Raw genomic sequence first — 57671 nt, forward strand, 5'->3', positions numbered from 1 at the left:
TGAATGGGCATAAAAAATCCGATACCAGAGGACTGGTATCGGATTTTCTAGAAAGCCCGGCTTGGACTCAAATGCTTAAGTGAACAGCATTACGGATTTATCCAGGGGTTTGTCTTGTGGGACCCGAGCTTGCTCGCGATGGCGTCGGATTAGTCAGCATTACCGTCGGCTGACACTCCGTCATCGCGAGCAGGCTCCCACAGGGGTCATGCATCATTCGCAAATGCCGCGATCACTCAGATCCATTGTGGGAGCGAGCCTGCTCGCGATAGCGGTCTCAAGCCTGCCTCAACGGCTGGAAGTTTCCCCCGCCGGCAGCGGCTCCTTGCTGCGCCAGTGCGGCAGAGAATTCCAGTAGCGCTGGCCCTTGGCGTCATCGTACATGCCTTCCCAGCGAGCGATTACCAGTACGGCCAGGGCGTTGCCGATCACGTTCAATGCGGTACGTGCCATGTCCATGACACGGTCGACACCGGCGATGAAGGCCAGGCCTTCCAGTGGGATACCGACACTGCCCAGGGTCGCCAGCAATACCACGAAGGACACGCCCGGCACGCCGGCGATGCCTTTGGAAGTAACCATCAACGTCAGCACCAGTAGCAATTGCTGACTGATGGACAGGTCGATGCCATACAACTGGGCGATGAAAATCGCCGCGATGCTCTGGTACAGCGTCGAACCGTCGAGGTTGAACGAGTAACCGGTCGGCACCACGAAGCTGCAGATGGCTTTCGGCGCACCGTAGGCTTCCATCTTCTCGATCACGCGTGGCAACACGGTTTCGGAGCTGGCGGTGGAATAGGCCAGCACCAGTTCGTCCTTGAAGATGCGCATCAGCTTGATCACCGAGAAGCCGAACAGACGAGCGATCAGGCCCAGGACCACGAAAGCGAAGAAAGCGATGGCGACATAAACCAGGATCACCAGTTTCGCCAGCGGCAGCAGGGAAGCGAAGCCGAAGTTGGCCACGGTCACCGCAATCAACGCGAAAACGCCAATCGGGGCGTACTGCATGATCATATGGGTGACTTTGAACATGCTTTCGGACACGCCCTGGAACATCTTCACCAGCGGCTCGCGCAGGTCCGATTGCAGGCTGGAGAGACCCAGGCCGAACAGTACGGAGAAGAAAATGATCGGCAGCATCTCGCCGCGGGTCAACGCCGCGAAGATATTCGACGGAATCAGGTTGAGAATGGTCTGGACAAAGGCATGCTCGTGCTGCACTTCGGCGGCCGTGGCCTGGTACTTGGAGATATCCACCGTGCCCAGGGTGCTCATGTCGATGCCGCTGCCTGGATGGAAGAAATTCGCCAACAGCAGACCGACGACAATGGCGATGGTGGTGACGATTTCAAAGTAGAGGATCGTCTTGAGGCCGATACGCCCGAGCTTCTTCGCGTCACCGACCCCGGCAATGCCGACGATCAGCGAGGAAATCACGATCGGGATCACGATCATCTTGATCAGACGAATAAAGATATCGCCTGCCGGTTGCAGCACGTTGCTGATCCACCAGGCTTTCTCGGCACTGAAATGGTTAAGCAGCGCGCCCAGTGCAATACCGAGCACGAGACCGATGAGGATCTGCCAGGCGAGGCTTAATCTTGCCTTCTTCATATCGTTACCCTTACTTCGATTGGACTCGGACAGAAGCGCAAATCCGACCGCTCATGGCGATGCGAATCGTGCTCCCGCCCCGTATAAGGTCACCCGAACGCGCGCTGGCGGCTTACTGGCGGGCGAAAAAAGGCGCAACTATTGCGATGCGAGGGGGGACCGTCTAATGCCGTAAACGCCTACCCTATGCCGAATCGGCATGAAATTTTCAAAACAAAACCCGCGTTCCAAATCGTTCAGATGCGGGATTTAAGCAGGCATAAATGCCGTAAACCGGCGGTTTCAGCGTAGCCTGGCTTAATGTCTTCTGCCGGGGAAACCGATGAAACGGGTAGCCGAAGGCAACGGCGATGGCTGGAAAGCTCTCCGATATACGGTCAGACGTCAGGGAAAAAATCGAAGTGACAGGACAAGACAGGACAAAATGCCGCATTGGGACTGCGATCATCAAACCTGAATAACCAGCCGCTCTGGAATGGGCTTCTTGCTTAACAAGCTCTACGCAGGTTCGCCAAGCCCTTGCGGTTTCGCGAACCTGCGTCGCAGCTTTTTCCTGACCCGGCCCTTTCGCAGGCACCCCTTGTGCCCGTAGGTCACTCCGACCCTGAATGGTCAGAACGTCCCGGCCCCCTGGTCATGCATCGGCCCTCCTCGGGCTGTGCAAAGGGAAAAACAGGGTTGTCTTTCCCGTTATCCAGATTCAGTACCAGTTGGGATCTTTCTTGAGTTGTTCCATTAACAGTTCTTGCATACCTTCATCGGGATTGCCGAGGAAGCGGTAATTGGCATGACGGGTCGGCGACTTGTCGGCGGGCAACCCGGCGGGCACCTCGACCAGCAACGCGTAGGCCTCGTCCTTGTCAAAACTGAAAGCGACGAACAGGCGCTCGTTGCGGCACGTCGCATGGGTTTCGCACAGCGGGCCTACCAGATATTTGTCGCCATCTTCCTCGACGGCGTTCATCTGTTCCGAATCACCCGTCAGATTCATGACCCATTCCGGCAGACGCTCTTCTTTCTTGACGACGTGCTGCCAGGTTTCACGGTATTGCGCGTCAGCCTGAAGCAATTGATTAACGCGCATCTGACCGTCATTGGCAGCCATTGCCGTGGTGCAGCCGCCCAGTAGCAGGGCGGCGGCCAGTCCTTTTAGTGCAGCGTTCATGGTCAGCCTCGGCCGCGACGGCCAAAGAAGAAGGAGGCAATGAACATCACCAGGAACACGACAAAGAGAATCTTGGCGATGCCCGTGGCGGTGCCGGCGATACCACCGAAGCCCAGGACTGCAGCGATGATGGCAATGATCAGGAAGGTAATTGCCCAGCTCAACATGGTGATTCTCCTTACGCTTTTCTATTTAGTTAGGGACTGGTTGGAATGGTTCCGAGCGCGTCGGACGCACGGTCAGTGCTTTAAAACACCCAGCGCTCCTGGCGGGGCACGTCGGTCAGCGGCTGAGCCTGATCGACATCCATCATCCGCATGGAGGCGGACGCTTCCGCTACGCTGCTTACGGCACTGAAGTGGGTTTGGGTAGCGCGATGAATCGACACCGGCGCTGGCTCGGGCTGCTGGCTGTAATGCCAAAGGAGCAGTTGCTGACCCACCACGAGGGTCACCAGCAATGCCAGGACAGCCCACAAACCCTGCTGAATGTGCAGGGAAGTGATAGGTAATCGGGCGGCACGTTGCAAATTCATCCTGGAATTCCTCCCCACCCCGGGTGGTGATCTGGTTAGGCGCTCTAAACGCCACGATGACCAGACTATTGCAGACGGCATGCCAGAAATTTCAGGATAAAAAACCGTTAATAATCAGTCAGTTAAATACACCCAATCAAACAGCGAAATCGCATCCTGCACGATGGCCCTGAACGCGGTCGTGCGTATTGCACGAATGAGGGGGAGAAAGGCGAGCAGATTCTTTTTGAATTGCTGTTGGAAAACGGCGGTCGGAATGAGCAGGCTGACCGCTCATCGCGAATGAACTGAAAAAAATTTACGTAAATCAGCTCTTTAGGTCTCTACAACTCACCGCGGCGCTTTCTATAGGTAATATTCGCTCAGAATCGACCATGCAACTTGCCCGATTTTTCTGACACTAACCAACATCATTCATTAAAGGAGCGTAGGAAAAATGGAATCAGCCACGGAGCATCAAGGCCGCATTCTGCTGGTAGACGATGAGTCCGCCATTCTGCGTACGTTCCGCTATTGCCTGGAAGACGAAGGCTATACCGTTGCCACTGCCAACAGCGCCGCCCAGGCCGATGCCTTGTTGCAGCGCCAGGTATTCGACCTGTGCTTTCTCGACCTTCGCCTGGGGGAGGATAACGGCCTTGATGTGCTGGCACAGATGCGCATCCAGGCGCCGTGGATGCGCGTGGTGATCGTCACCGCCCATTCGGCTGTCGACACTGCGGTGGACGCAATCCAGGCCGGTGCCGCCGACTATCTGGTCAAGCCATGCAGCCCTGATCAGTTGCGCCTGGCGACCGCCAAGCAATTGGAAGTCCGCCAGTTATCGGCAAGGCTGGAGGCGCTGGAAGGCGAGATGCGCAAACCCAAGGACGGCCTCGACTCCCACAGTCCGGCGATGAAGGTGGTACTGGAAACAGCCCGTCAAGTGGCCAGCACCGACGCCAATATCCTGATTCTTGGCGAGTCCGGCACCGGTAAAGGAGAACTCGCGCGGGCGATCCATGGCTGGAGCAAACGTGCGAAAAAATCCTGTGTCACCATCAATTGTCCATCCCTCACTACCGAGCTGATGGAAAGCGAGCTGTTTGGTCACAGTCGTGGCGCGTTCACCGGTGCCAGCGAAAGCACGCTGGGACGGGTCAACCAGGCGGACGGCGGAACGCTTTTTCTCGACGAGATCGGCGACTTTCCGCTGACATTACAGCCGAAGTTGTTGCGCTTCATCCAGGACAAGGAATACGAACGGGTCGGCGATCCGGTCACCCGCCGGGCCGATGTGCGAATCCTCGCAGCGACCAACCTGAATCTTGAAGACATGGTCCGCGACGGACGTTTTCGGGAGGACCTGCTGTACCGCTTGAATGTCATTACCCTGCACTTGCCACCGCTGCGCGAGCGCGCCGAAGACATCCTGACCCTGGCGGACCGTTTCCTGGCCCGCTTCGTCAAGGAGTATGCACGTCCGGCCCGGGGATTCAGTGATGAAGCCCGTGAAGCGCTGCTAGGCTATCGCTGGCCGGGCAACATCCGGGAGCTGCGTAACGTGGTGGAGCGTGCCAGCATCATTTGTCCCCAGGAAAAAGTCGAGATCAGTCATTTGGGCATGGCCGAGCAACCGGTCAACAACGCACCGCGCATCGGCGCCGCGCTGAGCCTCGACGAACTGGAGAAGGCCCATATCGGCGCCGTACTGGCTACGGCCGATACACTGGACCAGGCGGCCAAGACCCTGGGCATCGATGCCTCCACGCTGTATCGCAAACGCAAGCAATACAACCTGTGAGCGGCACCTTATGAAACTGGCGATGAAGCTGCGCACTCGACTGTTTCTCAGTATTTCGGCCCTGATCACAGTGGCTTTGCTGGGATTGCTGCTTGGCTTGGTCAGCGTGATGCAAATGGCCAATACCCAGGAACAATCGGTGCGCGACAACTTCATCTTGCTGGACCTGGGCCTCAAACTGCGCCAGACCCTGGGCGACCAGTTGATGATCATGCTCGATGACAAGCCCGACCTGGCTGCGCTGGAAGATTCCAAGCGGCAATATTTCGGTCTGCTGGAGGAGGGCATTGCCCACGAACAGGGCCTGGAAGAGCCTGCGACTAACTTCACCCAGGCCAAGGCCGACTACCTTGGATTCCTCGAGGCCTTTGCAGCTTCTCGCCAGCAGCCGTCCCAACTCACGGGCATCCAGGACCTCACCGAGAAATTCAATGTATTGCGTAACGGGCTGATCGAAGGGTATCGGCACGCCTTGAATAACATCAGCGACACCCAGACCCGCTCCCGTGACCGGGCGTTGCTGATCTCCGGCCTGCTGGGCCTGGTGGGAGTGGCCGTGCTGGTCATCGGTTTCGTCACGGCCCATGGTATCGCGCGGCGCTTCGGGACACCCATAGAGGCACTGGTTTCAGCCGCGGACGACATCGGCCAGGGTAATTTCGAAGTGACGTTGCCGGTTTCCACTTCTCCTGAACTGAACTTGCTGACGCGTCGTTTCGGAATCATGGCCCAGGCCCTGCGTGAGCATCAGGCCACCAATGTCGACGAGTTGCTGGCCGGCCAGCAGCGCTTGCAAGCGGTACTCGACAGCATCGACGATGGCTTGCTGATGATCGACCGCCAGGGCCGGCTGGAGCACCTGAATCCAGTCGCCCAACGGCAACTGGGCTGGGACGAGGAACGCTTGGGCCAGGGATTGGGAGAGGCGCTTGGACGCCCCGATCTGGATGAGGAATTGCACCTGGTGCTGCGCGGCGGAACGTTGGAGCGGGCACCGGACGATCTGAGCATCGAGGTGGATGGCGAATCCCGGTTGCTGACCTACAGCCTTACGCCTGTCAGCCATACCCAGGGGCATATCCTCGGGGCAGTGATGGTGCTGCACGACGTCACCGAACAGCGCGCCTTCGAACGGGTACGCAGTGAGTTCGTGCTGCGGGCTTCCCATGAGTTGCGCACACCGGTGACCGGCATGCACATGGCGTTCGGCCTGCTGCGCGAACGCGTCCATTTTCCTGAAGAATCCCGCGAAGCGGACCTGCTCGACACCGTCAATGAAGAAATGCAGCGGTTGATGCAGCTCATCAATGACCTGCTGAACTTCTCGCGCTACCAGAACGGTTTGCAGAAGCTGATCCTGGCCCCTTGCTCCATCGAAGACTTGCTGGAAGCGGCCCGCCTGCGATTCGCCGCCCAGGCCCAAGCCAAGGGCATCGAGTTGCTCGTGGCGATCCAGGGCCCGCTGCCACGCCTGCACGCCGATGCGGCGCAGCTGGAGCGGGTGCTGGATAACCTGATCGACAATGCCATGCGCCACACCGGCGACAACGGTCAGATCCGCCTGCAAGGCCGGCGCCACGGCGAACGGGTGATCATCAGCGTCGAAGACAACGGCGAAGGTATCGCCTATGGCCAACAGGGGCGGATCTTCGAACCTTTCGTCCAGGTCGGACGCAAGAAAGGTGGCGCAGGCCTGGGGTTGGCGCTGTGCAAGGAAATCGTTCAACTCCACGGAGGGCGCATGGGTGTCTACTCAAGGCCAGGGCAGGGCACCCAGTTCTACATGGCGCTGACGGTTTGAGGCGGTATTGTCTAAGCCTCGTCGTCCAGGCGCCGCCCAAGCCGTCGTCGCCCGCGGGTAATCAGCTCGATGAACTGCACGGCACTGAGGGCATGGGCAAACAGCCAGCCCTGGCCGAACGTTACGCCTTCGCTACGCAGGTATGATGCCTGGGCCTCGTGCTCGATACCTTCGGCAATCACCTTGAGCTCCAACGCATGGGCCATGCGAATGATGTGCGGTGCCACGCCACTGCTGGCGGCGTCGTGGCCGAGGGCATCGATAAAGGCCTTGTCGATTTTAAGGCAGTCCACCGGCAGGGTCTGCAGGTAAGCCAGGCTGCAATAACCGGTGCCAAAGTCGTCAATCAGCACCTGATGACCCACATCGCGTAATGATTGCAGGTTATCCCTGGCGACCAATACATCGATCAGCCCGCGCTCCGTCACCTCAAAAGCAATCTGCCGCGCCGAAACCCGGTGCCGCGCCAGCAAGCGGGCGATGACTTCGCCGATGCGCGGTACCATCACGTCGCATGCCGCCAGGTTCACCGAAATATAAAGCTGCGGATTGGCCCGCAACAGCTGGCCCAGCTGGTCAAACAACCGCTGTAAGACGAAGTCGGTGATCTGGCGGATCTGTCCGGTATCTTCTGCCATCGGAATGAACAGCTCCGGGCTGGTCAAGCTGCCGTCCGGTCGCCGCCAGCGCAACAAGGCTTCAGCACCGACACAATTGCGGCTGCGCAGGTCGAAAATGGGTTGATACAGCACTTGGAACTCGCCGCGCCGGATGGCCCCATGCAGCTCGACATCCATGGATTGACGCTGGCGCGCCAGGAGAAACACCAGAAAACCGATTCCCAGGCCCAATATCAAGCTGGTGGGCAACATCCACCAGGCATTGGCCGGAATATGAAAGCCTTTGCGCTGGGCAATCAGCACCAGCTGATATTCCGGACTGTCGGTCTGCATGCGATAGATCAGCCGGTTCGCTGTTACTTGCAGGGCATTGCGGTTGTTCGGCGGCCAAGGTTCGGTGGGCGGCCAATATTGATCGGTACCCAGCACGGGAACGGCTCGCTCGCCATGGTCCAGGATCACCAGCAGGCTGCTGCCGGGTGGCAGGTCCACCACATCGGTCAGATGCCCCCTGGAGGTGGCGACCCGAAAGTTGCCACGCCCCAACATCAATGCAGCGCGGTTTTCGTCGGGCTCGGTGGTGGTGTTCAGCCAATAACTGTAGGTTGGCCCCCGTAAGTCGGGCGCACGGGCAAGGGACAATCCGCTCTGGCGTGGACGGCTGGAGCAGGTACCGCGACTGTCGATATACACCGCTTCGTAGACGAAGCGGTAGTTTAAACTGACCTGTTGCAAGGTCGCGATCATCTCTTCGTCGCATCCACGCAGCGGTTGGTTCTGCAGATCATCGAGGCTTTCGCGCAACTGCCCGAAAAGCTGTTCCAGCCTCTGCAGGAACCGTTCACCCTGGGCGTTCATCTGCTCGCTTTCGCGCTGCTGGGTCTGTTGCACGACAACGAACAAGCTCCCCGCCAGCAGAAGTAACGTACTCAGGGCAGCCGCGACCATCGCCAGGAATAGAGGGCGGTGGAGCCAGCTATGCAGGGTTTCTCGGGCAGCCTTCATCAATTGATAATCCGAAAGTTACCAATGAGTTATAGCCGCAAATTTGGATTTAGCCTTTATCGTCGGACAGGCGTCATTATTTTGTCTGGTTGAGTACTTGCAGGATGGCCGCACTTTGCGCGTCCGGCGTACCGTCGAACCGGGCCGGTCGATACCGCATCTGGAAGGCAGCCAGCACATGGCGAGTAGCCACGTCCCATTCGCCGGTGCGGGGCGTCGGGTAGCCGAGGCGGGCCAACTCAGTCTGGAACCAGGTGGCACTCGGCAGCTGCGCCAGGAATAAGGCCTGCTGGCGCGCCACTGCCTGTTCGTCCGGCCAGACGCCCAGGCCTGCCTCCGCCAGGCGCTTCCAGGGGAACAACGGCCCTGGATCAAGCTTGCGCAGGGGGGCAATGTCGCTGTGTCCGATGATGTTGATCGGGTTGATCGCGTTACGTCGGGTGATGTCCTTGAGCAACGCGATCAAGGATTGGACCTGGGCTTCGCTATAGGGGTACCAGAGACGCCCGGTAGGGCCGTCGACGTAGCCCGGATTGACGATCTCGATGCCAATGGAGCTGGAGTTGAGCCAGGTCCGACCCAGCCATTCGCTTTCTCCGGCGTGCCAAGCGCGCCGACTTTCGTCTACCAGCTTGTAGATAGTAGCGTCCTTGTCGTCGCCGATCAGGTAATGGGCGCTGACTTCGCCATGGGTCAGCAGCGCCAGGGAGCGCTCCAGGGACGCCGAGGTGTAATGCACCACGACAAACTGGATGCGGCTGTCCTGATTGACCGAGGGGTGGCTGGTATCGAGCCTGGGACCGCTGGCGCAACCGGCCAAGGCGAGTAAAAAGACAATGGTGGAGATAATTTTCATGGCGCAAACGCGTTAAAGGTGACCAATAATGCAACAGTGTAACGTATCACTGTGCATGGATCTGGTTTGCCTTCCGATACTAAACAAAATGGAACAATTGACTCAGCCCAGTTCCACCCGGTTGCGCCCGGCAGATTTGGCTCGATATAGCGCCTGATCGGCTCTTTTAAGCACCAGATCGCTATATTCCCCCGGCTTGAATGCGGTCATGCCCACCGATACGGTAATCGTCACCGGCTCGCCCTTGAAGTGAAACGGACAGGCTTCGATGGCCGCCCGCAGACCCTCTGCCAATTTGGCGCCCGAGGCCAGGGGCGTATCGGGTACCAGCAGGACAAACTCCTCGCCGCCAAAGCGAGCGATGAAGTCGCTGCCGCGCAGACGCTTGCGCAATACGGTGGCGATAATCTTCAGCACCCGATCACCGGCCAGGTGGCCATAGTTATCATTGATTCGCTTGAAGTGATCGAGGTCGAGCATCGCCATCAACAAACTGTTGCCATGTCGCTGCCACTGAGCGACCTCGTGTTCAAGCCGCTCGGTCCAGGCAGCCCGGTTGGGCAACCCGGTGAGCGGGTCAATCAATGCCTTTTGTCGTTGCTCTTCGAGGTTTTCACGCACGACCTGGGCTTCCCGCTCCATCACCGCGACGCGCTCGGCCAGGCTCTTGAGGCGGCTCGAAACCTCCTGCTCGCGCTGGTCACGCTGCTTCTGGTGCTGGTCCATCGTACCGAGCAGGCCTTCCAGATGGTTCTCCAGCACCTGCTTGAGACCTTCCAGATCATCGGCTTCCTGCACGCTGCTTTGCAGGCCATCGACCTGCTCGCGAATCTGGGTGTCCATTTCCCTGGAGGCCGAAAGATGGTCCGCGTGGCCTTCACTGGCAGCACGCAAGCTGCTCTGGAACGACTCCAACCGATCATTGAGGCGTTGCAGATACGCTTCGAATTCAAGCTGGCCACTGTCGGTGATAGCCAACATAAGCGTCGCGAAGTCATCGAGAATCGGCAGTAACTCGTACCAGTTCAAACCGTTTCGCAGACGCTCCCCCATGGCCTCGGCTTGGGGGCGATGCCGCTCAGGCAATGTCAGGTCACCCAACAGGCCCAGCAAAGTGTCTTCGATGTGCTTCGCCACCGAACTGTAGGACGGTTCCGGGGAGTCGGGCAGGGCGTAATGGGCCTCATCCGGATCGGCGGGCAGTGGCTGGACGGTTGTCGAAGGCTTATCAGGTTCTATATCGAGAGACGGTGCTTGCTCCAGCACGGGTGACGGCGCTTCGGGCACCAGCTCGTCGGGATTCTCCAGCGCGACGGCGGCCGCAGGTTCCGGAACAGTCGGGGCGGGCCCATCGGCTTCCTCGGGCTTGAGGAGCGGCGCCGGGCTGTCGGTCAGTGACTTCGGCGCGGATTCAACCATGGGCGGAATGAAGGCAATCGGTTCGAGCGTTTCATCGACAGGCCGGGCCTGCTCCGTGACCGGCAAGACGGGGTCGGAAATGGCTGTCGCCTGCATCGGTACCGGCGGTGGCGCTTCGGTCGATGGCGTCGGGAGCTCAGGCGCAACATTGCTCGGAGCGGGGTCGTGGGGCTGAGGAGCGGTCTCGTCGTGACCATGGCCACCAAACAGCCGTTGCAGCAGGCCGGGGCGACTCGCTTCGGCAGGCGTCTCCAGTGCGCTCAGCGCCTTGCCCTGCAAATCGCTCAACTCGCTGAGTAGCAGAGGAATTTCCCGGGCCTGGTCGACCCGCGTCTCCAGATGCTTGGCAAACCTTTTCAGCGGCCGACGGACTTCTTTCGGCAGCGGCAAGGTCTGTAGCTGGGCGACCAACGCGGTCAATGCGGTGCTCATCTGTTCGACCCGGGTCTCGCGGCGCTGCTCGGAATCCAGCACGGCTTTTTCCAAGCGAGGCAACAGCGCAGCGAGGGCGGCGTCCATATCATCGGTGCGCACCACTTCGCGCATCTCTTTCATGCATTGATCGACAGCCCGGTCCGTGCCTTCGGCGGCCAGGGTGCTACGCACCAGGCCACGGCGCAGCAAGTCGAGCCGCGCATCCCAGCGGCGCTCGAGCTTTTCCTGCTGTTCAATGCTCTTGAGGTACTTCTCTCTCCAGCGTTCGGCGTCGTCGCTCATTCATCGGGTCCGCAAGGGGCAGAACTCAGCGCAGGAAATGCATCCGCCGTGAGCGAACCCGGAAGACGAATTTCGACTGCAACCGGCAGGTGGTCGGAAATGGGCTGGGCCAGGACCTCGACACGCTCAAGGGTCAGGGTCGGGCTCAGCAGAATATGGTCCAGGCAGCGCTGGGGGCGCCAGCTGGGGAATGTCGCTTCGAGTTGCGGCGCAAGCAGGCCGAGGTCGCGCAGGGGCGAGGTCTGCAGCAGGTCGTTGGCGTGGGTGTTCATGTCGCCCATCAGCACCTGGTGTTTATAGCCGCCGATCAATTCACGGATATAGGCCAGTTGCATCGTCCGGGTACGCGCCCCGAGAGCCAGGTGCATCATGACCACAACCAGTGCCTCGGGGCCTTCGCCGAAGCGCGCCAGGATCGCCCCGCGCCCCTTGGGACCTGGCAGCGGATGGTCTTCTATCGCCCAGGGCCGCAGGCGACTCAACACACCATTGCTGTGCTGGCCGAGACGGCCGAGGTTGCGATTGAGTTGCTGATACCAGTAAGGGAATGCACCCAGCTGGGCCAAATGCTCCACCTGGTTGACGTAGCCTGACCTCAGGCTGCCGCCATCGGCCTCCTGCAAGGCCACCAGATCGAAATCCTTCAGCAGTTCACCGATTTTCTTCAGGTTGCCGGCACGCCCGGTGTGGGGCAGCAGATGTTGCCAACCCCGGGTCAGGTAATGCCGGTAGCGTTCGGTGCTGATGCCCACCTGGATGTTGAAACTGAGCAATCGCAAGCGACTGTCGGCGGGCAGGCCCGTGGACGCGACATGATGCTCGTTGACCCGCGGCTCATGCAGGCCAACGATGCGTTCGGTGCTCCAGCGGGCCATGGCGTGGGCGGCGCTTAGTTGACAGCAGCCTTGGTGGTCGCTCGCTCTTTGGCGATCAGCTTGTCGGCCAGTTGCAGCGCCTCGTTCGCGCCGCCGGCAGAGCCGATATCAAAGCGGTATTTGCCGTTGACGATCATGGTCGGTACGCCAGTGATATCGTACTTTTTCGCCAGATCGCGGGCCTTTTTTATCTGGCCTTGAATGGCGAAGGAGTCGAAGGTGGCCAGGAACTTGTCTTTATCAACGCCCTGGGTGGCGAGGAAGTCGGCCATGTCTTCTTTCTTGGTCAACTTCTTGCCTTCCTTCTGGATCGCGTTGAATACCGCCGCGTGCACCTTGTGCTCGACGCCCATGGCCTCGAGGGTCAGGAACATCTGGCCGTGGGCATCCCAAGGGCCACCGAACATGGCAGGGATGCGGACGAAGTTCACGTCCGAAGGCAGCTTGTCGACCCATGGATTGATCACCGGCTCGAACGCGTAGCAATGCGGGCAGCCATACCAGAACAACTCCACCACTTCGATCTTGCCGGGCACGGCCACCGGAACCGGGTTGCTCAATTCGACGTAAGGGGCCTTCGATTCCTCGGCGTTGGCTTGAGCGCCGATGCCGAACAGGCTGGCGGCGACGAGCGCGGCGCTGATGATCAGATTACGCATGCTTTACTCCTGGACAAATAGGTGGCCTCGCGGGTGTGTCTTCAGACAGACCATGGCGGGTTCAAGTTCTTAGTGTAACGGCAGCGGCCACAAAAAAGGGCGGCCAAAGCCACCCTTTTGATGCTTGCATCGACAGATTAATCGAGCGTTAACGTTACAAGCGGTGTACACCTCTCGCAACGCCGCTCAAGACCTTAGTGCAGGCCTTGGATGTAGCTGGAGACGGCGGCGATGTCTTCGTCGCTCAACTTGCGAGCGATGGTGCGCATGGTCATCGCGTCGCCGTCATTGGCACGACCGCCTTCTTCTTTGCGGAAATCGGTCAGTTGCTTGGCCACGTACTGGGCATGCTGGCCGCCCAAGTGCGGGAAGCCGGCAGCGGCGTTGCCGGCACCGTTCGGCGAATGGCAACCGGTGCAGGCCGGCAGGCCCTTGTCCAGGTCTCCACCACGGAACAGCTTCTCGCCGCGAGCCACGAGTTTCTTGTCGGCGGCGCCGACGCTGCCCTTCTGGCTGGCGAAATAGGCGGCGATGTCCGACAGGTCCTGATCGCTCAGGTTGGTCAGCAGGCCGGTCATTTCCAGAACGGTACGCTTGCCCGACTTGATGTCGTGCAATTGCTTGGTCAGGTAGCGTTCGCCCTGGCCCGCCAGTTTCGGAAAGTTTGGCGCTGCGCTGTTGCCATCCGGGCCGTGGCAGGCCCCGCATACGGCGGCTTTCGCCTGGCCGGCGGCGGCATCGCCAGCGGCGTGGGCTACGCCGGATATCCCCAAGGTCAACAGCAGACTCACGATCAGTTTGTTCATCAGCTAATCCAACTACGGCTAAGGGTTAAAGAGTTATGGACCGGGTTCACTCGCTCATCCACTGGATGATGGCTTGGTAATCCTCGGCACTGCAGTCCATGCACAAACCACGCGGCGGCATCGCCTTGAAACCCTGGGTCACGTGTTGCACCAGCGTCCCCATACCTTTCGCCAACCTCGGCGTCCAAGCTTCCTGTTCGCCCTTGCGGGGCGCCGTTGGGAGTTGGCCGGAATGACAGGCACCACAAACACGGTTGTACACAGCTTCCGGATCCTGTGTAGCCTGAGCGCTGTAAAGCGGCATCAGGACGCCGGCAGCTAGCAGCCATTTCGTCATAAAACGACCTTTTCAGGGTTGAGAGCAAGCTGCGTTCTGATGCGCAATTTAGGTCGATCGCTCTCGTGAGCCTCATCCTTCGCTGGGACAAAGCGCACACAAAATCTGCGGCATTATATACTGGCGTCACTGAAACGGAAACGACACAGCTTGCCGCGTCCATTCCCGACGCCGCCCACATCGGAAATCCCATGCAACTGAAGAACCCCATCCTTGGCCTGTGCCAACAGTCCACCTTCATGCTCAGCGCCGCCAAAGTCGATCAATGCCCCGACGACGAAGGCTACGAAGTGGCGTTTGCCGGGCGTTCCAACGCCGGTAAATCCAGCGCATTGAACACCTTGACCCACGCAAGCCTGGCACGCACCTCGAAAACCCCGGGCCGCACGCAGCTGTTGAACTTCTTCAAGCTAGACGATGAACGCCGTTTGGTCGACCTGCCCGGCTACGGTTACGCCAAGGTGCCGATCCCGCTCAAGCAACACTGGCAGCGCCACCTGGAAGCCTATCTGGGTAGCCGCGAGAGTTTGAAAGGGCTGATCCTGATGATGGACATCCGCCATCCGATGACCGACTTCGACACGCTGATGCTCGACTGGGCGGTTGCCAGCGGCATGCCCATGCACATTCTGCTGACCAAGGCGGACAAGCTCACCTATGGTGCGGCCAAGAACACGCTGCTCAAAGTGCAATCGGAAATCCGCAAGGGCTGGGGCGAGGCGATCACCATCCAGTTGTTCTCGGCCCCCAAGCGCATGGGCCTGGAAGAAGCCTACACGATCCTGGCCGACTGGATGGAACTGGCGGACAAGGGCAGCGAAGAGGCCGAATAAACCAAATCGCAGGCAAAAAAAACCCCGGACTTCGTATGGGGAGGGGGAAGTTCGGGGTCCAAGTTCCGGACCGCTAGGGCGGGGTCCAGATATCTGCCAACACTTAACACAACATAGGAGCATTGAAGGGCTTCACCAGCCATTCAGAATCTCTGAGTGGCATTTCATGGGTTTAGTTCAGATTATTTTTTGAAATGCCCTTAGGAAACTTCTGACTCGCCCCTCGCGGCCAATGAGATTCCACTGTGGCGAGGGGATTTATCCCCGCTGGGCTGCAAAGCAGCCCCCCGGAAAGTCGTCACGCCTCAGTGCGCCTCATCCCAGTTGTTGCCCACGCCCACTTCCACCAGCAGCGGCACGTCCAGCGTGGCGGCGGCGCTCATGTGCTGGCGAATGTCCTTGCTGACCTGTTCGACCAGATCCTCCCGAACTTCCAGCACCAGTTCGTCGTGCACCTGGAGGATGACCCGGGCATCCAGCCCAGAGGTCGACAACCAGCGATCCACGGCCACCATCGCTTTCTTGATGATGTCGGCAGCGGTGCCTTGCATCGGTGCGTTGATCGCCGTGCGCTCAGCCCCCTTGCGCAGTGCCGGATTCTTCGCATTGATGTCCGGCAGGTACAGCCGGCGGCCGAAAATGGTTTCGACGAACCCCTGTTCGGCGGCCTGGGCGCGGGTGCGCTCCATGTACTCCAGCACACCCGGGTAGCGGGCGAAGTAACGGTCGATGTAGGCCTGGGACTGCTTGCGGTCGACGCCGATCTGTTTGGCGAGACCAAAGGCACTCATGCCGTAGATCAGGCCGAAGTTGATCGCCTTGGCGCTACGGCGCTGATCATGGCTGACGGCCTCCAGGTCGACGCCGAAAACCTCGGCGGCGGTGGCCCGGTGCACGTCCAGGTCGTTGCGGAATGCGTGGAGCAGACCTTCATCCTTGGCCAGGTGCGCCATGATCCTCAACTCGATCTGCGAATAGTCCGCCGCCAGCAGCTTGTAGCCTTTCGGCGCCACGAACGCCTGTCGGATCCGTCGACCTTCGGCGGTACGGATCGGAATGTTCTGCAGGTTCGGGTCGATGGACGACAGTCGTCCGGTCGCGGCAACGGCTTGCTGGTAATTGGTGTGAACGCGGCCGGTGCGGCTGTTGATCTGCTCCGGCAGGCGATCGGTGTAGGTACTCTTGAGCTTGCTCAGCGAGCGGTACTGCATCAGCACCTTGGGCAGCGGGTAATCCTGCTCCGCCAGTTCGGCGAGCACCGCTTCGGCTGTGGATGCCTGGCCCTTGGCGGTTTTGCTGAGCACTGGCAAACCGAGTTTTTCGTACAGGATCACGCCCAATTGCTTCGGCGAGCCGAGGTTGAATTCCTCTCCGGCGATGGCAAACGCCTCACGCTCCAAGGCCACCAGCTTCTCGCCCAGCTCGACGCTCTGCACGCCCAACAGGTTGGCATCGACCAATGCACCCTGGCGCTCGATACGCGCCAGCACTGGCATCAGCGGCATCTCGATCTCATTGAGCACCTTGTTCAAGCTCGGGACCGTCGCCAGTTTTTCCTGCAAGGCCTGGTGCAGACGGAAAGTTACGTCGGCATCTTCAGCGGCGTACGGGCCGGCCAGTTCCAGGGAGATCTGATCGAAGGTCAGTTGCTTGACCCCTTTACCCGCGATGTCCTGGAAATCGGTCTTGCTTTGCCCCAGGTATTTGAGCGCCAGGCTGTCCATGTCGTGACGGGTCGCGGTGGAATCCAGCACGTAGGATTCGAGCATGGTGTCGAAGGCGATGCCCTGGACCAGGATGCCGTTCTCCTGATCACCACCAATGGCGCAGTTGGCCAGGATGTTGGTCTCGAACTTGGCATGCTGGCCAACCTTGAGTTTGTCGGGATTTTCCAACAGGGGCTTGAGGGCCTTGAGCACCGTGTCGCGATCCAGCTGCTCCGGCACCCCCATGTAGGAATGGGTTAGCGGGATGTAGGCCGCTTCATGGGCCGCCACGGCAAACGACAGTCCGACCAGTTGTGCATGCTGGGGATCGTCACCGCTGGTTTCCGTGACGAACGCAAACAGCGGCGCTTGCTCGAGCTTGGCCAACCAGGTGTCGAAGCGCGCCTGATCGAGGATGACTTCGTACTTCGCCTCGGCGCCACCGGGTTGTTCGTCGGCCACTTCGACGATCTCTTGGCCGGCACGCTTGGCGTCCCGCTGGTTTTCTTCGAACCAGCTCTTGAACTCCAGCAGGGTGTACAGCTCGGCCAGTTTCTCGTGGTCCGGTGGGCCCATTTGCAGGTCGTCGAGGCCAATATCCAGCGGCACGTCAGTCTTGATGGTGGCCAGTTCGTAGGAAAGAAACGCCATTTCCTTGTGTTCTTCGAGCTTGGCCGGCAGGGTCTTGGCGCCGCGAATCGGCAACGTGGGGACGATGTCCAGTTGCGCGTACAACTCGGTCAGTCCGCCGTTGACCCCCACCAACAAGCCGGAGGCGGTCTTTGGCCCGATCCCCGGAACGCCCGGGATGTTGTCGGAAGAATCGCCCATCAGTGCGAGATAATCGATGATCTGCTCCGGAGCGACACCAAATTTCTCCTTTACGCCAGCCACGTCCAGCGAGCTACCGGTCATGGTATTGACCAAGGTAATGTGCCCGTCGACCAATTGAGCCATGTCCTTGTCACCGGTGGAGATCACCACCGGACGGTCGGCTGCGGCGCTGCTGCGGGCCAGGGTGCCGATCACGTCGTCGGCTTCGACGTTGTCCACGCACAGCAGCGGGAAGCCCAGGGCCTTGACGCTGGCGTGCAGCGGCTCGATCTGCACGCGCATGTCATCGGGCATGCTCGGGCGGTTGGCCTTGTACTCGGCGTACAGTGCATCGCGAAACGTCCCACCCTTGGCGTCGAACACCACGGCAAACGGGCTGTCCGGATACTGCTTGCGCAGGCTCTTGAGCATGTTCAGCACGCCCTTGACCGCGCCGGTCGGCAGGCCTTTGGACGTGGTCAGCGGTGGCAGCGCGTGAAAGGCACGGTACAGATAAGAAGAACCGTCCACCAGGACGAGGGGGGCTTGGCTCATGAGCAGGATCAACCTTTTCGGCGGGTCCGGGGCTAGAATAGCGGGACCGTTGACGACAAAGGGACAAGGTTATCATGCGTACACTAAATCGCCTGTTACTGGCTGGCTTGTTTACGATCACCCCGCTGACCGTCATGGCGGCGGACGACGCACCTTCAGCTGACCCTGACGTCACCATTCGCACGGAAGGCGATAAAACCATCCAGGAATACCGGCAAAACGGCTTCCTGTATGCGATCAAGGTCACGCCCAAGGGCGGCAAGCCTTATTTCCTGGTGCGTGCCGATGGCACTGATGCAAACTTCATCCGTTCGGACCAACCGGATATGCTGATCCCGTCATGGAAGATCTTTGAGTGGAAATAGTTTCCTAATTTCAACCGGCGCCCACTCGAGGGCGCCCGCAATGGCAGTTCTAACCATGTCTGTGTTCACCCCCTTGGCTCGGCCCGAGCTGGAAACCTTTCTTGCCCCTTACGGGCTCGGCCGCCTGCTTGATTTCCAGGGGATCGCCGCTGGCAGCGAAAACACCAATTTCTTTATCAGCCTGGAGCAGGGCGAGTTCGTCCTGACCCTGGTGGAGCGCGGCCCGGTGCAGGAAATGCCGTTCTTCATCGAACTGCTGGACGTGCTGCACGAGGCCGATCTGCCGGTGCCTTATGCCTTGCGCACCACCGACGGCATTGCGCTCAGGGAGCTGGCCGGCAAACCCGCGTTGCTGCAACCGCGCCTGGCCGGCAAACATATCAAGCAGGCCAATGCCCAGCACTGCGCCCAGGTCGGCGAGTTGCTGGCGCACCTGCACCTGGCCACCCGGGACAACATGATCAAGCGCAAGACCGATCGCGGCCTGGACTGGATGCAAGAGGAGGGCGCAAAGCTGCTGTCACACCTCGAAGCCGAACCTCGTCGGCTGCTGCAGGCGGCGCTGGATGAAATCTCGCTGCAGAAGACCGGCATCCTCGCGCTGCCCCGCGCCAACATCCACGCGGACCTGTTTCGTGATAACGCCATGTTCGAAGGCACGCATCTGACCGGGTTGATCGACTTCTACAACGCCTGTTCCGGGCCAATGCTGTATGACGTCGCCATTGCCCTGAACGACTGGTGTTCGGATGACAATGGTGTGCTCGACGGCCCGAGGGCGCGGGCGCTGCTGGGCGCTTATGCGGCCCTGCGACCCTTCACCGCCGCCGAGGCCGAGCTATGGCCGACCATGCTGCGCGTGGCGTGCGTGCGGTTCTGGCTGTCGCGCTTGATCGCCGCCGAATCCTTTGCCGGACAGGATGTGCTGATTCACGATCCGATGGAGTTCCAGCAGCGGTTGGCGCAGCGGCAGGACGTTCATACGCCGCTGCCTTTTGCCCTGTAACTTGCTTGCCGAACACAAAATCCTGTGGCGAGGGGATTTATCCCCGCTGGGACGCGAAGCGTCCCCAAAAAATATCTGCTGCAACAGAACAGGTGGGTCAGCTGGAAAGCAGGGGGCTGCTTCGCAGCCCAGCGGGGATAAATCCCCTCGCCACAGATGAAATCGGGTTTCACGCGGGTGTTATAGGGACTCCAGGCACCCCGCCAGATCATTGCCCAGCTTTTCCAGCAACTGCTCATACCCTTGTGCCGTCGCCGGGGTGTAGCCACCTAGCGCATCCAGCTCCGCGAGTTTCACCGGCAACCCGGCCACCAGGGTTTCGGCCAGGCGTGGGCGCAGGGGCGGTTCACTGAACACGCAGGTCTTGCCCACCGCCTGCAAGCGCGTGCGCATCGCCGCCACATGCTGGGCGCCGGGCTGGACTTCGGCAGCCACGGCGAAGACCCCGGCGTGCTTGAGGCCGTAGGTGTCTTCGAAATAATCGAATGCTTCGTGGAAGACGAAATAGGGTTTGCCCGCGACCCCGGCCAAACGCGATTTCAGGCGCGCGTCCAACGCATCGAGACGCTGGTTGAAGCCCTTGAGATTGCTTTGATAGCGCTCGGCATTGGCCGGGTCGGCAGCGCTCAGGTCAGCGGCCATTTTGGCGGCAATCACCCGCGCATTGATCGGTGAAAGCCACAAATGGGCATCGATCGTGCCAGGACGATGGTCATGATCATGCTCGTCGCCATCCTCGTCGGTATGGGATTGGCTGTCCTCGGTAAAATGCCGCAACTTGAGTCCCGGCAGATCCTGTACCGCGACGGAAGGCAGCGTACGACCGCTCAGTACCCTCGGCAGGAAACCTTCCATGTCCGGACCGATCCAGTACAGCAGGTCCACCGACTGCACCTTGCGTACATCCGATGGGCGCAAAGCGTAGTGGTGAGGCGAAGCACCGGGAGGCAGCAGCACCTCGGGAACGGCCACGCCGTCCTGCACCGCAGCGGCAATCAACTGCAACGGCTTGATGCTGGTAAGGACCTTGACATCGGCCTGGGTTGGACCGATCAGTAGAAAAGTTGCGACAAAAGCGACAAAGAGCGAAAAAAATCGGGACACGATAACCACTCGAAGAGGCGAGACCGGGTAACATAATAACGTCTCTCACTGAACTCGTCGCTGCCCATGCCTATTACGCCCCTCGCCAGTCGCCCCCACGATCACTCCCACTGTGTGCACAGCGCGCTGTCCGAGGCCGATGCCATCTGCGCCCGGCAGGGGCTGCGCCTGACCGCCTTGCGGCGGCGCGTGCTGGAACTGGTCTGGCAAAGCCACAAGCCGTTGGGTGCCTACGACATCCTGGCGGTGCTCAGCGAACAGGATGGCCGCCGCGCTGCGCCGCCGACGGTCTATCGGGCGCTGGATTTCCTGCTGGAAAACGGCCTGGTGCATCGTATTTCCTCCCTGAACGCCTTCGTCGGCTGCAACCATCCCGAACACGCCCACCAGGGCCAGTTCCTGATCTGCCGCGACTGCCACGCGGCCATCGAGCTGGAACAGAAGTCCATCAGCGATGCCATCGTCGCCAGCGCCAGGGAGGTCGGTTTCATGGTCGACAGCCAGACCGTCGAAGTGGTCGGTCTCTGCTCCGGTTGCCAGGGGGCCTGATGAGCAATGCCTTGATCCGCCTCGAGCAGGTGGCCGTGACGTTCGCCGGACAGAACGTGCTGGATAACATCCACCTGAGCGTCGAGCCTGGGCAGATCGTCACCCTGATCGGCCCCAACGGCGCTGGCAAGACCACTCTGGTGCGCGCCGTGCTGGGTTTGCTCAAACCGGACAGAGGCAGCGTCTGGCGCAAACCGAAGCTGCGGGTCGGCTACATGCCACAGAAACTCCATGTAGACCCGACGCTGCCCCTGTCGGTCCTGCGTTTCCTGCGCCTGGTACCTGGCGTAGATCGCGGACGGGCCCTGGCGGCACTCAACGAAGTCGGCGCCGAGCATGTGATCGACAGCCCGGTACAAAGCATCTCCGGCGGTGAAATGCAGCGTGTGTTGCTGGCCCGTGCCTTGCTGCGCGAGCCTGAACTGCTGGTGCTCGACGAGCCGGTACAAGGGGTCGACGTGGCGGGACAGGCCGAGCTGTACAGCCTGATCACCCGCCTGCGCGACCGTCATGGCTGCGGCGTGCTGATGGTCTCCCATGATCTTCACCTGGTCATGAGTACCACCGACCAGGTGGTCTGCCTCAATCGGCATGTCTGCTGTTCCGGGCATCCCGAGCAGGTCAGTGGCGACCCGGCGTTCGTCGAGCTGTTCGGCAAGAACGCACCCAGCCTGGCGATCTATCACCACCACCATGACCACGCCCATGACCTGCACGGTTCAGTGGTCATCGGTGCCCCTGTTACCCCCCATGTTCATGGAGATGGCTGCAAGCATGGCTGATTTTCTGGTATATGCCCTGCTCGCAGGCTTGGCTCTCGCGCTGGTGGCCGGTCCCTTGGGCTCGTTCGTGGTCTGGCGGCGCATGGCCTATTTTGGCGATACCTTGTCCCACGCGGCCTTGCTGGGTGTAGCGCTGGGGTTCCTGCTGGACGTCAGCCCGACGGTGGCGGTGACGGTCGGTTGCCTGTTGCTGGCGGTGGTGCTGGTGACCTTGCAACAGCGCCAGCCGCTGGCGTCCGACACACTGCTGGGTATCCTCGCGCCCAGTACCCTGTCCCTTGGGCTGGTGGTGCTGAGCTTCATGCGTGAAGTGCGGATCGACTTGATGGCCTACCTGTTCGGAGACTTGCTGGCCATCAGCCCGACGGACCTGGCGTGGATCCTGGGTGGCAGCGCCGCCGTGCTGCTGTTACTGGTGGCGCTCTGGCGACCCTTGCTGGCCGTCACCGTCCACGAAGAACTGGCCCGGGTCGAAGGCCTGCCCGTGACGGGTCTGCGGCTGGCGCTGATGCTGCTGATTGCCGTGGTCATTGCCGTGGCGATGAAAATCGTCGGAGTATTGCTGATTACCTCATTGCTGATCATCCCGGCCGCCGCGGCACAACGTCACGCCCGTTCGCCGGAGCAGATGGCTCTGGGCGCGAGCCTGCTGGGCATGCTTGCGGTGTGTGGCGGGCTGGCCTTGTCGTGGTTCAAGGACACCCCGGCCGGTCCGTCGATCGTGGTCAGCGCCGCGGCCTTGTTTCTGCTGAGTTTTGTCCTGCCCCGCCGAGGGGTGTAGACTTGCTCGCTTTTTGCGCAAATAGAGAGTCGCAGGAATGAAGCCGTTCGCCTCCCGTTATCTGCTCCTTGTCGCATTTTCCTTGCTACTGGGGGCTTGCACGAGTTCGCCGCCAGTAACCGAAGCACCCGACACCCGGGGGCCGGCCATTGCGCAGCTGGAACAAAGCCTGGCCAGCAATGAACTGGCCACCGCTGAAGATCAATTGGCCACGCTGCAGGCCCAGACGCCCAACGATCCGGCGTTGGAGCCCTATCAGCGGCAACTGGCCGAGGCGTATCTGCGCCGCAGCCAGATCGATCTGCAAAAAGGCGATGTAAACGCCGCCGCTACGGCCCTGAGCCGTGCCCGCGCCCTGATGCCCAAGGCGCCAGCACTGACCGGTGAATTCAATGGCGCCATAGCCCAGGCCCGTAAGATCGAGCTGGATAAAGCCGAGGCCGCTCTCCAGGCTGCCGAAACCAAACCGGCCGCCAAGTTGATCGATCCGAGCGCCGAGAGCACCACGCTCCAGCTCAATATCAACGATATCCAGCAAATGCGTCGGCAACTGGATGCTATTGCCACTGATGTGGTGAATTTTCAGTGTGATGTCACAGTTCAGGTGCCGCGCATCGACGATTATCCGTGGCTGGCGAACCTGCTGGCCAAGCGGGTCAAGAAACTGGATCCGGGGTTTGATCTGAAGCTTCGCAAGCAGATCCTGCGCAACGTGCCGGCGCAGGTGGTGCTGACTCCGCGTAAATCTTAAAGGCATCGCGAGCAGGCTCGCTCCCACAGGGTTTTGTGGCAGATACAACATGTGTATTCACAACACATCCACTGTGGGAACGGGCTTGCTCGCGAAAGCGGTGGGTCAGCCAAGAAAATGTTGCATGTACCGCCGCCTTCGCGGGTAAACCCGCTCCCACAGGGTTCCTTGGCGGACATAGAATCTGAATGCACACCAGTTCCACTGTGGGAGCGAGCCTGCTCGCGATAGCGTCCTAACGGTCGCCTCTCATCAAGCCGGAACCGCCTTGGCCTTGGGCTCACGCGCCCAAACCCGATGCTGGGCAATCGCCGCAAAAAACCGCGAAAAGCCGCTCGCCTCCGCATCCTCTATCAGCCCCGCATCCACCTCCAGCTTCAACTCAACCAGCAACTGCCGAGCTTCGCCATGAAGCCCAATGGCCTTCAGATGTTTGTAGGCCTCCAGCACGTAATGCAACGCCACGCCGTCCCGACTCAAGGCCTTGATCGACTCTGGGCCGCCCGGAACAAACACCGCATCGAAGGCAATCGATGGCAAGCCTTCCATGGACGCATCCACCGGCAACGTCTGCCCATCGACCGTGGTCACCGGCGCGGAAGTCGGACCGAGCACCTTGGCGTGAGCGCCCTCGGCCTTCAAGGCCTGTTTGAGCACATCGATAATCGCCCCGTCCACCCCGTTCGCCACCAGCACCGCAACCTTGCGTGTCTTGATATCTCCAGATAACAAGTTCGCCTGGCTCAAGGCTGGGGATTGCTCCAGCGAAGGCGTCGGTACGTCCACGGTGCATGCGGTGGGCGCCGGCAATCCAAGGTTTTTCGCCACCCGCGCCGCCAGCTCCAAATCGATGTTGGCGAGAATTTCGTTAACCTGCCGCGCCCTGATGTATTCCCGCTCGACCTTACCCAATTCGAAACTGTAGGCCGCGATGATGTGCTCCTGCTCATGGGCGCTCATGCTCTTGTAGAACAGCCGCGCCTGGGAAAAATGGTCGCTGAACGAGTCACTGCGCTGGCGGATCTTGTAGGCGTCGATACGCTCCGGATAGCTTTCAAAACCACCGTCTTGCGGACCGGGCGGGGTTTCCTTCGGCCAACCACCGTCGATGGAGTTGGGCTCGTAGGAGGTCCGCCCCTTGTCGATGGTGGTGCGGTGCATGGCATCGCGCTGGCCGTTGTGCACCGGGGTGATCGCCCGGTTGATCGGCAGCTCATGAAAATTCGGCCCACCGAGTCGGCTGATTTGCGTATCTGTGTAGGAAAAGAGCCGGCCTTGCAGCAACGGGTCGTTGGAAAAGTCGATGCCCGGCACGATATGCCCGGGGCAGAACGCGACTTGCTCGACTTCGGCGAAGAAGTTGTCCGGGTTACGGTTCAGCACCATCTTGCCCAGCGGCGTGATGGGCACGAGTTCTTCAGGAATGATCTTGGTCGGGTCGAGCAGGTCGAAATCGAATGTGTGCTCGTCTTCCTCGGCGACGATCTGCACACCGAATTCCCATTCCGGGTAATCCCCCATCTCGATCGCCTCCCACAGATCGCGACGGTGGTAGTCCGTATCTTTACCGGCCAGCTTCTGGGCTTCGTCCCACACCAATGAACACGTGCCGACCTTGGGTCGCCAATGGAATTTGACGAAACTGCTGCGGCCTTCGGCGTTGATCATGCGGAAGGTATGCACGCCGAAGCCTTGCATGCTGCGCAGGCTTTTTGGAATGGCCCGATCGGACATCGCCCAGATCACCATATGCGCCGACTCCGGCACCAGCGAGACAAAATCCCAGAAGGTGTCGTGGGCTGAGCCGCCGGTAGGAATCTCGTTGTGGGGTTCGGGTTTTACCGCGTGGACGAAGTCTGGAAACTTCACCGCATCCTGTATGAAAAAAACCGGCATGTTGTTGCCCACCAAGTCGAAGTTGCCTTCGTCGGTGAAGAACTTCACTGCAAAACCGCGCACGTCACGCACTGTGTCACCGGAACCTCGTGGCCCCTGCACGGTGGAAAAACGCACGAACACCGGGGTCTTTTTGCTCGGGTCCTGTAGAAAACCAGCCTTGGTCAGTGCCGAATGCGCTTCATAGCTCTGAAAGTAACCATGGGCCCCGGTACCGCGGGCGTGCACGATGCGCTCAGGAATGCGCTCATGGTCAAAATGCGTGATCTTTTCACGCATGATGAAATCTTCCAGCAGCGAGGGCCCACGGGCACCGGCGCGGAGGGTGTTCTGGTTGTCGGCGATCTTCACACCCTGATTGGTGCGCAAGGCCTGCTCGGTGGCATCGGAGCGAAACGGCTCCAGGCTCTCAAGCTTGGCGTTGGTGTTGCCGCGATCCAGGGTGTCGGTCCCGGCCAGTTGGCTCTTGCCGGTTGCAGGCTGCTTGGTATTCATCAGACATAAACTCCTCGTTTCGATCCCTTTTCACCCAGGGCTTGCGGACAAGCGCCGGGCAGTGGCGCCCAGGCATTTGGGAGTGGCTTATGTAGTGACTGATGACGGTTCGAGCCGTTCCCTCGGAACGCGCCTGGATTTTCCCGGCCAGCGCCAACCCAGCGATGATGGGTGTCACCGTTGGGCTGGCGAAGCTTCAGCAGTCAGATGCCATCGCGCAGGATCTCGATTCTCCACCGCTGGCGCGTATGCACGCCTTGATAGCGGTCGACCCATTCCGGGCTGATCTGAGGCGATGGGCCCAAGTGGTTGGGCATCACATCATGGATGGACGGTGCCCGTGGATAGCTGGCCCAAGGAATGTTCAGCGGGTTGAACACGTTCTTGGGCGTGTCCTGGAAGTGCATGGAGTCATCCGGAATGACCTTCAACCGGCTGTCATCGGCATAAAGGCGCCAGTCGCGGTTGTACAGCGAATGAATCCGATCCGCTTGCCACTCCCACTGCTGCCGGTTATCCAGGGCGCAGCTATCGGTGACCAGCGCGCCATCCGTTTCGCGCACACTCAGGCATCGATTCGAGGCCCGGTTGACGTACCGATTCTCCGAATCCAGGCCCCACAGTTGATGGGTGTTCGAGGCCGCGCAGGATTCAAGGGAAACACTTGAGTTGGCATTTTCGGCCATGCACTTGCCGACGCCGTCGGCGGAACGAATCAGCACGGTCATTTCGCGAGTCAGGAAGGGACTGTTCAAGTCCAGCATGTATTGTTCCGCGGCATCGTAGGTATCAGTGACGTGAAGGGATTTGACCTGGCTCCGATCCCACCACCATTCACGCCGATTCAAGTCATAGCCGCCGCCAATGCTCACCGTTGCCGTACCGGTGTAGTTGCCGGGCAACTCCCACAAGGTATAAGACTCAAGCGATGCCGAGCGCATCATGGGCGTCATACGCGCTTCGGTTAGAACCGGCAGCCCGGCAGTGAGCCTTTCAACCAATACCGCCTTCAGCTTGGGATCTATGGGTGCGTTCCACGTCAACTTCGAACCGTTCCGCGATGCGATCAACGAGTAGTCCTGGAACGCGTAACTCATGGTCTTGGAATGTGAATAATTCAAACCGAAACTCACATTGAACGGTGATTTAGCGGCATAGGTAATATTTTCGGCTTTTGTCCCACCAAATTCGCTACCTAATGTTCCGCCAATGGAAATTCCATTGGTTTTCGTTTCGCTGTAATTGAAATTTGTCCTCGTGTCACTAGCAGGCGCCGAATTGACCAATATCGGAACAATCTGTTCAGTGGTCAGTTGATGAGTGAACCGGTAGGCATGTGGCAAGTACGCGCCCCAGAGATTTTCTCCACTGCCACCCGGTCCGAACCCACCGATGGTGATGCCGTTTTTCGTGGAGCGCGCGGTTGTTGGCGACGTTTTTATGGAAACGAACTTCTTGTCCTGGCTCCGCTCTGCACTCCTGACGACATCGATATTCACCACCGAAGTCATTTCCTGGTTCGGGCTCTGAAGATTGATGTTGTAGGTCAGTTTCGGCAGGCCAATGAACTCGCCTTCCTCCCGGGGGTACCCGGCCCGTGCCTGCAGTTCCTTGATCAACAACCCCACCGCTTCCAGAACAGCTTCATCCTGGTAACCTTCCAGGCGATAGACATTGATCTCCGAATTGCTCACCCGGTGAAACAAGGCATAGTCAAACGCGCTGGAAATTCCGAATATGCTACTTACTGTTTTCGCCAGTTCCGTCGTCTGGTAGCCCATCTTCAACAGCACCGGTTTCCCCGAGCGGAAAATCGCCGTTACCTTCTCGATGGCTGCTTCATCATCCTTGACTGCGGCGATATCCAGATAGGCCAGGGAAGAAAACTTTTCATCGGCGAGTCGCGCCTTGAATTCTTCCTCGGGCATGGCAGCAACCGACAGAGCCTGATATTGAGGCAGCGACATCTGCACCTCAGGAAGTTCTCCGAATACCATTAAAGTGTCCGAGGTCATCGAACTTGCAGCCACTGCATTTGCCATTACGCTTAATGCAAACAGTCCTGCAAAAATAGCCTTATGCTTTTTCACATTCCATTCCTTTTAAATGTTTCCCCGCCGTTACGAGACGGGTTTAATTCGCTGTAGCGAGCGACGATCGGTAACCTACCAGATACTTGTTCATGGACAATCGAAAGTACTATTCGAAATGAAACCGAGTATGTGGATATATTTAACAGCTAACTTTAAATGCTCTTGAGCAGGACGGATGAACGATCCTTTGCCTGTCAGGCCTGGCGACGGCTGCATGGCGTCCGCTGCCCCGAAAGGGGCGCGGATGGGTACCCAGCAATGGACAATCAGGCATACCGGCCTTTGATCGCGTTATTACCAAATAGCGGCCAAATTGCGAAATAAATGCTAATGACCTCTATACAGACAGGCTAAAATGCGCCCCCGGCTAACCGCTGCCCCTTTTCCAACGCGCCCCACAAGGTTCGCTACGTGATCGAGTTTCAAAACGTCCATAAAACCTACCGCGTCGCCGGTAAGGATATCCCCGCGCTGCACCCGACCAGTCTGAGGATCGAGAACGGTCAGGTCTTCGGTCTGATCGGCCATTCCGGTGCAGGAAAAAGTACCCTGCTGCGTCTGATCAATCGCCTGGAAGACACCAGCGGCGGCAAGATCATCGTCGACGGCGAAGAAGTCACCGCCCTGGACGCCACGGGCCTGCGACGCTTCCGTCAACAGGTCGGGATGATTTTCCAGCACTTCAATCTGCTGGCCTCCAAGACCGTGGCCGACAACGTCGCCTTGCCGCTGACGTTGGCGGGCGAATTGTCCCGCAACGAAATCGACCAACGAGTGGCCGAGTTGCTGGCACGGGTAGGCTTGTCCGACCACGCCAGGAAGTACCCGGCGCAGTTGTCCGGCGGCCAGAAGCAGCGCGTCGGTATCGCCCGCGCCCTGGCGACCAAGCCCAAGATTCTGCTGTGCGACGAGGCCACCAGCGCCCTCGACCCGCAGACCACCGCATCGGTGCTGCAACTGCTCGCAGAGATCAACCGCGAGCTGAAGCTGACCATCGTGCTGATCACCCATGAAATGGACGTGATCCGCCGGGTCTGCGATGAAGTCGGTGTGATGGATGCCGGTGTGATCGTCGAACAAGGCCCGGTGGCCCAGGTGTTCCTGCACCCCAAGCATCCGACCACCAAGCGTTTCGTCCAGGAAGACGAGCAGATCGACGAAAGCGAACAGCGCGACGATTTTGCCCACGTACCGGGGCGCATCGTGCGTCTGACATTCCAGGGCGATGCGACCTACGCGCCGCTGCTCGGCACCGTCGCCCGGGAAACCGGTGTGGACTACAGCATCCTGGCCGGTCGTATCGACCGCATCAAAGACACCCCCTACGGGCAACTGACCCTCGCCATCACCGGCGGTGACATGGAGGCGGCGTTTGCCCGCTTCATCGCGGCCGATGTCCACATGGAGGTGCTGCGCTGATGGAATTTTTTGCAAACATCGACTGGCTGGAGATCTGGCTGGCCACCGGCGACACCTTCCTGATGCTGTTCGGTTCGCTGTTGTTCACGGTGCTGCTCGGCCTGCCACTGGGGGTGCTGTTGTTCCTGTGCAGCCCGCGCCAGTTGCTCGAAGCCCGGGGCGTCTATGCGCTGCTGTCGCTGATCGTCAACATCCTGCGTTCGCTGCCTTTCATTATCCTGTTGATCGTGATGATCCCGTTCACGGTGTTGATCACCGGCACCTCGCTGGGCGTAGCCGGGGCGATTCCACCCCTGGTGGTCGGCGCCACACCGTTCTTCGCCCGTCTGGTGGAAACCGCCTTGCGCGAAGTCGACCGTGGCATCATCGAAGCGACCCAGGCCATGGGCGCGACCACCCGGCAGATCATCGTCAACGCCTTGCTGCCGGAAGCCCGCCCAGGCATCTTTGCCGCAATTACGGTGACCGCGATTACGCTGGTGTCCTACACGGCCATGGCCGGTGTGGTCGGCGCCGGTGGCTTGGGCGACCTGGCGATCCGTTTCGGTTACCAGCGTTTCCAGACCGACGTGATGGTGGTCACCGTGGTATTGCTGCTGGTGCTGGTCCAGGTCCTGCAAACCGTGGGCGACAAACTGGTTGTGCATTTTTCTAGAAAATAAGGCCTTGCGCCCATAAACCATGAGCCAGCCATTCGCTGGCAGGCGCCGAGAGCGGGCGCCCCACAAGGAGTTAGCTGAATGAAGAAATTACTGGTTGCCTTCGCTGCCGTCGCAGCCTTTTCCGCCCATGCCGACACCTTGACCATCGCGGCAACGCCGGTGCCCCACGCGGAAATCCTCGAATTCGTCAAGCCGGCACTGGCCAAGGAAGGTGTGGACCTGAAGGTCAAGGTCTTCACCGACTACATCCAGCCGAACGTACAGGTCGCCGAAAAGCGCCTGGACGCCAACTTCTTCCAGCACCAGCCGTACCTGGATGAGTTCAACAAGGCCAAGGGTACCCACCTGGTAGCCGTAACTGGCGTGCACCTGGAACCCCTGGGCGCTTATTCGAGCAAGTACAAGAAGCTCGAAGAACTCCCTGGCGGCGCCAACGTAGTGATCCCGAACGACGCCACCAACGGCGGCCGTGCGCTGTTGCTACTGGCAAAGGCCGGGGTGATCAAGCTGAAGGATCCGAAGAATATCCTGTCGACCACCAAAGACATCACCGAGAACACGAAGGACCTGAAATTCCGTGAACTGGAAGCCGCGACCATTCCACGCGTGCTGACCCAGGTCGACCTGGCGCTGATCAATACCAACTACGCGCTGGAAGCCAAGCTGGATCCGTCCAAGGATGCGCTGGAGATCGAGGGCAGCGACTCGCCTTACGTGAACATCCTGGTGGCCCGTGAGGACGACAAGGACAGCGAGGCAATGAAGAAGCTGGCGGCTGCGTTGCATAGCCCGGAAGTGAAGGCGTTTATTCTGGAGAAGTACAAAGGCGCAGTATTGCCGGCGTTTTGATCTGATCGGGTGATGAAAAAAACGGGACTGCGTGGGAATGCAGACCCGTTTTTTTTGCACTCATGATAAATTCCCGCAGCGACCTCTAATGAATAGAGGGCATTCAGGGAGAGAAGTAAGTGATCAAGTCTTTGTTGGTTGGGGCATTGCTGGCAATGGCATCCGCATCGGCATCTGCGATGAGTTGCGATAATCCTAGAAACGCCTATGACAGAACCTATTGCGCGTCGCTGAAAATGGTTCAGTCGGATCAGGAAATCAATGATCAATACAAGAAGACCATGAGTGCGCTGAACCCGGAACAAAAGAAAAAAGTGAAAGCGGCTCAGATCCAGTGGATCAAAATTCGCGACAACGCCTGTTCCAACGACGGCCTGCTCTACCTGGACTGTGCCAACGAGAAGACCGAGTCGCGTATCGTCATACTCAAAGCCATCGAGCGCGAATGCCGTGCTGCCGGTTGCGACGATGCCAAGCTGTCGCAAGTCGAGTGATCCGGCCAAGGGCAGCTGATATCTATCGCTGAGAAGAAGCGATGGGACAAGCGAAAAGCCGTACCGAAAAACCCGACATCATGCGTCGGGTTTTTCTTTGGCAGGCTGCCTATAGGGGTGGTTAGGGCCGCTTCGCAACCCAGCGGGAGCAAACTTCCTCCCCACGGGGTTTTGGTTCAATCAAGGCCGTGGGTGTAATTCAGTTGTTCGCGTTGCTGGCAGGATGCCACAATCGCTTTTTTAGTTGCATCACGATCAGGTGGATCACATGCATGGCTCAGGATCACGAAGTGACCAGGATTTCTTCATAGCCGAGCAGGTGCGAACTGACCGACTGCAGCAACTGTTCCGCCAATCCGTTTCAGCGGTATTGGGGAGTTACCTCGCCGCTATCATGCTGTGTGGATTGTGTTGGGATCGTTTCGACCACGACCTCGTTCTTTGGTGGCTGGCGATACTGACCGGATCGACGCTGATACGCATCTCGATGTTCGTGGCCTATTTCTGCAGTGATGAAAGCCAGCGCACGCCCCAACGGTGGGAGCGCAAGTACTGGATCACCCTGGTGCTATCCGCCAGTATCTGGGGCGTTGGCGCATTCGTGGTCATGCCGGCAGACGATCTTCTGTCGCAAGCGCTGGTCATGCTCTTTACCGTCGGCATGTCCGTCAGTGCGGTGTCCTGCTACTCCGCCTACCGCGACATGACATTGCTCTCCATCGGCCTGGTCCTGTTGCCGTCCACCGCCTGGCTACTGTTTCAACCGACCAGAATTCAACTCGGTATCGCCCTCTCGATCATCGTATTTGCCGTATTCGCTGCCCGCGCCACACACAAAATGTCCCAGGCACTGGAAACCGCTTTCCGACTCACCCGTGAAATGGAGCAGGCCAATAGCGTTTCCACCCGCGCAGCCCAGACCGATGAACTGACAGGACTGATGAGCCGACGCGCCTTCTTCGAGCATGCCCAACAGCTTTATGACGAATGTGAAGCCAACCGGCTGGGATTGTGCGTGTTCATGCTGGACATGGATCACTTCAAGCACATCAACGACACCTACGGTCATCAGGTTGGAGATCAGGTCCTGCGGCAGATGGGCCTGGTCATCAGCTCATCCTTCCGGGCCACCGATGTCCACGGCCGGTTGGGGGGAGAGGAGTTCGCGATTCTGCTTCCGGACACCTCCCTCGACGCCGCCATCGAGATTGCAGAAGAGCTTATTCAAACGATTGGCGAATTGATGATCGAGCCTGTCCATCGCATTACCGCCAGCCTTGGAGTAGCGTTCACGGAGGCTGGGCACAAGGATCTTCATAGCTTGATGAATAATGCGGATAAGGCGTTGTATCGGGCGAAGGCGTTGGGGCGCAATCAGGTTGCGGTTGCCCAGTAAGACTTCGTTTAGGCGTCATATAGGGGTGACTAGTTAATGCAAAAGGCCAATCCATGTCGCTGAACCATTGGTGCTACACGGTGGGGCGTGCCTGTTACCCCAACTGTGTATGGCCAGCATGTTGCACAAAGACCCTCAGGGTGAAAGCTTCTATCAACAGGCCGTCCCATATCTGCTGCAAGCGAACAGCAAGTTCGAGGCCGTGACAGCCGACAAACCTACCGCAAGCGCGCTCGAGGTTAACGACTTCCAAGGCCGAAAAACGCTTGAAGATCCTACTGAGTCCAAACTGAGACATGGAGCAGTGGAATTGGCCGCAGCGTTGCGAACTAGTGTTGATCATACCCAGTGTTAAGCCCAGGCACCTTGGAAAACGCTTCGGCAATAAAATCCATAAACACAATCGCCCGCTTGGGCAACAACCGATTGGCGACGTAGAGAAACTGGACCGGCACCGGCGGCGCTTCGTAGTCGCAAAGTACCTGACACAACCGGCCGCTCTCCAACCCTTGCTCGTACAACCACCTTGGCCCGCTGGCGATCCCGAGGCCGGCGGTGACGGCTTCTTGTATGGCCTGGGGCGAGTTGACCCGCAATCGCCCCGAGACGTTGATGACGGTATCGCGGAAATGCCAGGTATTACCGGTGCTCAACAACGAGTACAGAATGCAGTCATGGTTGTGCAGGTCTTCCGGTGTCTGCGGGATGCCACGGCGTTCCAGGTAGTCTGTCGACGCGACATAGACCCGTGTGTAATGGCCAATCCGGCGGGCGCGCAGTGCGCTGTCGGTCGGATGGCCGATGCGGATGGCCAGCTCGGCGCCTTCCTCCACCAGATCCACGAGACGATCACTGAGCTGCAAATCCAGTGACAAGCCGGGGTAGCGCGCCAGAAAAGCGGGAACGTGCGGCATCAGGAAGGCATGAGCCAATGCGGTCGGGCAGGCCACGCGCAGCAGTCCGGTCGGCTCGGACTCATCGCTCAAGGACGACTCCGACTCCGCAACGGCATCGAGGATCCGGCTGACGTCCGCGTAGTAGCGTTCGCCTTCCGGCGTCAGCACCAGCCGTCGTGTGGTGCGCTGGAGCAATCGGGTACCCAGATGGTCCTCCAGCGCGGCCACGTATCGGCTGACGTTGGGTTGGCCCATGCCCAAGTCCCGCGCCGCCGCTGAGAAACTGCCCGTCTCGACGGTGCGTTTGAAACAGGTCATGAGTAGAAAGCGATCCACTTGAAGCCCCAAATTCATGCACATTCAGCATTAAAGATATGCAAGTCCGTGATCTTATCAACTAAACGGCATAGACGGATCATGAGCGCCGCATCCCGCTCTCATGATCTGGAGTTCACTCATGTCTCGCTTACTCAATAAACGCACCCTCATCACTGGCGGCACCAGTGGCATTGGACTGGAAACCGCCAAACAGTTCCTCGCCGAAGGTGCCCGCGTTATCGTTACCGGTGTCAATCCTGACTCTATCGCAGCGGCCAAAGCCGAGTTCGGCAGCGACGTGCTGGTGCTGCGCGCCGACTCGGCCAGCGTTAGCGCACAAAAGGAACTGGCCCAGGCCGTAGAGAGGCATTACGGAAAGGTCGACGCTGTCTTCCTCAATGCCGGTGTTTCCGTTTGGCAACCGATTGAGGATTGGTCGGAAGAAATGTTCGACCGTTCCTTCGACGTCAACGTCAAAGGGCCTTACTTCCTGATCCAGGCGCTTCTTCCCGTGTTCGCCAATCCCGCCTCGGTGGTGTTGAACACCTCGATCAGCGCCCACGTAGGCTCGACACGCTCCTCGGTTTACGCCGCCACCAAGGCTGCCTTCCTCAGCCTGTCGAAAACATTGTCGAGCGAACTGATGCAGCGCGGAATCCGCGTCAACGCCGTTAGCCCAGGGCCGGTGAATACGCCACTGTATGACAAGATGGGTATTGCGGATGCCTATCGCCAGCAGCTCAACGCCGACATCATCAAGAGCATCCCTGCGGGACGGTTTGGCACGCCGGAAGAGGTCGCCAAGGCAGTGTTGTACCTGGCTTCGGATGAATCGCGGTGGACGATGGGAAGCGAGATTGTCGTGGATGGGGGGCGGTTGTTGAACGATTGATACCGCTTTTGCCGATCAGTTAAAGACCAAACGGCGCAAAACCCGTAGGAGCATAGCTTGCTAGCGGTAGCGGTAGATCAGCAACACCGTTGTCGACTGGCCTGCCTCAATCGCGTGCAAGCTATGCTCCCGCAGATTTACGGCTTGGCTGATCGGGCACTGTTCCGTTCGGCTATGTTTTATGTCGACAACGCTCAGGCTTTAGAGCCAGCCATTCGGCCAATAGGCTCAAGCTCCTTGCCTTTAGCGAGGCTAACCGACAAGAAGTGGCGTTCCATACGGGTCGCGCAACCCGCCAGACGGCGGGCGTCGGCTTCGTACTGAGCGGCAAGTAAGGGCTTTGGAGTGCGCTTGGAAGGCTTCATGGAAAACCTCGGAGGAATTGGGGGTCATGTTAGGCGTCGTACGCCACGATGTGGTGCCGTTGGATTGTGGGCCAGCGCTACCCCCAAAATTTCAATCTCGTGCGCTTTTGCAAGACGCCCCGACAAAACTCAATCGCCATTGATTCTAGGGGGTTTCGGGCAAGTGGAACGTAAACCGTCAATATGCTCCATTAAACCATCCGGAATACTCTGCCACATTGGGTCAAGGATAAAATCTATACCCTCCCGGCGAGCCATTTTTGCAGCGGGTACAAAGTCCGCATCACCTGCAAAAAGAACGATCTGATCCACCTGCTTTTTGAATGATAGCGACGCTACATCAACTCCGATCCGCATGTCGACGCCTTTTTGCCTCGTTTCCATGCTGACATCATTCTCTGTTAAGTCAGCAATTTGAATTTTACCTTTGAGAAGGTCGGCAATTTTCGCTGGCTTGATCGTCCACTTCACATCTTTAGAAAGGTGTCCGAGCCGCAACGCCACCTTACGCTTACTTCGCAACCTAGCGTGGAGTTCTTTCCTAAATAGCGCTTCCTTGGATTTGGAAAAATCCACAGCTTTTTTAGAAATAGGATTGTGCTGTTTGGTATCTAGCGGGGGGCAGTCATAGAAAAAAATTCGATAAAGCTCTTTCCTATGACGTTGCTGCTGCTCCTGCGCTTGGCCATTCGGACGAGGAGCAACCTTGCTTAAATGAGCCGTTGCCCATCGATGCACAAGGTCCGCAGCTCGCTCCGCGTTGTAAGCATTCTGAGGCTCGATCTTTCGAAAGCGCTTTATAAAATAGGCGCCGTCAACCAACACCGCTGTGGGCATGACTTTCCTCCAGATAGCAAAACGCCCAAGGGGTCGGCACGTCCTGGATAGTTTGGACGGCGTACAGCCTTGGGCGGGATGCGCGAAGAATAGATCCAGTCGACGGCGCCGTCAACTGGCAATCTCTCGCTGTAGGTAGGCTAAGGCATCAGCCGCAAAGCGGCTGATGCCTTAGCCTACCTACAGCCATTTTTTTGTCAATGAGGCACCCGCGACCAATTTACGTCATGATTTTGGCTATCACCATATGCTTTACGACAAGGTGATCAGCTGTACGTATCCGGGGCGCACACCCACATTTTGTTTAGTTTTTCCATGCTCGCTAGACAATGCTATCCACCACCCCGCCATCAACACGCAACGCCGCACCCGTCGTAGCCGAAGCCTGCTCCGAACTGGCATAAATAATCATATTGGCAACTTCCTCAACACGCGCCGCCCGTTGAATGATCGAGGTACTACGGTGCTGTTTGACGAAATCCGCCCCCACCTTCTCCAGGCTTTCCCCAGTGCGCTCGACATCCGCCTGGAGCATCTGCGCAACCCCTTCGGAAAGCGTCGGCCCAGGCAGCACTGAGTTCACCGTAACGCCCGTGCCGGCAAGGCGCTTGGCCAAGCCGCGAGCAATGGAAAGCTGGGCGGTTTTAGTGAAGCCGTAATGAATCATGTCGGCCGGAATATTCACGCCCGACTCGGACGAAACAAACACAATCCGCCCCCAACCACGCTCGACCATGCCCTGCGCATAGGCCCTGGAAACACGCACGCCGGACATCACGTTGGTTTCGAAGAAGCGCTGCCATTCGCTGTCCGGGGTTTCGAAAAAGTCTTCCAGCTTGAAAATGCCCAGGTTGTTGATGACCACATCGAAGCGCGGGTACTTGGCGACCAAGGCCTGGCAGCCTGAGGCGTTGCTGAGGTCGCCCACAAAGCCTTCGGCTTTGGAAGCAAGGTCGCCCAAGCGCTGCAATGCGTCCTCTACGCTGCTGTCGCTGCGACCGTTGATGACCACGTGGGCGCCGGCTTCGAGGAAGCCTTTGGCTGTGGCAAAACCGATGCCGCTGGTGGAACCGGTGACCAAGACGTGACGGCCGGTGAAGTCGATTTTCATGGGAAGGACTCCTTGAATTAATGGACCAGAGGGCTGTGCGATGTTGGCGAGGCGGTATTTACGAATTCGTCGTACAACGATTGAAGATAGCGACAATCCAGCAAAGTGATGCAAACCCGACATGCGGTGTCGGGTTTGCTTTATTGATTGAGCGAATGTTTACCTGCTATCGCGGCTCAACGTTATCCAGCACCCGATTTGCCAGCAACGACCCCAGCTCGATCAGTTGCTGAATACCGAGCGCCACATGACGGCGTGAACCTTCCAGTTCGAAGGCGAGGTCGTTGACCATGGCGTCAGCCGAGGCCAGGGTTTCGGTGAGGTTGGCGAGCAGGGATTCGTTGTCGATGTCTTTTACGATTGTGAATATCTGGCCCGGTTGGGGATCGTCGGGTTTTGTTGCTTTGGGAGAGAGATAGAAATCCAGGGCGCGCTCTGCAGCTTCATCGAGCTTTTTGGCCCCGGATTTTGTGCGCGGGGATGCTTGCTCCGTTTCCGGAGGGTTTGGAGTTACTTTGAACATAAGCTGGAATCCTCAGTGAGGCCGCGACCTCTTCCCTACTAAAAGAAGGGTGGCGGCTGTACGCAGGTTAGTAGACCGGGGATTCCAGCATTGCCGGCGCGCCGAAGCGCCCTGCGCACAGCCACCATCAAAGGACAGGAATTAGGATACCTGCCTGAGTGGAGAACTCATGCATCTTGCGGGAAACCACGGGCTACTAAACCCGACCACTGATGGGCAGTGGCAGGAAGACAATAGAACCCGGGGACAAGGCGCACAAGCGGGCGGATTCTGGCGTAGTTGTAGGCAAAGGCGCAAGGATGCGTGGGTTGGGGGAAGGGTGGCGGTCGGGGAATAAACAGGCGACGGGAAGGCCTGGAAGTCGCGGGCTAGGGGGCCGCCTCTGCTTGGTTGGAAAGCAGGGCTGGTGCGGATCGTCTGTAGGAAGTTGGGGCTGCTCCGCAGCCCAGCGGGGATGAATCCCCTTGCCACAGGAAGGTGGAGTCAGTTAATTCAGCGGCGGCTGTGAGGGCGCCATCGCGAGCAAGCTCAGCTCCCACAGGATTATTGGCCACCAACCCCAGTGGGAACGATCTTATGAAGAAGTAGCAGGCCTTCAATACCAGCGGGCTTCGCCCGGCGGGCGTTTCTTGAAGCGTTTCATGCTCCACATGTATTGGCTCGGGTACGCCCGCACGTAGCGCTCCACGACTTGGCTCATGGCGGCGCAGGCGGTTGCGGTGTCGGTGCTGTACATGGCTTCTGGCGCGGCTTCGAGGATGACTTTGTAGCCGGAGCCGTCCGGCAGGCGCAGGGCATGAAGGAACACACCCACTGCTTTACCACCGGCGAGCATGTTCGGCACGAACTTGCTGGTCAGGGCCTGGGTGGCGAAGAAGGGCACGAAGATGCCGGCGGACTCGGCCGGTTCCGGGTCGGCGGGGATACCCACCTGGCCGCCCTTGCGCACTTCCTTGATGACGCTGAGGATGCCTTCCTTGGTGGACGCCGCGACTTTGTTACCTAGCTGTACGCGCTGCTTCTGCAGCAATTCATCCACCGCCTTGAGCTTGGGTGGGCGGTAGAAAATGATCGGTTTGCACTGGCTGCAATAGAAGTGGTTGAGCACTTCCCAGTTGCCCAGGTGGCTGGTGATGCCCACCACGCCCTTGCCGGACGCCAAGGCTTCTTTCAATATTTCCAGGCCCTCGACTTCACGCACCAGTTCGATGGAGCGCTGGGCCGGCCAGATCCAGGCGCAGGCGCTTTCGGTCAGGGATTTGCCGATGTCCTTGAGACTCTGGCCCACCAGGCGCTCGCGCTCGGCCGGGTCCATATCGGGAAAGCATTTGGCGAGGTTGATCCGCACCACGTCGCGGGAGCGGTTGGGCAGTTTCCACATGAGCCAGCCGATGGCCGAGCCCACCGCCTGCACGGCCCGCCAAGGCAGTAGCGCAAACAACCGCAGAGCGCCGACCAGCAAGGCGCCTTTCAACTTATCCACAGGTCACTCCTGAATTCATGGGCCGTGTTGCGAGCCGGCTATTCTAACCGCCGTTTGCCAGCTCGGCGTAGCGGTCGCAGTCCTGGGTGTGATCCATGACCATGCCCGAGGCCTGCATGAAGGCGTAGCAAATGGTCGGCCCGACGAAAGTGAAGCCGGCCTTTTTCAGGCCTTTGCTCATCTGCACGGCTTCGGGGGTGATGGCTGGCACTTCGGTGCGGTCCCTGAAATGGTTGATGAGAGGTCTGTCGCCGACAAAAGACCAGAGGAAGGCCACCGGGTCTTCCAGGGCCAGCCAGGCCTGGGCGTTACGGCGCGCGGCCTTGAGCTTGAGGCGGTTGCGGATGATGCCGGGGTCCTGCATCAGGTCCTCGATTTCGGCATCGCTCATCTGCGCCACCCGCTGTACGTCGAAGTTGTACAGCACCTCGCGGTAATGGGCGCGTTTGCGCAGCACGGTGATCCAGGACAGCCCGGCCTGGAACCCTTCGAGCAAAAGCAACTCGAACAAACCCTGCGCATCGCGCAGCGGCGTCCCCCACTCCTGATCGTGATAGGCCATGTACAAAGGATCTTCGGAACACCAAAAGCAGCGTGGCATAAGGCTCCAGGGGGCGTGCGCACGAACGAATCGGGTATACTCCCGCTCTTTAAATCGCAGCCCAAGAAACAGGTGAATTTCGTGAGCCAGCCTACGCCAGCCGTGCGTACCTTCCAAGACTTGATCCTCGCCCTCCAGCAATACTGGGCCGAGCAAGGTTGCGTGGTACTTCAGCCCTACGATATGGAAGTAGGCGCCGGCACTTTCCACACTGCCACGTTTCTGCGTGCCATCGGCCCGGAAACCTGGAACGCCGCCTACGTGCAACCCAGTCGCCGTCCGACTGACGGCCGCTACGGCGAAAACCCGAACCGTCTGCAGCACTACTACCAGTTCCAGGTGGTCCTGAAGCCGAACCCGGAAAATTTCCAGGAACTGTACCTGGGCTCCCTCAAGCGCGTGGGCCTCGACCCGCTGGTGCATGACATCCGTTTCGTCGAGGACAACTGGGAATCGCCTACCCTGGGCGCCTGGGGCCTGGGCTGGGAGGTCTGGCTCAACGGTATGGAAGTGACCCAGTTCACCTACTTCCAGCAGGCGGGCGGCATCGAGTGCTACCCGGTGACCGGCGAGATCACCTACGGCCTGGAACGCTTGGCGATGTACCTGCAAGGCGTGGACTCGGTCTACGACCTGGTGTGGGCCGACGGCCCGTTCGGCAAAGTGACCTACGGCGACGTGTTCCACCAGAACGAAGTGGAGCAGTCGACCTACAACTTCGAACACGCCAACGTCGACAAGCTGTTCGAACTGTTCGATTTCTACGAAAGCGAGGCCAAACGCCTGATCGAGCTGGACCAGCCGCTGCCGTTGCCGAGCTATGAAATGGTGTTGAAGGCGTCCCACACCTTCAACCTGCTGGACGCACGCCGGGCGATTTCCGTGACCGCGCGCCAGCAATACATCCTGCGTGTGCGCACCCTGGCGCGTTCCGTCGCGCAAGCCTACCTGCTGGCCCGTGCCAAGCTAGGCTTCCCGATGGCGACCCCGGACCTGCGTGATGAAGTGTTGGCTAAGCTGGAGGCTGCACAATGAGTGCTCAAGATTTTCTGGTTGAACTGGGCACCGAAGAACTGCCACCCAAAGCCCTGAATACCCTGGCCGATGCATTCCTGGCCGGTATCGAAAAAGGCCTGCAAACCGCCGGCCTGAACTTCGAAACCAAGCACGTCTACGCCGCGCCGCGCCGCCTGGCCGTGTTGATCACCGGCCTGGCGACCCAACAGCCGGACCGCAGCATCAACCTCGACGGCCCGCCACGCCAGGCCGCGTTCGATGCTGACGGCAATCCGACCCAGGCAGCCCTGGGCTTCGCCAAGAAGTGTGGCGTGGACCTGAGCGAAATCGACCAGAGCGGCCCGAAACTGCGCTATAGCCAGAGCATCAAGGGCAAGCCGACCGCCAGCCTGCTGCCGACCATCGTCGAAGACTCCCTCAATGACTTGCCGATTCCCAAGCGCATGCGCTGGGCTGCGCGCAAGGAAGAGTTCGTGCGTCCGACCCAATGGCTGGTCATGCTGCTTGGCGACCAGGTCATCGACTGCACGATTCTGGCCCAGAAAGCCGGTCGCGATTCCCGCGGTCACCGCTTCCATCATCCGCAAAGCGTGCGCATCACCTCGCCGGCCAACTACCTGGCCGACCTGCGTGCCGCCTACGTGCTGGCCGACGCCAACGAGCGTCGCGAGCTGATCAGCAAGCGCACCGAAGAGCTGGCCACCCTCCAGGAAGGCACCGCCATCGTGCCGCCAAACCTGCTGGACGAAGTGACCGCACTGGTGGAGTGGCCGGTGCCGCTGGTGTGCTCATTCGAGGAACGTTTCCTTGAAGTGCCACAGGAAGCGCTGATCACCACCATGCAGGACAACCAGAAGTATTTCTGCCTGCTGGACGCCGACGGCAAGTTGCTGCCGCGCTTCATCACGGTCGCCAACATCGAAAGCAAGGACCCGCAGCAGATCATCGCCGGTAACGAAAAAGTCGTTCGCCCGCGCCTGACCGATGCCGAGTTCTTCTTCAAGCAAGACAAGAAGCAACCGCTGGAGAGCTTCAACGAACGCCTGCAGAACGTGGTGTTCCAGGAAAAACTCGGCAGCGTCTACGACAAGGCCGAGCGCGTTTCGAAATTGGCGGCCTTCATCGCCCCACGCATCGGCGGCGACGCCCAGCGCGCGGCCCGTGCCGGCATCCTGTCCAAGTGCGACCTGTCCACTGAGATGGTCGGTGAGTTCCCGGAGATGCAAGGCATCGCCGGTTACTACTACGCGCTCAACGACGGTGAGCCGCAAGACGTCGCCCTGGCGCTGAACGAACAGTACATGCCCCGTGGCGCCGGCGCCGAGCTGCCGACCACCCTCACCGGTGCGGCCGTGGCGATCGCCGACAAGCTCGACACCCTGGTCGGTATCTTCGGCATCGGCATGCTGCCCACCGGCAGCAAGGACCCATATGCCCTGCGTCGTGCGGCGCTGGGTGTGTTGCGGATTCTGATCGACAAGCAACTGGACCTGGACCTGAACGACGCCGTGGCCTTCGCCGTCAACGCGTTCGGCAGTAAGGTCAAGGCCGCCGGCCTGGCCGATGCGGTGCTGGAGTTCATCTTCGACCGCCTGCGTGCGCGTTATGAAGATGAAGGCGTCGATGTCGCGACCTACCTGTCGGTGCGTGCCCTCAAGCCGGGTTCGGCCCTGGACTTCGACCAGCGCGTGCAAGCCGTCCAGGCTTTCCGCAAACTGCCGGAAGCGGCAGCATTGGCGGCGGTGAACAAGCGTGTGTCGAACCTGTTGAGCAAGGCCGAAGGCAATATCGCGGCCACCGTCGAAGCCAAGTACTTCGACAACGCCAACGAGTTCTCCCTGTATTCGGCTATCCAGCAGGCAGACCAGGCCGTCCAGCCGATGGCTGCGGCACGTCAGTACAGCGAAACCCTGGCACGCCTGGCGGCACTGCGCGAACCGGTGGATGCGTTCTTCGAAGCGGTGATGGTCAATGCCGAAGACGCCAGCGTGCGGGCCAACCGCTACGCGCTGCTGGCGCGTTTGCGTGGTCTGTTCCTCGGCGTCGCCGACATTTCGCTGCTGGGGTAAGCCTTGAAACTGCTGATTCTCGATCGGGACGGGGTGATCAATCACGACTCCGACGCTTACATCAAATCGGTGGAGGAGTGGCTGCCGATCCCCGGCTCGATCGAAGCCATCGCGCAGTTGAGCAAGTCCGGCTGGACGGTGGCGGTTGCCACCAACCAGTCGGGCATTGCCCGCGGTTACTATGACCTCGCAATCCTCGACGCCATGCATGAGCGCTTGCGCGCCCTGGTGGCCGAGCAGGGCGGTGAAGTCGGGCTGATCGTCTATTGTCCCCATGGGCCGGATGAGGGTTGCGATTGCCGCAAACCCAAACCGGGCATGTTGAAGGCCATTGCCGAGCATTATGCTGTTCCGCTGGCGGGCGTCTGGTTCGTCGGAGACAGCCTCGGTGACCTGGAGGCGGCCAAGGCCGTCGATTGTCAGCCAGTTTTGGTAAAGACCGGGAAAGGCGAAAAGACTCTGGGCAAGACCCTACCGGTAGGCACTTTGATTTTTGACGACCTGGCGGCGATTGCCGCTGAACTTATCCACAATTAGAGCTCCCTAGACATCCTGATCAAGGATTGTTCGGGAAGCGCTTGAACAGGCGGGCATTGCCCGCAACGGTAAATGCCGCTATGTCGATATTGCAGGCCATCAGATCTTTTCTCTTTTACCTGCTGTTGGGCACCAGTTCCTTGTTGTGGTGCTCCCTGAGTTTTTTTGTCGCGCCCTTCATGTCGTTCAAGGCGCGCTACCGCTTCATCAACGTGTACTGGTGCCGTTGTGCACTGTGGTTGAGCAAAGTGTTCCTAGGCATTCGTTATGAAGTGAAGGGCGCCGAGAACGTGCCGGACCGGCCCTGCGTGATCCAGTCCAACCATCAGAGCACCTGGGAAACCTTCTTCCTGTCGGCCTATTTCGAGCCGCTGAGCCAGGTGCTCAAGCGTGAACTGCTGTTCGTGCCGTTCTTCGGTTGGGCCATGGCGATGCTGCGACCGATTGCCATCGATCGCGACAACCCCAAGGCTGCGCTCAAGCAGGTGGCACAGAAGGGCGACGAACTGCTCAAGGACAACGTCTGGGTGCTGATCTTTCCCGAAGGCACCCGCGTCCCCTATGGCACGGTCGGCAAGTTTTCCCGCAGCGGTTCTGCATTGGCGGTGAACGCCGATCTGCCTGTACTGCCGATTGCACACAATGCCGGCAAATTCTGGCCCAAGGCAGGCTGGATCCGGACCCCTGGCGTGATCACGGTGGTGATCGGTGAGCCGATGTATCCCCAAGGCAGCGGGCCCCGTGCCATTGCCGAGCTCAACGACCGGGTCCAGGCCTGGAACGAACAGACCCAGCGGGACATGGGCTCGCTTCCGCCGACTCCCACAACGCCGGCGGCTACCGACCAACTCGCTGTCTGATATCTGTGGATAAGCTGTGTACCGTTTTCTCCGAAAACACAGCTTTTATCTTGTAACCTCATGTTTTTAATACATATTTCTTAAGAACATAAAACCGACCGGGACGTGCATAAGTTTTTATAGCGTTCGGTCGGTTTGTTACCTGAGGCGGTTTTATAGAACGCTGCGATCTTTCGACTCTTCCCCCAGCAAGGGGAAACGCAAACTGAACGTCGTGCCTTCACCGACCACGCTTTGACATTCAATGTGCCCGCCATGGCGGTCAACCACGGCTTTGACCATCGACAATCCCAAGCCAATCCCGTCAACGCCGTGGGCCGACGAAAACCGCCGATATTGGCTGAACAGATCGGGCAGTTCCTCGGCAGTAATGCCTTTACCCTGATCGCCGACCTCACAGATCAACCAGCCCTCCGCGCAACGAACCGTCAGTGAAATGCAGCTGTCAGGCGAGCTGTACTTGATGGCATTTTCCAGCAGATTGAACAGCGCACGGGTCAGCAGGGATTGGTCCGCCTTCACCATGGCTTCTTCATCATCCACGACATGGGTCAGTTGGATGCGCTTGACCTGGGCGATGGGTAACGCCTGGTCCAGCACATCCAGGATCAGCATGGCGAACAGGGTCGGCTGGAATTGGTACGCCTCGGATTCTGCCTTGGCCAACTGCACGAAGCCTTCCGTCAAGTCCAAGGCTCGACGGACCTGGCGCTCGATTTGATCGAACAGCAAGTCATTCCCCCCGACCTGATGCCGCTGCACGTCGAGTAACGCCAGGATCGCCGAGTGGGGCGCACGCAAATCATGGGAGAGAAAACGCAACATCACGCTGCGCTGCTCTTCGGCTTCGCGCTCGGCACTCAGGTCGATCAGGCTCAGCAACCAGCCAATGGGCGTATCGCCGTCCACCGGCATGAGCGGGGCACGCTCCAGGCGCAGGCTGCGCTCGCGAGTGTCGCGAAACTCCACCAAGGGCAGTGTGGATAACCGGTGATGGGGTTCACGCTCCAGCGCTGGGTACCCCAGCAGCACAAGCTGTTCCAGCACATCACCGCCTGCCAGCACATGACCGAAAAGATCCCGGGCCCTGCGGTTGCCGAGCAAGATCCGGCCTTGCGGATCGCTGATCATGGTCGCGACGGGCAGGTATTCCAGGCCATCGGCAATGAAGCGGCGGGTGTCGCGGGTCCTGCCCATGGCTTGTTCCAGGGCCATGATCTGACCCTGCAGGCGGTCACTGCCGGTGTAGGGTGTGCGTCGGCGCTCCGGAAATACTTTCGGCTCGGCGTCCAGGCGCGCCAGTTCCCAGCCGAAATAGGCCAACACCACGCTCAGGCGTCGCCAGTTCCAGATCAGGTAGCCGAACAGCATTCCTATCACACTCGCCATCGGAGACCACCACCAGCCCTCCAACGCCAGCACAGCACTGATCGACAACGCCGCCGCCATACCGCCCATCATCGTCCACAGAGCCAGGTGAGGGCGCAGCAACAACAATCCCAATACACAGGCCACCAGGCCCACCGATAACACGGCGCTCGATCCATGGCGGGCCGATTGGGCACTGAACGACAGCAGCGCCGTCACCGGTAACAGCAACAGACTTATCCACAACCATTCACGCACCAATTGTCGAAACAATCGCTGGGCCTGGGTGGGTTCACGGCTTTCACTGCGACGCGGATGACTCATAGATGTCCTGACCGAACACGAGAGAGGATTGGCTTCATGGTTGATGCGAAGCGCAAGACTATAGCGGACTCGATGGGTGGTGTGCTGCTGCCTTTCCCTCTACGCCGTGAGCCGGTATTGTCGCAGCCTGCGACAGGGGAACCGCAACGGAACTGAAAGTTTGCGCACTCCCCCTGATGATGTCCGTTACCTTCGAGATCAAGGAATCGCGCCCATGCGTGTCGCCATACTGGATGACGAACCGGCCGAGTTGCGCCGAGTGGAACAGACACTGCAACAGATCGCCGGCAGGGGCGAGCAGGCCTGGACCCTGCACAGTTTCGAACGCGGCGAGGACCTGTTGCGACAACTGCGTCGGGAGACCTTCGACCTGCTGATCCTCGATTGGCAACTGCCCGATATCAGCGGCTTGGCGCTGCTGCGCTGGACTCGCGAGCACATGGACGCGCCACCGGCCGCCATCATGCTCACCAGCCGCGACGGTGAACACGACATCGTCCAGGCACTCAATACCGGCGCCGATGATTACGTGAGCAAACCCTTCAGGCCCAACGAGCTCAAGGCCAGGGTGACTGCAGTATTGCGTCGCCATAACCTGCAACGTGCTCCGGCCAGTGAAACGTTGGTGTTCAACGACCTGGCCTTCGACGACGCCGAGCTGACCGTCACCCGCGCCGGTATCCCCATCAGCCTGACCGAACGGGAATACCGCCTGGCCCGTTGCCTGTTCGCCAACCTGGGTCGTCCATTGTCCCGGGAGTATTTCTACGAACGCTTCTGGAGCCATGAGGAAATGACCTCGTCCCGCCCGCTCGACACTCATATCTATCGCCTGCGCAACAAGCTTGGCCTGACGGCGGATCGAGGCTGGCAATTGTTGACGATTTATGGGTATGGGTATCGGTTGGAGAGTGTGGCGACGGGAAGCGAAGCATCTGTTGCGAGTTAGGTATTGGATCACATCCGTGGCGAGGGGATTTATCCCCTCGCCACAACAGGGTATCAACCGATCGTCTGCGCCAAGCGTCCGGTTTCCGCGCTCCGACGACGCTGCAACAGCAATCCGCACGCCACCACCAGGATGCTAAGCAGGCCCGTCGCCAGGATCTCCACACGGTGGGCCTCCTGGAACAGCATGATAGTCAGGGCCGCGACAATGAAAATGATCACCGCGTAGGTCAGGCCAGGGAACAGCCACATGCTGAAGGCGATTTTTTCCCCACGTGCCATACGTTGCTTGCGCATGCGCAGTTGCGAGAACGCGATCACCAGATACACCAGCAGTGCGATGGCGCCGGAGCTGGCCAACAGGAATTCGAACACCGCAGCCGGGGCCACATAGTTGGCGAACACTGCCAGGAACGCAGCAGCGGTCGACAGCACCACCGCCCAGTAAGGTGTACCGCTCTTGTTGGTGCGTTGGGATACGGCCGGCGCATCGCCGCGTTTACCCAGCGAGAACATCATGCGCGATGCCGTGTAGAGCGCCGAGTTCAGGCAACTGGTCACCGCCACCAGCACCACGATATCGACGATCAGCTTGGCATTCGGAATGCCCATGCGTTCCAGCACGGTCTGGTAGGAACCCACGCTGGCGAGCAGCGGGTCGTTCCATGGCACCAGGGAAACGACCATGAAAATCGACACGAGATAGAACAGGCCGATTCGCCAGATCACCGAGTTGGTGGCCTTGGAGATCTGCTGGCCGGGGTTCTTCGATTCGGCAGCCGCAATGGTCACGATCTCGGTGCCCATGAACGAGAACATGGTGGTGAGGATCGCGCCCAGTACCGCGCCCATGCCGTTGGGCAGGAAGCCTTGGGTGTCGAACAAGTGCGAAACGCCGCTGACTTGGCTGGTGGGCAAAAGACCGAAAATTGCCAACGTACCAAGGGCAATGAAGCCAATGATTGCGATGACCTTGACCAGGGCGAACCAGAACTCGAACTCCCCATAGTTCTTCACGCTGAACAGATTGGTGATGGTCAGCAGCAACGTGATGACCAGGGTGAACACCCAGATGGCCACGTTTGGAAACCAGGCATGAAGGATGGTCGCGGCGGCGTTGGCCTCCAGGGGGATCACCAGTACCCAGAACCACCAGTAGAGCCAACCGATGGTGAACCCGGCCCAATGACCAATCGCACGATCAGCGTAAGTCGAGAACGAACCGGTGTCCGGCGAAGCCACCGCCATTTCGCCTAGCATCCGCATCACCAACACCACCAACGCCCCAGCGGCGGCGTAGGCCAACAGCACCGCCGGACCGGCTGCCGCGATAGCGTGACCGGAACCTACGAAAAGCCCGGCACCAATCACGCCAGCGATGGAAAGCATCGTCACATGACGGGGTTTGAGCCCTTGCTCCAGATTGTTGGAAGTTTGCGTACCACTCATTGAGACTACCTTTGGGCCTTGAATTTATTCGTACCGCCTCGTACCACCGTGTCTTTGTAAATTTAAAGAAACGAGGTGTTGTTTATTTAACACGCAAGTTTTGCGCCAGAAAACCTGAGGCCCCGTGGTACCGGGCTCAGGGGCGATATCCAAGTGCTTGAGAATGAAAGGTTTGTTCCTAAGTGTTACTGCGTTACCCGGTTTTTCGACTGTGCAATCTGAAGGGGGAACATTTTTCAAGCGTAAAAAAAAGCCAACGCGTGAGCATTGGCTTTTCGTGATTGCACTGCGAGGATCAGAAATCCAGGTTGGACACCGCCAGCGCGTTGCTCTCGATGAAGTCACGACGAGGCTCGACCGCATCACCCATCAGGGTGTTGAAGATCTGGTCCGCGCCAATGGCGTCTTCGATGGTCACCTTCAGCATCCGGCGCGAGCCCGGGTCCATGGTGGTTTCCCACAACTGATCCGGGTTCATCTCGCCCAGCCCTTTGTATCGCTGGATGGTGTGGCGCTTGGTGCTTTCAGCCATCAGCCATTCAAGGGCTTCCTTGAACTCGGTCACGGCTTTCTTGCGCTCGCCACGCTGGATGTAGGCGCCTTCGTCCAGCAGCGTGCTCAGTTGCGCGCCGAGGGATACGACCGTCTTGTAATCATTGCTGCTGAAGAAGTCGCGGTTGAAGGTGACGTAGTTCGACAGGCCGTGGGAGATCAGTTCGACCTCCGGCAGCCAGACGTTGCGCTCGCGGTCTTCACGCAGGCTGGCTTTATAGACCAGGCCGGACTTCTCGACGGTGCGCAGGCGCACTTCGTACTGGGCCAGCCAATCCTGCATCGCTGCGTGATCGGACAACTGCTCCATGCTGACGGCCGGCAGGTAGATGAAGTGTTCGGTCAGTTCCTGTGGGTACAGGCGCGACAGGCGCTTGAGGGTTTTCATCACCAGGCGGAAGTCGTTGACCAGGCGCTCGAGGGCCTCACCGGAAATACCCGGGGCGTCTTCGTTCAGGTGCAGGCTCGCATCTTCCAGGGCCGACTGCGTCATGTACTCTTCCATGGCGTCGTCGTCTTTGATGTATTGCTCTTGCTTGCCTTTCTTGACCTTGTACAGCGGCGGCTGGGCGATGTAGATGTAGCCGCGCTCGATCAGCTCCGGTAGCTGACGGAAGAAGAACGTCAACAGCAGGGTGCGGATGTGCGAACCGTCGACGTCGGCGTCGGTCATGATGATGATGTTGTGATAGCGCAGCTTGTCGATGTTGTACTCTTCGCGACCGATGCCACAGCCCAACGCGGTGATGAGCGTGCCGACTTCGGCGGAGGAGATCATCTTGTCGAAGCGCGCCTTCTCGACGTTCAGGATCTTGCCTTTAAGGGGCAGGATGGCCTGGGTCCGGCGGTTGCGTCCCTGCTTGGCGGAACCGCCAGCAGAGTCACCTTCCACAAGGTACAGTTCGGACAGGGCAGGGTCCTTTTCCTGGCAGTCAGCCAGCTTGCCCGGCAGGCCAGCGATGTCCAGCGCACCTTTGCGGCGGGTCATCTCACGGGCCTTGCGCGCCGCTTCACGGGCACGGGCGGCGTCGATCATCTTGCCGACGACCAGCTTGGCTTCGTTCGGGTTCTCCAGCAGGAAATCGGAGAAGTACTTGCCCATTTCCTGCTCGACTGCGGTCTTCACCTCGGAAGACACCAGCTTGTCCTTGGTCTGGGAGCTGAACTTCGGATCCGGCACCTTTACCGAGATGATCGCCGTCAGGCCTTCGCGGGCATCGTCACCGGTGGTGGCGACTTTATGCTTCTTCGCCAGGCCTTCCTGTTCGATGTAGTTATTCAGGTTACGCGTCAACGCCGAACGGAAACCCACCAGGTGGGTGCCGCCATCGCGCTGCGGGATGTTGTTGGTGAAGCACAACAGGTTCTCGTTGAAGCTGTCGTTCCACTGCAGAGCGATTTCCACGCCAATGCCGTCTTCGCGCTGGATGTTGAAGTGGAACACCTGGTTGACCGCGGTCTTGTTGGTGTTCAGGTATTCAACGAATGCACGCAGGCCACCTTCGTACTTGAACAGCTCTTCCTTGCCGCTGCGCTCGTCCTTGAGAACGATGCCGACACCGGAGTTGAGGAAGGACAGCTCACGAATCCGTTTGGCCAGGATGTCCCAGCTGAAGTGGATGTTCTTGAAGGTTTCACTGGAAGCCTTGAAGTGGATCTGGGTACCGGTGGTTTCGCTGTCGCCAACGATGGCCATCGGTGCCTGGGGCACACCATGGACGTAGGTCTGTTCCCAGATCTTGCCGCTGCGGCGCACGGTAAGCACCAGCTCCTCGGACAGCGCGTTCACCACAGAGACACCTACGCCGTGCAGCCCGCCGGAAACCTTGTAGGAGTTGTCATCGAACTTACCGCCGGCGTGCAGCACGGTCATGATGACCTCGGCCGCGGAAACACCTTCTTCCTTATGCACGTCGACCGGGATGCCTCGACCGTTGTCACGAACGGTGATGGATTCATCCGGGTGAATGATGATGCTGATGTCGTCGCAGTAGCCAGCGAGGGCTTCGTCGATGGAGTTGTCGACCACCTCGAACACCATGTGATGCAGACCGCTGCCATCGTCGGTGTCACCAATGTACATACCGGGACGTTTGCGTACGGCATCCAGGCCTTTCAGCACTTTAATGCTCGTTGAGTCGTACGTATTTTCTTCGCTCAATGCCTTCACTCCCGATGGTCGTGGGTCTGGGTGATACGGCCCTGTTCCACGTGGAACAGAGCGACTGGCGTTTCCGTCTGCCAGCCTTCCCTCAATAATTCGTGATCTACACAGGTGATGAAAACCTGGCAGCGTAAGTCTTCCAGCAAACGGCAAAGCGCTCGACGGTGGGCCTCGTCCAACTCGGACGGCAGGTCATCCACCAGATAAATACACTGACCGCGACGGGCCTGGCTGACCAGGTGTCCCTGGGCAATACGCAAGGCACACACCACCAACTTCTGCTGCCCCCGGGACAAAATGTCCGCGGCATTATGAGCGCCCAATCTGAGGCGCAAGTCAGCGCGTTGAGGTCCAGCCTGGGTATGGCCCATCTGCTGGTCCCGTTGCAGCGAGCCAGCCAGTACGGCGCTCAATTCCCGATCCTTGTCCCAGCCTCGGTAATAGCTGAGCGTCAGGCCCTCGAGCTCAACCAGTTCGCTCAAGGTCTGCTCGAAGACCGGTTTCAAGGCTTTGATGTAAGCGCGGCGGTATTCATCGATTTCAGCGCTGGCCTGGCACAGTTCCCTGTCCCAAACCGCTTGCGAAACGGCGTCAAGTGTACCATGTCGCAGCCAAGAGTTTCTCTGGCGCAGCGCCTTCTGCAAGCGTTGCCAAGTCGCCATGAAACGCGGCTCCACGTGAAATACGCCCCAATCCAGGAACTGCCGGCGAATTTTCGGTGCGCCTTCCAGCAAGCGGAAACTGTCCGGGTTGATCAACTGCAACGGCAGGATTTCTGCCAATTGTGCGGCACTGCGGGCGTTCTGGCCGTCGATGCGAATCTGGAACTCGCCTTGCCGGTCCCGTGATATGCCTAACGCGCTATGACCCCCTTCCGCCAACTCCACTTGTCCGAACACCGTACAGGCCAATTGATCGTGCTGGATGACCGGTAACAGGCGGGTGCTGCGAAACGAACGGGCAAGCCCCAGCAGGTGCAAGGCTTCCAGAACGCTGGTTTTGCCGCTGCCGTTGGCGCCGTAAAGAATATTGATGCGGGGGGAGGGGGAGAAGGTCACCGGGTGCAAATTGCGCACCGCGGTGACCGAGACGCGACTTAAGGACATCTAGCTTCTGCTGATTATTACAGACGCATCGGCATGACAACGTAGGCCGAATCGTCGTTATCGGATTCCTGCACCAACGCACTGCTGTTGGAGTCCGACAGGATCAGACGTACCTGCTCAGTAGTCATCACGCCCAGCACGTCGAGCAGATAGCTGACGTTGAAGCCGATTTCCAGGGAGCCGCCGTTGTAGTCAACGCCTACTTCTTCTTCCGCTTCTTCCTGTTCAGGGTTGTTCGCCTGGATCTTCAACTGGCCGCTGGCCAGTTGCAGGCGGATGCCGCGGTACTTCTCGTTGGAAAGGATCGCGGTACGGCTGAAAGCCTCACGCAGCGCCTGGCGGTCACCCAGCACCAGTTTGTCGCCACCTTTGGGCAGCACACGCTCGTAGTCGGGGAACTTGCCGTCTACCAGCTTCGAGGTGAAGGTGAACTCCCCGGTGGTAGCGCGGATGTGGTGCTGACCCAATACGATGCTGACGTTGCCGTCCGGTTCGGTCAGCAGGCGCGCCAACTCCAGGATACCTTTGCGGGGCACGATCACCTGATGGCGATCCGGCTGACCGATATCGGCCTGCATCGAGCACATCGCCAGGCGATGACCGTCAGTGGCAACGGCGCGGATAACACCGGCGGACACTTCCAGCAGCATGCCGTTTAGGTAATAACGCACGTCCTGCTGGGCCATGGCGAAGCTGGTGCGTTCGATCAAGCGGCGAAGCCTGCTTTGCTCGAGGCTGCAGGTCAGCGAGCCCGGGCCTTCTTCAACGGTCGGGAAGTCGTTGGCAGGCAGGGTCGACAAGGTGAAACGGCTGCGCCCGGCCTTGACCACGAGCTTTTGCTCATCGACCTTGATGTCGATCAGCGCATCGTTGGGCAGGCTCTTGCAGATGTCCATCAGCTTGCGCGCCGGCACCGTGATGGACCCCGGATCGGCCGGCTCTTCAAGCTGCACACGACCGACCAGCTCGACTTCCAGGTCGGTACCGGTCAGCGACAGTTGCTGGCCTTCGACAACCAGCAGCACGTTGGAAAGTACCGGCAAGGTCTGGCGGCGTTCGACGACGCCTGCGACCAGTTGCAGGGGTTTCAACAGGGCTTCGCGTTGAATGGTGAAATGCATGGTCTAGTCCCTTGCCTTAATAAGCTGCGCTGGTGGTCATCAAGTGGTCAGTGTACGCAGCAGGTTCTTGTAGTCCTCGCGGATGTCCGCGTCGGATTCCTTAAGTTCATTGATCTTGCGGCAGGCGTGCAACACTGTCGTGTGGTCGCGTCCGCCAAACACATCGCCAATTTCCGGCAGGCTGTGGTTGGTCAGCTCCTTGGACAAGGCCATGGCCACCTGGCGCGGCCGGGCCACCGAACGCGAACGGCGTTTGGAGAGCAGATCGGATATCTTGATTTTGTAGTATTCAGCAACAGTTCGCTGAATGTTATCCACAGAAACAAGCTTGTCCTGAAGCGCCAGGAGATCCTTCAAGGACTCGCGAATCAGCTCGATGGTGATGTCGCGGCCCATGAAGTGGGAGTGCGCGATCACCCGCTTGAGTGCACCTTCGAGCTCACGCACGTTCGAACGGATACGCTGGGCGATGAAGAATGCGGCATCGTGCGGCAGCTCGACCTTGGCCTGATCGGCCTTCTTCATCAGGATCGCCACCCGGGTTTCCAGCTCCGGCGGCTCGACGGCGACCGTCAGGCCCCAGCCGAAACGGGATTTCAGGCGCTCTTCCAGGCCTTCGATTTCCTTCGGATAACGGTCGCTGGTGAGAATGACCTGCTGTCCGCCTTCAAGCAAGGCGTTGAAGGTGTGGAAAAATTCTTCCTGGGAACGTTCCTTGCGGGCAAAGAACTGAATGTCGTCGATCAGCAGCGCATCCACCGAACGGTAGAAACGCTTGAACTCGTTGATGGCGTTCAGCTGCAGCGCCTTGACCATATCGGCGACGAAACGCTCGGAATGCAGGTACACGACCTTGGCATTCGGATTCTTCTTTAATAAGTGGTTACCCACGGCATGCATCAAGTGGGTCTTACCCAGGCCCACACCGCCATACAGGAACAGCGGGTTGTAGCCATGCTTGGGGTTGTCCGCCACCTGCCAGGCTGCCGCCCGGGCCAACTGGTTGGACTTGCCTTCGACGAAGTTCTCGAAGGTAAAGGTGCGGTTCAGATAACTGGTGTGCTTGAGCGCGCCCTCGACCTGCACGGTGCGCTGCTCGGCGCGCACTGGTGCCTGTTGGGTGCTGGCACCCGCCATGGGGTCAAAGCTGTCCCGGGAAGGCTCTTCACTGGCCTCGGGCACCTTTTGTGAGTTTCTTTTGCTCGGTGCAGGAGGGGGGGCGATCGGGCTTGCCGGTGGTGCCACGGCAGCCTGGGCCTGGGAGGCCGCGGCAGCCAGCGGCGCATTCGGAGCCGCCCGCGGGGCCGAGCTGCGCTTGCTACCTATTAATAAGGACAGCGCAGGCGCCATGCCATTGCCATGCTCGTCGAGCAGTTCCATGACCCGACCCAGGTACTTTTCGTTGACCCAGTCGAGAACGAAACGGTTCGGTGCGTAGACGCGCAACTCGTCGCCTTCGGCTTCGACCTGTAGTGGGCGGATCCAAGTGTTGAATTGTTGGGCAGGCAGCTCATCGCGCAAAAGCTCCACGCACTGCTGCCAAAGTTCCACTGACACGGATATCCCCTAAGTTGAAAGCCGGTGAGGCAAAAACAAGCGGCCATTGTAGCGAGCAGACGTTCACTTATCCACACGCAGCTTCACCCTCACCCACGATTTATCAATGTGTTAACTCACAAAAAGGCGACAGTCGGTCAGTGGATAAGCTCTGTGGATAACCAGGCCTGAGGTCGTTGTACAAGTGACGGCGAAACTCGGTGGATAAACGCCCTGTGGATAACCACCCTTTCCACACACAGCTTATCCGCCCCTCCAGCACAGTCTGGGCACTGTTTTCCCGTGTAGTTGTCCTTCTCTGTACATGTTGAACCACAAGGGCTTGAGGTGGTTATCCACAGATAGACGGCGGCCTAGCCTTTATAAGCTTCACAGAAAAGCTTTAAATAATTCGCTTCTTTATTTCTATATCTGGCACAGCGTGATCACTGGCCGGACGCCTGAACATCTATTTAAAGGAAACGTTGGTTGGAAATTGACCTATGGACTTGCTTTCTCTAGAATCCCCGGTCTCTTAAAACGGGGGCCATTCCGGCCCGTTGTGGACGAACCAGGTAACACGACATGAAACGTACTTTCCAACCAAGCACTATCAAACGCGCTCGTACCCACGGTTTCCGTGCTCGCATGGCTACCAAGAACGGTCGTGCCGTCCTGTCGCGTCGTCGCGCCAAAGGTCGTGCGCGTCTGGCAGTTTGATAATCCGGCACTGGAGGTGAGTCAGGACTTCAGTCGGGAAAAGCGTCTGCTTACACCCCGGCATTTCAAGGCAGTCTTTGACTCCCCTACCGGCAAGGTTCCGGGGAAAAATCTCCTGCTCCTTGCGCGCAGTAACGATCTCGATCACCCCCGCCTAGGGCTGGTTATCGGGAAAAAGAGCGTCAAGCTCTCCGTGCAGCGCAACCGTCTCAAACGTCTGATGCGCGAATCGTTCCGCCTGAACCAGGATTCACTGGTCGGATGGGACATAGTTATCGTCGCGCGCAAAGGTTTGGGGGACGTAGAAAACCCTGAACTGATTCAGCATTTCGGCAAACTCTGGAAGCGTCTGGCCCGTAACAAGCCAACATCGCCAGTCAACACCGAAACTGCAGGGGTAGACAGTCCCGATGCGTAAACTGGCACTCGTTCCGATCCAGTTTTACCGCTACGCCATTAGTCCCCTGATGGCCAGTCACTGTCGTTTCTACCCCAGCTGCTCCTGCTACGCGTACGAAGCCATAGAAAATCATGGCCTTCTGCGCGGTGGCTGGCTGACCTTTCGTCGTTTAGGTCGCTGTCATCCGTGGAATCCCGGCGGTTATGACCCGGTTCCGCCTATCCCTACCTCCCGTTCTTCTTCGATGGCCGAGTAATCATGGATATCAAACGCACGATCCTGATCGTCGCCCTGGCAATCGTGTCTTACGTCATGGTTCTTAAATGGAACCAGGACTATGGCCAGGCTGCCCTGCCGACTCAGAATGTTGCAGCCAGCAATACCGCACCGAGCCTGCCGGACACCACTTCTGGCACCAACGCTACCAGCAGTGACGACATTCCACGCGCGGCAAGCGATACCAGTGCGCCTGCCGAAGCCCCGGTGGCTGCAAGCAAGGATCTGATCCAGATCAAGACCGATGTGCTCCAGCTGGCAATCGATCCACAGGGTGGTGACATCGCCCAGTTGACGCTGCCGCTTTACCCGCGTCGCCAGGATCACCCGGACATTCCTTTCCAACTGTTCGATAACGGTAACGAGCGGACCTATCTGGCCCAGAGCGGCCTGATTGGCGCCAATGGCCCGGATGCCAATCCGGCCGGTCGCCCGGTCTACGCCTCGGAGAAGAAAAGTTATCAACTGGCCGACGGTCAGGACCAACTGGTCGTGGACCTGAAGTTCAGCAAGGATGGCGTCAACTACATCAAGCGTTTCACCTTGAAACGTGGCCTGTATGACGTGGTGGTGTCCTACCTGATCGACAACCAGAGCGCGCAGCCCTGGTCCGGTGCGATGTTCGCGCAATTGAAGCGCGATGCCAGCGCCGATCCTTCCTCCAGTACCGCCACCGGCACCGCGACCTACCTGGGGGCAGCCCTGTGGACAAGTTCTGAGCCGTACAAGAAAGTGTCCATGAAGGACATGGACAAGGCGCAGCTCAAGGAAACCGTTCAAGGGGGCTGGGTAGCGTGGCTGCAGCACTATTTTGTAACCGCCTGGATCCCGCAGAAGGGCGAAAACAACATCGTCCAGACCCGCAAGGACAGCAAAGGCAATTACATCATTGGCTACACCGGTCCTGCATTGACTGCTGCGCCGGGTGCCAAGGCTGAAACCAGCGCTACGTTGTATGCCGGCCCGAAAAGCCAGGCCGTACTGAAACAGTTGTCCCCAGGTCTGGAATTGACCGTGGACTACGGTTTCCTGTGGTTCATTGCCCAGCCGATCTTCTGGCTGTTGCAACATATCCACAGCATCGTCGGTAACTGGGGTTGGTCAATCATCTTCCTGACCATGCTGATCAAGGGCTTGTTCTTCCCATTGTCGGCTGCCAGCTACAAATCCATGGCTCGCATGCGCGCCGTGGCTCCGAAACTGGCCGCTCTGAAAGAACAGCATGGCGATGACCGGCAGAAAATGTCCCAGGCCATGATGGAGCTGTACAAGAAAGAGAAGATCAACCCGCTGGGCGGTTGCTTGCCGATTCTCGTACAGATGCCTGTGTTCCTGTCGCTGTACTGGGTTCTGCTGGAAAGCGTGGAAATGCGCCAGGCGCCTTTCATGCTGTGGATTACCGACCTGTCGATCAAGGATCCGTTCTTCATCCTGCCGATCATCATGGGCGC

At 59.1% G+C, this 57671-nt stretch carries 51 protein-coding genes (1 of these 51 running past the window's edge); 24 read left to right on the forward strand and 27 right to left on the reverse strand.

The genetic code is table 11. The features are described 5' to 3' along the window. Positions 1–288: 288 nt before the first annotated feature. From gltP to FBY02_RS20410, 4 genes are all read right to left on the reverse strand, one after another. A complete protein-coding gene (gene gltP, locus FBY02_RS20395) occupies positions 289–1620 on the reverse strand; it encodes a glutamate/aspartate:proton symporter GltP (RefSeq protein WP_144929992.1) in 1332 nt (443 codons plus the stop codon). Positions 1621–2320: 700 nt separating this feature from the next. Beyond that, positions 2321–2785 carry an inhibitor of vertebrate lysozyme family protein gene (locus tag FBY02_RS20400; protein ID WP_144929993.1) on the reverse strand — a complete coding sequence of 155 codons (465 nt, stop codon included), beginning with the start codon at positions 2783–2785 and terminating at the stop codon, positions 2321–2323. A gap of 2 nt (positions 2786–2787) precedes the next feature. Continuing rightward, positions 2788–2952 carry a DUF1328 domain-containing protein gene (locus FBY02_RS20405; RefSeq protein WP_003177151.1) on the reverse strand — a complete coding sequence of 55 codons (165 nt, stop codon included), beginning with the start codon at positions 2950–2952 and terminating at the stop codon, positions 2788–2790. A gap of 80 nt (positions 2953–3032) precedes the next feature. Then, a complete protein-coding gene (locus tag FBY02_RS20410) occupies positions 3033–3320 on the reverse strand; it encodes a hypothetical protein (RefSeq protein ID WP_144929994.1) in 288 nt (95 codons plus the stop codon). 436 nt (positions 3321–3756) lie between these two features. Here FBY02_RS20410 and algB point away from each other — a divergent pair, with 436 nt between their 5' ends. Both algB and FBY02_RS20420 read left to right on the forward strand, forming a co-directional pair. Continuing rightward, positions 3757–5103, forward strand: coding sequence for a sigma-54-dependent response regulator transcription factor AlgB (algB, locus tag FBY02_RS20415; RefSeq protein WP_144929995.1), 1347 nt, complete (start codon positions 3757–3759; stop codon positions 5101–5103). Between the two features lie 10 nt (positions 5104–5113). Beyond that, on the forward strand, positions 5114–6904 hold the full coding sequence (locus FBY02_RS20420) for an ATP-binding protein (RefSeq protein ID WP_144929996.1): 1791 nt from the start codon (positions 5114–5116) through the stop codon (positions 6902–6904). A gap of 11 nt (positions 6905–6915) precedes the next feature. Here the strand turns inward: FBY02_RS20420 and FBY02_RS20425 are convergent, their stop codons facing one another. The 7 genes from FBY02_RS20425 to FBY02_RS20455 form a co-directional block, all read right to left on the reverse strand. Continuing rightward, positions 6916–8529 carry an EAL domain-containing protein gene (locus FBY02_RS20425; protein WP_144929997.1) on the reverse strand — a complete coding sequence of 538 codons (1614 nt, stop codon included), beginning with the start codon at positions 8527–8529 and terminating at the stop codon, positions 6916–6918. A gap of 76 nt (positions 8530–8605) precedes the next feature. Further along, positions 8606–9385, reverse strand: a complete 780-nt coding sequence (locus FBY02_RS20430) for an N-acetylmuramoyl-L-alanine amidase (protein ID WP_144929998.1) — start codon at positions 9383–9385, stop codon at positions 8606–8608. A 102-nt stretch (positions 9386–9487) separates the two neighbouring features. Then, positions 9488–11521 carry a diguanylate cyclase gene (locus FBY02_RS20435; protein ID WP_144929999.1) on the reverse strand — a complete coding sequence of 678 codons (2034 nt, stop codon included), beginning with the start codon at positions 11519–11521 and terminating at the stop codon, positions 9488–9490. Continuing rightward, positions 11518–12396: an endonuclease/exonuclease/phosphatase family protein gene (locus FBY02_RS20440; RefSeq protein WP_144930000.1), complete on the reverse strand. Its 879-nt coding sequence runs from the start codon at positions 12394–12396 to the stop codon at positions 11518–11520. Before FBY02_RS20440 ends, FBY02_RS20435 begins: the two co-directional genes overlap by 4 nt. A gap of 14 nt (positions 12397–12410) precedes the next feature. Beyond that, a complete protein-coding gene (locus FBY02_RS20445; RefSeq protein WP_144930001.1) occupies positions 12411–13055 on the reverse strand; it encodes a thiol:disulfide interchange protein DsbA/DsbL in 645 nt (214 codons plus the stop codon). 194 nt (positions 13056–13249) lie between these two features. Continuing rightward, complete coding sequence (locus FBY02_RS20450; RefSeq protein ID WP_144930002.1) at positions 13250–13861, reverse strand: cytochrome c; 612 nt, start codon at positions 13859–13861, stop codon at positions 13250–13252. Positions 13862–13907: 46 nt separating this feature from the next. After that, entirely contained in the window at positions 13908–14198 is a 291-nt protein-coding gene (locus FBY02_RS20455) for a cytochrome c5 family protein (RefSeq protein WP_144930003.1), read from the reverse strand. Positions 14199–14389: 191 nt separating this feature from the next. On the opposite strand from FBY02_RS20455, the gene yihA reads away from it, so the two are divergent. Further along, the gene (yihA, locus tag FBY02_RS20460; RefSeq protein ID WP_144930004.1) at positions 14390–15031 is read left to right on the forward strand and encodes a ribosome biogenesis GTP-binding protein YihA/YsxC; all 642 of its coding nucleotides are present in this window, start codon (positions 14390–14392) and stop codon (positions 15029–15031) included. Positions 15032–15336: 305 nt separating this feature from the next. Here the strand turns inward: yihA and polA are convergent, their stop codons facing one another. After that, positions 15337–18105 carry a DNA polymerase I gene (polA, locus tag FBY02_RS20465; protein ID WP_144930005.1) on the reverse strand — a complete coding sequence of 923 codons (2769 nt, stop codon included), beginning with the start codon at positions 18103–18105 and terminating at the stop codon, positions 15337–15339. Between the two features lie 74 nt (positions 18106–18179). Here polA and FBY02_RS20470 point away from each other — a divergent pair, with 74 nt between their 5' ends. Both FBY02_RS20470 and FBY02_RS20475 read left to right on the forward strand, forming a co-directional pair. Continuing rightward, positions 18180–18470 (forward strand): DUF2782 domain-containing protein, encoded by a 291-nt coding sequence (locus FBY02_RS20470; RefSeq protein ID WP_144930006.1) that lies wholly within the window; start codon positions 18180–18182, stop codon positions 18468–18470. A 55-nt stretch (positions 18471–18525) separates the two neighbouring features. After that, entirely contained in the window at positions 18526–19476 is a 951-nt protein-coding gene (locus FBY02_RS20475) for a homoserine kinase (protein WP_144930007.1), read from the forward strand. A 180-nt stretch (positions 19477–19656) separates the two neighbouring features. Here the strand turns inward: FBY02_RS20475 and FBY02_RS20480 are convergent, their stop codons facing one another. Further along, entirely contained in the window at positions 19657–20580 is a 924-nt protein-coding gene (locus FBY02_RS20480) for a zinc ABC transporter substrate-binding protein (protein ID WP_144930008.1), read from the reverse strand. A gap of 66 nt (positions 20581–20646) precedes the next feature. Here FBY02_RS20480 and zur point away from each other — a divergent pair, with 66 nt between their 5' ends. Genes zur through FBY02_RS20500 form a run of 4 tightly spaced genes read left to right on the forward strand, consistent with a single transcriptional unit; the run spans position 20647 to position 23443 of the window. Next, positions 20647–21129 (forward strand): zinc uptake transcriptional repressor Zur, encoded by a 483-nt coding sequence (gene zur / locus FBY02_RS20485; RefSeq protein WP_144930009.1) that lies wholly within the window; start codon positions 20647–20649, stop codon positions 21127–21129. Next, a complete protein-coding gene (gene znuC / locus FBY02_RS20490; protein WP_144930010.1) occupies positions 21129–21911 on the forward strand; it encodes a zinc ABC transporter ATP-binding protein ZnuC in 783 nt (260 codons plus the stop codon). Before zur ends, znuC begins: the two co-directional genes overlap by 1 nt. Continuing rightward, the gene (gene znuB, locus FBY02_RS20495; RefSeq protein ID WP_024778402.1) at positions 21904–22692 is read left to right on the forward strand and encodes a zinc ABC transporter permease subunit ZnuB; all 789 of its coding nucleotides are present in this window, start codon (positions 21904–21906) and stop codon (positions 22690–22692) included. The genes znuC and znuB overlap by 8 nt, the downstream gene beginning before the upstream one ends. Positions 22693–22729: 37 nt before the next feature. Further along, on the forward strand, positions 22730–23443 hold the full coding sequence (locus FBY02_RS20500; protein WP_144930011.1) for a PA5502 family lipoprotein: 714 nt from the start codon (positions 22730–22732) through the stop codon (positions 23441–23443). 252 nt (positions 23444–23695) lie between these two features. Here FBY02_RS20500 and katE read toward each other — a convergent pair whose 3' ends face one another. Beyond that, positions 23696–25834, reverse strand: a complete 2139-nt coding sequence (katE, locus tag FBY02_RS20505; protein ID WP_144930012.1) for a catalase HPII — start codon at positions 25832–25834, stop codon at positions 23696–23698. A 203-nt stretch (positions 25835–26037) separates the two neighbouring features. Next, positions 26038–27924, reverse strand: coding sequence for an RICIN domain-containing protein (locus FBY02_RS20510; RefSeq protein WP_144930013.1), 1887 nt, complete (start codon positions 27922–27924; stop codon positions 26038–26040). Positions 27925–28338: 414 nt separating this feature from the next. Between FBY02_RS20510 and FBY02_RS20515 the strand changes: the two genes are divergently transcribed. From FBY02_RS20515 to FBY02_RS20535, 5 genes are all read left to right on the forward strand, one after another. After that, positions 28339–29346, forward strand: a complete 1008-nt coding sequence (locus FBY02_RS20515; RefSeq protein ID WP_144930014.1) for a methionine ABC transporter ATP-binding protein — start codon at positions 28339–28341, stop codon at positions 29344–29346. After that, a complete protein-coding gene (locus FBY02_RS20520) occupies positions 29346–30008 on the forward strand; it encodes a methionine ABC transporter permease (protein WP_053149304.1) in 663 nt (220 codons plus the stop codon). Before FBY02_RS20515 ends, FBY02_RS20520 begins: the two co-directional genes overlap by 1 nt. A 78-nt stretch (positions 30009–30086) precedes the next feature. Further along, positions 30087–30857 carry a MetQ/NlpA family ABC transporter substrate-binding protein gene (locus FBY02_RS20525; protein WP_144930016.1) on the forward strand — a complete coding sequence of 257 codons (771 nt, stop codon included), beginning with the start codon at positions 30087–30089 and terminating at the stop codon, positions 30855–30857. A 119-nt stretch (positions 30858–30976) separates the two neighbouring features. After that, on the forward strand, positions 30977–31351 hold the full coding sequence (locus FBY02_RS20530; RefSeq protein WP_144930017.1) for a lysozyme inhibitor LprI family protein: 375 nt from the start codon (positions 30977–30979) through the stop codon (positions 31349–31351). 268 nt (positions 31352–31619) lie between these two features. Beyond that, positions 31620–32747 carry a diguanylate cyclase gene (locus FBY02_RS20535; RefSeq protein WP_144930063.1) on the forward strand — a complete coding sequence of 376 codons (1128 nt, stop codon included), beginning with the start codon at positions 31620–31622 and terminating at the stop codon, positions 32745–32747. Positions 32748–33076: 329 nt separating this feature from the next. Here FBY02_RS20535 and FBY02_RS20545 read toward each other — a convergent pair whose 3' ends face one another. Then, the gene (locus FBY02_RS20545) at positions 33077–33979 is read right to left on the reverse strand and encodes a LysR family transcriptional regulator (protein ID WP_144930064.1); all 903 of its coding nucleotides are present in this window, start codon (positions 33977–33979) and stop codon (positions 33077–33079) included. Positions 33980–34100: 121 nt separating this feature from the next. Between FBY02_RS20545 and FBY02_RS20550 the strand changes: the two genes are divergently transcribed. Continuing rightward, complete coding sequence (locus FBY02_RS20550; protein WP_144930019.1) at positions 34101–34853, forward strand: SDR family oxidoreductase; 753 nt, start codon at positions 34101–34103, stop codon at positions 34851–34853. Positions 34854–35347: 494 nt separating this feature from the next. Here FBY02_RS20550 and FBY02_RS20555 read toward each other — a convergent pair whose 3' ends face one another. The 5 genes from FBY02_RS20555 to FBY02_RS20575 all read right to left on the reverse strand — a co-directional run bounded on the left by FBY02_RS20555 (position 35348) and on the right by FBY02_RS20575 (position 39773). After that, complete coding sequence (locus tag FBY02_RS20555; protein WP_144930020.1) at positions 35348–36055, reverse strand: NYN domain-containing protein; 708 nt, start codon at positions 36053–36055, stop codon at positions 35348–35350. Positions 36056–36377: 322 nt separating this feature from the next. Beyond that, positions 36378–37166, reverse strand: coding sequence for an SDR family NAD(P)-dependent oxidoreductase (locus FBY02_RS20560; protein ID WP_144930021.1), 789 nt, complete (start codon positions 37164–37166; stop codon positions 36378–36380). 166 nt (positions 37167–37332) lie between these two features. Then, on the reverse strand, positions 37333–37689 hold the full coding sequence (locus tag FBY02_RS20565) for a DUF6124 family protein (RefSeq protein WP_144930022.1): 357 nt from the start codon (positions 37687–37689) through the stop codon (positions 37333–37335). Between the two features lie 595 nt (positions 37690–38284). After that, positions 38285–39172 carry a lysophospholipid acyltransferase gene (locus tag FBY02_RS20570; RefSeq protein ID WP_144930023.1) on the reverse strand — a complete coding sequence of 296 codons (888 nt, stop codon included), beginning with the start codon at positions 39170–39172 and terminating at the stop codon, positions 38285–38287. Positions 39173–39215: 43 nt separating this feature from the next. Next, positions 39216–39773, reverse strand: coding sequence for a DNA-3-methyladenine glycosylase I (locus tag FBY02_RS20575; protein WP_144930024.1), 558 nt, complete (start codon positions 39771–39773; stop codon positions 39216–39218). 81 nt (positions 39774–39854) lie between these two features. Here FBY02_RS20575 and glyQ point away from each other — a divergent pair, with 81 nt between their 5' ends. The 4 genes from glyQ to FBY02_RS20595 all read left to right on the forward strand — a co-directional run bounded on the left by glyQ (position 39855) and on the right by FBY02_RS20595 (position 44256). Beyond that, positions 39855–40808 (forward strand): glycine--tRNA ligase subunit alpha, encoded by a 954-nt coding sequence (gene glyQ / locus FBY02_RS20580; RefSeq protein ID WP_144930025.1) that lies wholly within the window; start codon positions 39855–39857, stop codon positions 40806–40808. After that, the gene (gene glyS / locus FBY02_RS20585) at positions 40805–42859 is read left to right on the forward strand and encodes a glycine--tRNA ligase subunit beta (RefSeq protein WP_144930026.1); all 2055 of its coding nucleotides are present in this window, start codon (positions 40805–40807) and stop codon (positions 42857–42859) included. The genes glyQ and glyS overlap by 4 nt, the downstream gene beginning before the upstream one ends. A 3-nt stretch (positions 42860–42862) precedes the next feature. Continuing rightward, entirely contained in the window at positions 42863–43396 is a 534-nt protein-coding gene (gmhB, locus tag FBY02_RS20590) for a D-glycero-beta-D-manno-heptose 1,7-bisphosphate 7-phosphatase (protein WP_144930027.1), read from the forward strand. A gap of 80 nt (positions 43397–43476) precedes the next feature. After that, on the forward strand, positions 43477–44256 hold the full coding sequence (locus FBY02_RS20595) for a 1-acyl-sn-glycerol-3-phosphate acyltransferase (protein ID WP_144930028.1): 780 nt from the start codon (positions 43477–43479) through the stop codon (positions 44254–44256). A 153-nt stretch (positions 44257–44409) separates the two neighbouring features. Here the strand turns inward: FBY02_RS20595 and FBY02_RS20600 are convergent, their stop codons facing one another. Next, positions 44410–45948: a HAMP domain-containing sensor histidine kinase gene (locus FBY02_RS20600; RefSeq protein ID WP_144930029.1), complete on the reverse strand. Its 1539-nt coding sequence runs from the start codon at positions 45946–45948 to the stop codon at positions 44410–44412. A gap of 214 nt (positions 45949–46162) precedes the next feature. Between FBY02_RS20600 and FBY02_RS20605 the strand changes: the two genes are divergently transcribed. Next, positions 46163–46897, forward strand: a complete 735-nt coding sequence (locus FBY02_RS20605) for a response regulator transcription factor (RefSeq protein WP_144930030.1) — start codon at positions 46163–46165, stop codon at positions 46895–46897. A 53-nt stretch (positions 46898–46950) separates the two neighbouring features. Here FBY02_RS20605 and gabP read toward each other — a convergent pair whose 3' ends face one another. The 5 genes from gabP to dnaA form a co-directional block, all read right to left on the reverse strand. Then, the gene (gabP, locus tag FBY02_RS20610) at positions 46951–48345 is read right to left on the reverse strand and encodes a GABA permease (protein WP_144930031.1); all 1395 of its coding nucleotides are present in this window, start codon (positions 48343–48345) and stop codon (positions 46951–46953) included. Positions 48346–48640: 295 nt separating this feature from the next. Beyond that, positions 48641–51058, reverse strand: a complete 2418-nt coding sequence (gyrB, locus tag FBY02_RS20615) for a DNA topoisomerase (ATP-hydrolyzing) subunit B (protein ID WP_144930032.1) — start codon at positions 51056–51058, stop codon at positions 48641–48643. A 5-nt stretch (positions 51059–51063) separates the two neighbouring features. Next, positions 51064–52167 carry a DNA replication/repair protein RecF gene (gene recF, locus FBY02_RS20620; protein ID WP_144930033.1) on the reverse strand — a complete coding sequence of 368 codons (1104 nt, stop codon included), beginning with the start codon at positions 52165–52167 and terminating at the stop codon, positions 51064–51066. A gap of 17 nt (positions 52168–52184) precedes the next feature. After that, on the reverse strand, positions 52185–53288 hold the full coding sequence (gene dnaN / locus FBY02_RS20625; RefSeq protein ID WP_041023027.1) for a DNA polymerase III subunit beta: 1104 nt from the start codon (positions 53286–53288) through the stop codon (positions 52185–52187). Between the two features lie 39 nt (positions 53289–53327). Next, positions 53328–54845, reverse strand: a complete 1518-nt coding sequence (dnaA, locus tag FBY02_RS20630) for a chromosomal replication initiator protein DnaA (RefSeq protein ID WP_144930034.1) — start codon at positions 54843–54845, stop codon at positions 53328–53330. A 564-nt stretch (positions 54846–55409) separates the two neighbouring features. Between dnaA and rpmH the strand changes: the two genes are divergently transcribed. The 4 genes in view from rpmH to yidC are tightly spaced (at most 16 nt apart) and all read left to right on the forward strand, a layout consistent with a single transcriptional unit that may run on beyond the window. Further along, complete coding sequence (rpmH, locus tag FBY02_RS20635; protein WP_003213577.1) at positions 55410–55544, forward strand: 50S ribosomal protein L34; 135 nt, start codon at positions 55410–55412, stop codon at positions 55542–55544. A gap of 16 nt (positions 55545–55560) precedes the next feature. Further along, the gene (rnpA, locus tag FBY02_RS20640; RefSeq protein ID WP_218570580.1) at positions 55561–55962 is read left to right on the forward strand and encodes a ribonuclease P protein component; all 402 of its coding nucleotides are present in this window, start codon (positions 55561–55563) and stop codon (positions 55960–55962) included. After that, a complete protein-coding gene (gene yidD / locus FBY02_RS20645; RefSeq protein WP_010465488.1) occupies positions 55955–56200 on the forward strand; it encodes a membrane protein insertion efficiency factor YidD in 246 nt (81 codons plus the stop codon). Before rnpA ends, yidD begins: the two co-directional genes overlap by 8 nt. Before the next feature lie 2 nt (positions 56201–56202). Then, positions 56203–57671 carry the 5' portion of a membrane protein insertase YidC gene (yidC, locus tag FBY02_RS20650; RefSeq protein ID WP_144930036.1) on the forward strand. It continues 214 nt past the right edge of the window, so only the first 1469 of its 1683 coding nucleotides appear in the window; it begins with the start codon at positions 56203–56205; its stop codon lies off the right edge, out of view.

Source organism: Pseudomonas sp. SJZ078 (assembly GCF_007828255.1).
GTDB lineage: Bacteria > Pseudomonadota > Gammaproteobacteria > Pseudomonadales > Pseudomonadaceae > Aquipseudomonas.

What these genes read in the sequence shown, in the direction of transcription:
- gltP (WP_144929992.1), bottom strand. Translation starts at nt 1,620, where the DNA reads ATGAAGAAGGCAAGATTAAGCCTCGCCTGGCAGATCCTCATCGGTCTC.
- FBY02_RS20400 (WP_144929993.1), bottom strand. Translation starts at nt 2,785, where the DNA reads ATGAACGCTGCACTAAAAGGACTGGCCGCCGCCCTGCTACTGGGCGGC.
- FBY02_RS20405 (WP_003177151.1), bottom strand. Translation starts at nt 2,952, where the DNA reads ATGTTGAGCTGGGCAATTACCTTCCTGATCATTGCCATCATCGCTGCA.
- FBY02_RS20410 (WP_144929994.1), bottom strand. Translation starts at nt 3,320, where the DNA reads ATGAATTTGCAACGTGCCGCCCGATTACCTATCACTTCCCTGCACATT.
- algB (WP_144929995.1), top strand. Translation starts at nt 3,757, where the DNA reads ATGGAATCAGCCACGGAGCATCAAGGCCGCATTCTGCTGGTAGACGAT.
- FBY02_RS20420 (WP_144929996.1), top strand. Translation starts at nt 5,114, where the DNA reads ATGAAACTGGCGATGAAGCTGCGCACTCGACTGTTTCTCAGTATTTCG.
- FBY02_RS20425 (WP_144929997.1), bottom strand. Translation starts at nt 8,529, where the DNA reads ATGAAGGCTGCCCGAGAAACCCTGCATAGCTGGCTCCACCGCCCTCTA.
- FBY02_RS20430 (WP_144929998.1), bottom strand. Translation starts at nt 9,385, where the DNA reads ATGAAAATTATCTCCACCATTGTCTTTTTACTCGCCTTGGCCGGTTGC.
- FBY02_RS20435 (WP_144929999.1), bottom strand. Translation starts at nt 11,521, where the DNA reads ATGAGCGACGACGCCGAACGCTGGAGAGAGAAGTACCTCAAGAGCATT.
- FBY02_RS20440 (WP_144930000.1), bottom strand. Translation starts at nt 12,396, where the DNA reads ATGGCCCGCTGGAGCACCGAACGCATCGTTGGCCTGCATGAGCCGCGG.
- FBY02_RS20445 (WP_144930001.1), bottom strand. Translation starts at nt 13,055, where the DNA reads ATGCGTAATCTGATCATCAGCGCCGCGCTCGTCGCCGCCAGCCTGTTC.
- FBY02_RS20450 (WP_144930002.1), bottom strand. Translation starts at nt 13,861, where the DNA reads ATGAACAAACTGATCGTGAGTCTGCTGTTGACCTTGGGGATATCCGGC.
- FBY02_RS20455 (WP_144930003.1), bottom strand. Translation starts at nt 14,198, where the DNA reads ATGACGAAATGGCTGCTAGCTGCCGGCGTCCTGATGCCGCTTTACAGC.
- yihA (WP_144930004.1), top strand. Translation starts at nt 14,390, where the DNA reads ATGCAACTGAAGAACCCCATCCTTGGCCTGTGCCAACAGTCCACCTTC.
- polA (WP_144930005.1), bottom strand. Translation starts at nt 18,105, where the DNA reads ATGAGCCAAGCCCCCCTCGTCCTGGTGGACGGTTCTTCTTATCTGTAC.
- FBY02_RS20470 (WP_144930006.1), top strand. Translation starts at nt 18,180, where the DNA reads ATGCGTACACTAAATCGCCTGTTACTGGCTGGCTTGTTTACGATCACC.
- FBY02_RS20475 (WP_144930007.1), top strand. Translation starts at nt 18,526, where the DNA reads ATGTCTGTGTTCACCCCCTTGGCTCGGCCCGAGCTGGAAACCTTTCTT.
- zur (WP_144930009.1), top strand. Translation starts at nt 20,647, where the DNA reads ATGCCTATTACGCCCCTCGCCAGTCGCCCCCACGATCACTCCCACTGT.
- znuC (WP_144930010.1), top strand. Translation starts at nt 21,129, where the DNA reads ATGAGCAATGCCTTGATCCGCCTCGAGCAGGTGGCCGTGACGTTCGCC.
- znuB (WP_024778402.1), top strand. Translation starts at nt 21,904, where the DNA reads ATGGCTGATTTTCTGGTATATGCCCTGCTCGCAGGCTTGGCTCTCGCG.
- FBY02_RS20500 (WP_144930011.1), top strand. Translation starts at nt 22,730, where the DNA reads ATGAAGCCGTTCGCCTCCCGTTATCTGCTCCTTGTCGCATTTTCCTTG.
- katE (WP_144930012.1), bottom strand. Translation starts at nt 25,834, where the DNA reads ATGAATACCAAGCAGCCTGCAACCGGCAAGAGCCAACTGGCCGGGACC.
- FBY02_RS20520 (WP_053149304.1), top strand. Translation starts at nt 29,346, where the DNA reads ATGGAATTTTTTGCAAACATCGACTGGCTGGAGATCTGGCTGGCCACC.
- FBY02_RS20525 (WP_144930016.1), top strand. Translation starts at nt 30,087, where the DNA reads ATGAAGAAATTACTGGTTGCCTTCGCTGCCGTCGCAGCCTTTTCCGCC.
- FBY02_RS20535 (WP_144930063.1), top strand. Translation starts at nt 31,620, where the DNA reads ATGCATGGCTCAGGATCACGAAGTGACCAGGATTTCTTCATAGCCGAG.
- FBY02_RS20550 (WP_144930019.1), top strand. Translation starts at nt 34,101, where the DNA reads ATGTCTCGCTTACTCAATAAACGCACCCTCATCACTGGCGGCACCAGT.
- FBY02_RS20555 (WP_144930020.1), bottom strand. Translation starts at nt 36,055, where the DNA reads ATGCCCACAGCGGTGTTGGTTGACGGCGCCTATTTTATAAAGCGCTTT.
- FBY02_RS20560 (WP_144930021.1), bottom strand. Translation starts at nt 37,166, where the DNA reads ATGAAAATCGACTTCACCGGCCGTCACGTCTTGGTCACCGGTTCCACC.
- FBY02_RS20565 (WP_144930022.1), bottom strand. Translation starts at nt 37,689, where the DNA reads ATGTTCAAAGTAACTCCAAACCCTCCGGAAACGGAGCAAGCATCCCCG.
- FBY02_RS20575 (WP_144930024.1), bottom strand. Translation starts at nt 39,773, where the DNA reads ATGCCACGCTGCTTTTGGTGTTCCGAAGATCCTTTGTACATGGCCTAT.
- glyS (WP_144930026.1), top strand. Translation starts at nt 40,805, where the DNA reads ATGAGTGCTCAAGATTTTCTGGTTGAACTGGGCACCGAAGAACTGCCA.
- FBY02_RS20595 (WP_144930028.1), top strand. Translation starts at nt 43,477, where the DNA reads ATGTCGATATTGCAGGCCATCAGATCTTTTCTCTTTTACCTGCTGTTG.
- FBY02_RS20600 (WP_144930029.1), bottom strand. Translation starts at nt 45,948, where the DNA reads ATGAGTCATCCGCGTCGCAGTGAAAGCCGTGAACCCACCCAGGCCCAG.
- FBY02_RS20605 (WP_144930030.1), top strand. Translation starts at nt 46,163, where the DNA reads ATGCGTGTCGCCATACTGGATGACGAACCGGCCGAGTTGCGCCGAGTG.
- gabP (WP_144930031.1), bottom strand. Translation starts at nt 48,345, where the DNA reads ATGAGTGGTACGCAAACTTCCAACAATCTGGAGCAAGGGCTCAAACCC.
- recF (WP_144930033.1), bottom strand. Translation starts at nt 52,167, where the DNA reads ATGTCCTTAAGTCGCGTCTCGGTCACCGCGGTGCGCAATTTGCACCCG.
- dnaN (WP_041023027.1), bottom strand. Translation starts at nt 53,288, where the DNA reads ATGCATTTCACCATTCAACGCGAAGCCCTGTTGAAACCCCTGCAACTG.
- rpmH (WP_003213577.1), top strand. Translation starts at nt 55,410, where the DNA reads ATGAAACGTACTTTCCAACCAAGCACTATCAAACGCGCTCGTACCCAC.
- yidD (WP_010465488.1), top strand. Translation starts at nt 55,955, where the DNA reads ATGCGTAAACTGGCACTCGTTCCGATCCAGTTTTACCGCTACGCCATT.